This is a genomic window from Petrocella sp. (assembly GCF_059865615.1).
Genome location: NZ_JCBCDA010000084.1, coordinates 1 through 57,671, shown reverse-complemented (window position 1 = coordinate 57,671; position 57,671 = coordinate 1). Strand labels below are relative to the sequence as shown.

The window sequence follows — 57,671 nt, the reverse complement described above, 5'->3', positions numbered from 1 at the left end:
AGGCATCTATTTCTTCATAGGTATTGGCAATATGAATACCTATGCTGGATCCACCTTGATTGGGTTTTATAATCACTGGCAATGATAGGCCATAGAACAAGTCAACACTCATGGGATAATCTTTTTTTACCATTATCCATTTTGGCGTCTTTACACCATGGCTTTCCATAATAAGCTTGCTGATATTCTTATCTAAGCATATGGCACTTGAGGCAATGCCACTTCCAGAATATGGTATTTCTAAAGCTTCTAACAGAGCCTGCACCTTACCATCCTCACCATTTTTCCCATGTAAAGCCAAAAGGGCAAAATCTATTTTTCCATACCACTTCAAAATATCTTTAGGCTTCTCAATCACCACTTCAATCACATCATATTTATTCTTATTTAAGTGTTTGACAAACTCTGCGCCGGTAAGCATTGAAACTTGTTGTTCACAGGAGTCACCACCCATAACCACACCTACTCTTAACATCCCAAATTCCTCTCTTTCTCCACCTACTACTTATCCCTACCAGCAGATGACAACATTTGTTCGTACAAGTCTTTAGCATAATAGGAACTTCTAACTAATGGTGCTGATGCTACTCCGATGATTCCGATGGATTTTGCATACGTAGCCAAAAGCTCAAAAACTTGAGGCGTAATATACTCAGTCATTTTAATATGATCCGATGACGGTTGGAGGTATTGCCCTATGGTCAAGCAATCTACACCTGCTTTTTTTAGATCAGATATGACGGCCTTAGCCTCATCTATAGTTTCTCCTAACCCTAACATAAGACCAGATTTTGTCAATATGTTTGAGTTTTTTTTCTTAATGTAGCTTAGAACATTAAGGCTGCGCTTATAATCCGCCTCTGGTCTTACCGTCTTATACAGCCTTGGCACTGTTTCCACGTTATGGTTGATGACTGCAGGTTCTGCCTCAATAACCAAATCAATGGCTTTAATATCATACTGCATATCTGGAATCAATACTTCTACAATCGTCTTATTTGAAACTTTTTTTATAGCATTAATCGTGCTTACAAACAAGGATGCACCCTGATCTGGTAAATCATCTCTGGTCACAGATGTTATGACCGCATGAACCAATCCCAAGTCCTTAACAGCCTGTGCCACCCTAGTCGGTTCAAGTAAGTCAGGCTCTTTTAAAATACCTTGTGTTATATTACAAAACCTGCAGTTACGTGTACATTGGTTACCTAATATCATAAACGTTGCTGTTTTTTTACTATAACAATCCACCCTATTAGGGCAATTGGCTTCTTCACAAACTGTTGTCAGCTTATAAGCTTTAATAATCTCATTGACTGAATTGTATTTAATTGTATCACTTAAGCGTACTCTTAACCATGCCGGTTTTCTCTCCATACCCATCTCCTATCATTGGCAAATGACGCTTACCAACTCTTCAACTTCAATCTTTCCCATATAGGGATATAAATCAATGTGTTCAAGTACTTCTGTTAATGCCTGTTTATCATGTTTTACACCAAACAAAATTGATTCAATGTTCTCGATAGGTTCATAACCAAAAAAATCACCTTGAATGGAAATCTCCCCAATTAGACCTTTATTTACATTCAATCCTATTTCTATTAAGCCGCCACTGAATTTTTGACAATGCCTATAGCTGTATTTTGGAGATTTTCCAAAATTCCAATCCCACGTCTCGTACTTAGATTGAACCAGATTTATAATGCCTTCATGATCTTCTTTAGAAATTGGATAATACGTAAATCCCTCGAAATTTTTAGCTATAAAGTCATATAACCCTTGTTTGAATTCTAAAATGGTCAAAGGTCCTTGACTCAAATAATTGCTGATATTTGTCACTCTAGATGCTACTGATTTAATGGCTTTATCTTGAAATTTCTCTTTTCTAGGAGTCAAAGCTTTGGTCAACTCTGATAATGAAGAATCAAATAGTAAAGTACCATGATGAACCACTTTGTTTTTTATTCTATATTGTGCGTTACCGGAGATTTTTTTTCCTTCAATGATCATATCATTTCTACCCGAGAACACAGCAGCCACGCCCAAAAATCTCAAATATTTTAATATTGGCTTTGTGAACTTTTCAAAGTCCGTATAATCAGAAGGTTTGCTTTCAATGAAGGTATAGTTCATATTACCTCGGTCACAAAAGACTGTTCCACCACCCGACATACGTCTTACGACAGGTATTTTATTGGCTTCTACATATTCAACATTAATTTCCGAATAAGTATTCTGATGCTTTCCAATTAAGATTGAGGGTACACTTGTCCACATCATAAACATATCCTCATCATAATGGGTCGCCATATATTCTTCACAAGCCAGGTTATAGTAAGCTGATGTGTTGTCATTTAGTATTAATCGCATTTTTATTGCCTCCTATCTTCAATGGGTCTAAATACTTTCAAACAAATTCAACTGTTCTATTTCCTGCATACGCATAATGGTCATCGGTGCATGCTCTCGTAAATAAGCATAGTTAATTATGCGTTCATTGGTCATGATTTGCTTGTTTGTAGCCTTGGCTTCTCTCAACTTACAGCTGTAGACCACCGGAAAATATTCACTAATGAATTTACCCTCTGCATGGGCTGTTAATGCAATAATCTGAAAACCGAGCTTCTCAGCAATCATGAATACAGGTTTTAAGACATGGTCACTGGAAGCTTTTCCAAAAGGATTATCCAAAATAACGGCTCTTTGTTTCTTCTGATGAACATCCAGATGTTGTTTCTTCTCTGCCATGTAATTTAACAGGCTTAAAAAAAGTGTCATGTTTTTGCTCCACTTCTCGCCACCGGACCATTTATTCGTACTTTCCCATACCATAGGTACTTTATTGATTTGCATATCATTTGTCACTTTTCGACATTTGATTTTAATCGTATTTTCTTTCATAATGACCTGTAAGAGATTCTTAACACTTAGTCTTTCTTCTATGGATTTTCTAAGCAGAACTTCGTCATGTTCCCCTTGTTCACTTTCTTTTTCATAAGCTTCTATGGTTTCATTAATATAAGTTCTTAGCATATTTTTTCCTTCATCATCTTCCCACTTAGGGATATCAAAAACAAAAATCTGTTTGTAACCTTCACCCACTTTAATTCTTGTTTTATTTTGTATATCCCCAAGTTCCGTAGATACATGACGAACATACATCAATAAATGTGATAAAAATGTTTGAAGTTCTATATCACTCTCTCTCTTATCATCTTCTGCCACTTTTATAATTTTTAGAATGATTTCTGTCATTTTTTCTTGGTAGTGAATAAGCCCATCGTAATCATTCTTACTTTCGAGTCCTTTAATAACCATATCTTTTAGTTTATAGTCGTCAATATGTTTTTGGCAATACTGTTTTAGGTCTTCTTTCTCCTTCCTAACTTGATTTAAAGCCTTTTCTACAATGACACTCTGCCCACCAAGGGCACTCATTAATTGATTGACTTTAAAAATAGCATCTTGGTCAAATGCTTCAAAATAGTCCAGCTCTAACATTAAAGGTTCAATACAATCCATCATATAATGATATGTACCGTTTTTTACTTGTAATTCTCTAAGGATTTGCTCAAATATGTGGATTTCTTCTTCGATTTTGTTTTTTTGAGTGTTAAGTTTTTTTTCTCTTTCCTTAAGGTTTGAAAACTCCGATTTAAGTTGATTAGGAATAAGATTAAGGGCAATATTAAAAGCATATCTGCATGAATACTCTGAAATAAGATTGTTTAGGGTGATTTCTCTTCGCGTTTTTATTTGACCTAGATTCATTTCCTTAAGATTTAGGTCATTTTTCAATCTAGCCAACACCTTAGAATGTGCTTTCATCTGATTAAATAGATCTTTCAGTTCATCTTCATAGCTAATATCAATCGGTTCAAAATCATATTCCATTTCTCTTCTTTTTTGTTTAAGGGTCTTTTGATACTTTTCCTTCTGTTTTTTCTCATTCATGATACGTTCTTCAAGTACCGTTCTAGAAAGCCCCATACCCGCTAGTTTTTTCTCAAGATAGGCTTTTTGTTCTTTTAATACATCAAAACCAATGTTAGCACAAATGGCTTGAATATCCTGAACCTCAATATAAAGACCATTATCTAATATTTTGTCTTTTTCTCTTGTAAAACTATGGTTTTCTACTTCCAATAGTTTTAGGCATTGATTGTGCTGATCTATGGTTTTCTGATAAACTTCTATTCTACCGAGTAAATCCTCCATGCTTTTGTTAACTTCATCCAGTTGGGTGCCAATATGAACAAAGGCTTCTTCTGCTTCAATCAATTTTTCAACAGTGGACATCTGTTCTTGCTTGCTTTCCATAACTACCTTATGTTGATATATCTCAGCATTAAATATATCTATATGATGCTCGTTGGTTTGTATTTTTTCAATAAGTGCTTCTCGCTCACTTTCAATGGCTCTTTTTTCATTTTCGCCGTCCATAATGTTGTTATTTAGAGCATTGTATGCTTCATAAGGGTATTTATTAAAGAAAGTCATTACAAGATCCAAAAGCTTTTCTTTTTCTTTCAATGATTTTTCTGCATCTTTTCTACTATTTTGGTAGCTGTAAGCTTCACTTAATATGTTTTGTTGCCATATATAGTACTGGTCATGATTTAGATTATTAGACCAGGTTTTTGGGAAAAGGGGTTTAGAAGGATTTTGATCAAATAAGTTATGTTCCTCTTTAATCCACTTATTTAAGTTTTCAATTGTAATTACTAGAATCATTGACGATAATTCATACCCCATTCTATCTATATGTTCGATCACTTTTTTTTCATCTTGTGAAGATGTAATAATGGTGATTGCCCAGTAGGGATACTTATTGTATAATGTTAACTCATCTAATTCTAGAGCATCTTTAATTATTTGAAGATGCTTTGTCCCTAATTCAACAAAATCCGTTTGACTTTTCAAGCTTTTCACTATCCGGGCCAATTGGGGCTCTGCAATAAAATAAGGCGTATTTTCATATATATCTGCTAAATGAAAATAAACACGCTCTTCTCTTAAGGCTTCCTCTTTCTGACTTTCAGCGTATAGCCTTTGTTCTTCCAGTTCACCTAGTATGGTTTCTTCTTTAGCATATATGTTGTTTGATATGAAAAGATTCTTTCCTGTAGCTTCAATGGATTGAATAAGGTACCTCATCTCTGACTGGATATTTCCCTCAGTCTCTTTGTACTTTTCCAGGTCTCGTACAATGGCCTTCAAGACTTCCTCACTCTCAAGTAGTGTCGTTTCATTTTCCTGATTCTTACCGGACAACTCCATAATCTCAGCTTTTTTTTGTAGAAGAACTTTTTCAATATCATGGCAAGTCTTCTTAAGTAAGTTTAAGTATACAGAGGTATCCATTTCTTCCCGCTTATCAAACAGGATCTTTTTTATATCTTCTTTTTGACATAAAGCTATTTCATAACGGGTTTTTATACCACTGCGCATCTCAATCAAATCTTTTTCATAAGACTTTGCATTTTCCAAAGCAACTTTTGTTTTTTCAAGTTGCTCTGATTCCATATTTTTTTCATTACCAATTCTCAATAACTCGCGTTCAATAAGCTCAAGTTCATATGAAAAATAACCTTTTATATGAGCGTTATTCTCATTCATCTGTGACTTGATATCTGATATATCAATATCAGCATCTATGAAATCTAACTCTTTTTCAAGTATCTTTATTTGTGTCTCAGATTGACGTAGATCTCTTTCCGAGTTACTTATTTCTATATTCTGTTTTCTTTTTCCAAGAAAATCATATTCTTTTTGAACACGATCTAATTCATTTTTTATCCCGTCATACTCTTTTTTCATGACTTCAAGCGCTTCTTCTAAGAGAAGCAACTCATAAGTAGTTTTCTTCTGAGCATGATCTTTATATTCTTGTTCTAAACGTAATCGATTGGCTTCGTTATAATTAAGATCATTTTTCTTAGTATCGATTTGATGGGTTATATAATTGGTTAAGGTTCTTGCTTCTCTCTTTATCTCATACGTTGCAAGACGTTCTTCCTCATAATTACCGAAAACATCAACATATGCGTCTAATTTTAGTTTAATTCTCTGGCTTTGTTCGATTTTATCATGGAGAATTCGATTTTTCTTAAAATGCTCTCGTTGTTTTTCAAATGTATCAACAAAAGTGGTTTTATGATCACCTTCAATGGCTTCTTCTACAACAGGTATTAGTAGATTATTTAACAGTTGTTCTGTTGTTTTGCATTTGCTGAAAAATTCATCTACGTTGCCTTCAGCACTATTAATGACTGCCACTTTTCGCCATTCTGAAGGGATAATCTTATATTCTCTTTCGATATGGTTCCCAAAAGCCAAGATAGTAGAAAAAAGCTTGGCGTTCATGGATTGTTTAGTCATTCTTTGATAATAATCATTCATTTCTCCTCGTGTTGCAGGGCGCTTAACTTGATTCTCTATTTCCAATGAAAAAGGCATGTTTTCTATGCTATTTGAGTCTCCCGCTCCATAATCATAAGTATACTTTATGGAGTTGAGCTGATTATTTTCTATGAATAAGGTAGTGGCCGTAGTGGCATAACGTCTGGGCTGTTCATTAAGGATCCATTCTATTGCTATATGAGCCGGAGCTGAATCAAGAGAAAGTGTATCTTTAATCTTTCTTTCTGCCATATCCGTATGGGGAATAATCGCTTGAAGCGCAGTTTGAATAAAAACAGTCTTACCACCACCGTTTTCTAAAAGCATAACACCATTATGTCCGTCAAATTCAAATATTTCATCATTATACCGTTTACTACCGTTTTCATATATGACATTGGTAAACCTAATTTTGGCTATTGCCGGCATCGGTTGTCTCCCCCTGTTCCAGTTGATATATAAACTCCAAAATGCCTTTATTATATTCATATTCCATAAAGTATTTTCGTACGATGGTATGTGCTTTATCTGTAAGACACAACTCATCTTGTCCTATTTCCATGGCGATTTCTTCCTTAATCATAAACTGCTTAACAATCATAATAAAACTCATTCGACTAACCGTTCTAGCTGTATGTCGCCTAACACCTTCCTTTATGTTATCCATAGCTTCCCAATTTGTAAGGATATCCAACCAATTATAAGCGTATTCTTCTTCCAAATCTTTCAATACTTCTTCATCAATATTTCGCAGTGCCATCAAACGTTCATTCAAACTCGAAAGCCATTCTACTGTTGTTAAAAAATCTCTCGTTGGCCTCGCGGTCTGATAGCTATCGTAAAACTCACCAATAAATATAATGATGGCAACATACATAAGATAGATGTCCACATTTAAACTTCTACTGGGAAAATACTGTTTTTTAATTTCATCGTTGGTTATATGAAAAATAGAATTTTTGGTTAGGGGTACCATATAAATATAAGGATCTGCTGAAAGAATTGTGCAATCCACTTCATGAGCAAAGGCCATGAGGGTTCCTCTGACTTCATCATCGGTTTGATATAATTGGGCATTTTCTTTAAGTATTTTCCCCTCAGCATTTAGTACTGCATAGATTTTGAAGGTTTCCATTAACAGTTGGTCATTCATGATCCTCTTTACCTCCTATATTCAACACCATATCTTTCACAGTATAACAGGTCTGCACATCTATATCTTTACCTAATTCCACCACTTCTATAGAATCAAAGTTAGAAAAACACGATTCAAATGCTGGATGAAACAAATCTTCCTCGTTTTCCAGAACTGATTTTATACTTATTGGAGATCTTTGATGTAACATTATCCAGAGATCAAAAAATTCTCTTGTATTAAAATAGGCGTGCTCCCCTTTTTTTAGAATTTCTTCAAGGGTTATTTGGGTTCTGTTGCCATAATCTTTCATCATCTGGGACAAAAGGAATTTATATACTTGCTGCAAAATCAACAGATCTTCCGGTTTATAATCACTTTGAACTTCCATGAATCTATGAATTATCGGCATCTCTTTGTGTTCTACAACTTGTGGTTCAAATACAGTTAATAACGACCATGTACTAAATTTCTTAGTTGTCAAAAAAGGGGTAGCCAAAGCTTTTCCAGTCTCAAATGGTAAAGGTGATGTCATCATTTTTCTTGTGATTTCTTGATCAAAGTTAAAGGAGGTAACACCTGAATAATATAACGATTCACCTGCTGCCTCTATGGCCGTTGTTTTTAGTTCTATGCTCTCGTTAAATAGTGAAGCATGAAGATAATGAACATGTTCAAGTTCATTATCTATTCGAACGATATAATCTAAAGCCTTAGATTCTCTATCTGAACTCATGGTATGACTCGCGTTTAGTCTATTTTTCGTGGCTTTTATAAAAGTACGAAGCTCGTTAAATTCATCATGTTCCTTGGTCAGCCTTCGGTTAATGTCTTCAATAATTTCTTTATAACGCTCATAAGTATCATCTGATATAATATTCCTTTGAACATCATGTTTGATTTTCATCATTTTTTCTTTAATGGTATGGACACTGATGCGCATCTCATCCACTTGTCTAAGGGCGCCTGAAAATTCTCCTTTTTCCAATTGTTTCCTAAGAACCAGTTGACTTATGGAGATTTGGAATTCACTAAAATACTCTTTTGTAGCAAAAATTAGCTCAAGCCCCTCTTCAGCTAGGGCGTAGTATTGTATGTTATTATCCGCATCCCAATGCTCCGCTTTTAAGAGGGCGTACTCAACTTGATCTTGCTCACCGGTTTCATAATTATAGAAAGTTCTTATACGTCTTTTCCCACTTGCTGGACGCATGACTTCCACCAGTTGCTTTGATAAACGTACATAACCATCATCATCCATGACAATATTCTTACTCATCATTTTTTTTAAGAATTCTGCCAACTCTCTAATACCGGTTTTTTGATTACGCATTAACATATTTTCAAAAAAGAAAAGTAACCCAAGAAGACCAACCCCAAAAAAATCAATTGGTCTACCTTGATCATCTTTTTGTAATTTGCTTTCCAATTGATAGAAAACATCAAAAAGCGCAATACGAGCGACTCTATCTCTATAGCCGTTTAACATATTCATATATTCATGCATTTTAATCACTTATAAGCCTTTTTAATTCATCCTTAGAGGTTTTTCCTATGGTATATATGCCTCAGACAAATGACAGCTCATCTCCTCAATGTGATTTTGATTGATCTATAAGATAGGTATTTTATCCATTACTCTACAAAATCATTCACTAACAATTATAACTTATCCTAAAAGTATAGTAAATACCAATCGGGGTTGGTGGCCGTATTCATACAAACTTTAAAAGGGTGTTTATGGCATCCACATAGTAAACTCGTTTCTTTTGCATATAAAAAGACAGTAAGTGATTTTGGGCTACACCATCAATGGTCTGGCGAAAATACACTTACTGTTTTTGACAACTCTATATAAATCTATCCATCTCAATATCCCTAAAGGTCTCAAGCAATTCCTTATAGGTATTCATCACGATAGGACCCTTCCATGCAATCGGCTCATCCACCGGATAAGCTTCCGCAAAAATAAACTTCAAAGATTCTGATGATGTACTACGAATATTCAACAAACCACTTTCAAGATTATACGCCATTAAAGGATTCATGTAATCCTCTTCATTAATAACACCATAACCTTGGTAAATAAATATAAAACCATTTTTCATCGGGTTTCGCATTATTTGAATATGATTATCTTGCCATAATTCTACATCCATAAACAGCACATCTCGGTCATTTTTTTCAACAGGTCCTATTTCATCTTCAAAGGAACCGGATATTAACTTAATATGCTTACCGTCTTTTTTTATATGCTTTAAATCACCTATACTAAAAGCCTGATAGACCGGATTTTGTCCTTTTCTTGTAGCCGGCATATTAATCCACAACTTAAAGCCTTCAATGATAGGGTCCACCGTCTTAGGTATCATCTGGTGATAAATTCCTTTACCCGCTGTAATCCATTCCACGTCAAAAGGTTTAAGCTCACCTTCATGACCAAGACTGTCCTTATGGGTGGCACTACCTTTAGTTAGATATGTAACGGTTTCTATACCCTTATGAGGATGCCATGGATAACCTTTTTTCACTTCTTCCGAATTGCCTTCTACATAGTCTAATAGTAGAAAAGGATCAAAGTCAGCGGCTTCTTCATGGCCAAAAATCCGATTTAGATAGAACCCCATTTCATCTTTTGTTCTCTTTGCTAGGAAGGAACTTTTGATTTTTGACATTGTCTCACCCTTTCGAATTGATGACTAGCACATTGGTGGTTAATTGATTAAGGCGTCAAAACTAAATAGCTGAACTTTCACATACAATTTATATGAATTTTGCAAAACTGAGTTGTGATTCTTTAATCTTTATATGAATTATAAGCTTGTGCATTTTAGCTGTCAAGATAACCGTCTGTCCATTTATTTTTTTGTAATATAGGCATCCGCAGCAAGAAGTTCTGCTATCAAGACCGCTCCGCCAGCTGCACCTCGTACTGTATTATGGGACAAGGCTACAAATTTGTAGTCATAGATATGGTCTTCTCGCATACGCCCCACACAAATACCCATGCCATTTTCAAAATCTCGATCCAGGCGTGTTTGAGGTCTATTATCTTCTATCATATACTTAATAAATTGTTTTGGTGCACTTGGTAATTTTAGCAATTGTGGTCTTCCTTCATAGCAATCTAGCTTTTGTATCATTTCCTCCATAGTAGGCTTTTTATCAAACTTAACTGAAACCGCCGCCATATGCCCATCTAATGCAGCTACACGAATGCACTGAGCTGATATAACCGGGGAAGTAGCATTTACAATAATACCGTCCTTCACCTTACCCCATATTTTCAAAGGTTCCTGCTCACTTTTTTCTTCTTCTCCACCAATATAAGGAATCACATTATCAACCATTTCAGGCCATGATTCGAAAGTTTTTCCTGCTCCCGATATGGCTTGATAGGTACAAATTACCGCTTCATTTGGCTTATAATCCATTAGGGCCTGAAAAACAGGCACATAACTTTGTATGGAACAGTTTGGTTTAACCGCAATAAAGCCTCTAGATACACCCAGTCTTTTTCTTTGTGCTGCAATCACTTCTAAGTGTTCCGGATTGATTTCAGGTATAACCATGGGTACATCCGGTGTTGTCCTATGGGCTGAGTTATTAGAAACAACTGGTACTTCTGCCTTAGCATAGGCTTCTTCAAGTTCCTTAATCGCTTGCTTTTCCATATCTACTGCACAAAAGATAAAATCAACCATGGAGGCAATTTTATTCACAGCGCCGGCATCTTCAATGATCATTTCACCAATAGCTTTAGGAATTGGATGACTCATCGCCCATCTATCACCCATAACTTCTTTATATTTTTTTCCGGCCGACCTTGGACTTGCTGCTAACACCACAATATTAAACCAAGGATGGTCTTCAAGTAACGTTATAAATCTTTGACCAACCATGCCAGTCGCACCGACTATACCAACATTTAAATTTTTCATTATTTAGCACCTCTTTTTTAGTGTGTGTTTCTAAGGAACACATTTGTCTTTACTAGGCGTATTTTAGCATATAATGACTTTTTAATCAAGCATATTCTACATTAAACTTTAAGTTGCACTTTCTTGAGAAGGTAAGAATATGAAAAGTATAAGACCTAGAACAAACAAAGGTATAATGGCTAAAATACTATATCTAGCCTCACCAGTGATTGTAGCAACCATTGCCATCAATGTCGGTCCTATAATAGCAGCAAACTTACCAAACACATTATAAAAACCGAAAAACTCATTAGAATTGTTCTTTGGTATAATTTTAGCAAAATAGGAACGGCTGAGTGCCTGTATGCCACCTTGCGCAGAGCCAATAAGCGCGCCCAATATAAATACATGCCATAATTGCGTCATCATAAAGGCAAAGATTGTTGTTATGATATAGGTTAAAATCGCAACAATAATCATTTTTTTAGTCGAATATTTTTTTGCAAAAACACCATACAACAAAGCACATGGAAAGGCGATTAATTGGATTACCAACAAAATACCAAGGAGCATAAAAACATCTGTCGCATCCAGTCCGAGAGAACCTGTGGCATAAGGTACTGCCATCTTGATAATTGTATCCACGCCATCAATATAAAGAAAATAAGCAATTAAGAAAGCAAATACCGTTTTATGTCTTCTTATATTGATAAATGTACGTCCCAATCGAATAAAACTGTTCTTAATTGGATTCGGTTCTCTTTCAACATAATGCACTTGTTGAACATGCCTAAGCATAGGAATGGTAAACAACCCCCACCACAGAGCGGTAATAACAAAGCCTAGTTGGTAGCCTAACATCTGATCCAAACCAATAAAGAATACAACCACAAGTGATATGGTAAAGGGCACAACAGAAGCAATATAACCATAAGCAAAGCCTTTTGTTGATACAGAATCCATATTGGCATCTATAGATACATCTACCAGAAAAGCATCATAGAAAATATTGGCGCCTGAAAACCCAATTGCTGTCACAATATATATACCGATTAACAATTGCCACTGACCGTCTGGTACCACTGCAATTGCGCCTGTGAATATAATGCCTAATAAGGCAAAAAAAGCAAAAAAACGTTTTTTGACATCCTTATAATCTGCAATAGTTCCAAGTATGGGACTAATAAGAGCGACCAAAATACTGGCAATGGAGTTGAAGTAACCAATATCCATATTACTTCCACCTTTAAACATACCAAAATAAACAGGAAAAAGTGCTGTTGTTATAGCCATTGAGTACGCTGAGTTACCACAATCATACAAAATCCAACTCTTTTCTTTTTTTGAAAGCTTAATAGGATTTGACATGCCATACCTCCCTTGTTTTTTTTATTATACCACTTTCCGAACCGTCAAAATAGTACTAAAAAAATACAAGTAAGATAGTGACTGTGGAGGGGTTTTCATGGAATCCATTAATAATAACTACAGATAGTATATTGAAAAAGTATATTAAAAAAACACCAGTGATCTGGTGTTTTCTATATACTTCATTCTACTTTTGCGTATGAGCACATTTTATACAAACTTTTCAACATATGAAATCAACAATGCGAAGACAATAAAACCTACTGCCAAAGCAACGGTTGCTTTCTGTAATTTACCATCCATTGTACGCGCTTTATTTTTTCCCCAGTATGATTCTCCAGCGCCACCAATTGCACCTGATAGTCCTGCAGTCTTACCTTTTTGAAACAATACAACGGTAATCAATGCGATACATAACACAAAATATAATACTTTAACCAAAACTAATAATGCTGCCATAATTACACCTCCTAGTCAACATTAACATACTATCATAAACCCCAAATTGTTGCAATGCTTTTTTGTAATTATGGCACTAACAATAAAGGCCTAAGAATAAAAGGGTTACCGATTGCCTAACCGATAACCCTTCATATAATCATCTACTAAAATGCATCATGTCCCGGATAATAGGCAACCTCTCCAAGTTCTTCTTCAATACGTAGTAACTGATTGTACTTCGCTACACGGTCAGATCGACATGGCGCGCCAGTCTTAATCTGCCCTGCATTCATAGCTACAACTAAATCTGCAATGGTCGTATCTTCTGTTTCTCCTGAACGATGAGAAACAACAGCTGTAAAACCAGCCTTATTAGCCATTGCAATGGCGTCAAGGGTCTCAGTAAGTGTACCAATCTGATTCACTTTAATGAGTATGGAATTACTCACACCCATTTTGATACCTTTTGATAATCTGGTGGTATTGGTAACAAAAAGATCGTCGCCTACAAGTTGAACTTTGTCTCCAATAGCATCTGTTAGTTTTTTCCAACCTTCCCAATCTTCTTCATCAAGACCATCTTCAATTGAAAGAATTGGATATTTATCAACAAGTTCAGAAAACAAAGCTACCAGTTCATCAGAAGTACGAATAACTTCATGACCTTTTACTTTACTTTCGCCTGGGAAGTGATATTTACCTGTTTTAGCATCATAAAGCTCACTTGATGCTGTATCCATTGCAATACCTACATCAGCACCTGGTTTGTAGCCTGCTTTTTCTATTGCTTCAATAATAATCTCAATGCCTTCTTCAACAGAAGACAAGTTAGGTGCAAAACCACCTTCATCGCCTACACCCGTTGATAAGCCTTTTGAATTCAAGACTTTTTTAAGGTTATGGTAAATCTCAGAACAAATACGAAGACCTTCTCTAAAAGAATCTGCTCCAACCGGCATAATCATAAACTCTTGAAAATCTATAGTATTATCCGCATGCTCACCACCATTAATAATATTCATCATGGGTACAGGTAAAGTATGTGCATTAAAGCCACCTAAATATTGATACAGCGGTAACCCAAGTGCTTCAGCTGCCGCTCTTGCAGCTGCCATAGACACACCTAGAATCGCATTCGCACCCAGCTTTGATTTGTTATCCGTTCCGTCAAGAGCAATCATCGTTTCATCCAACAAACGCTGATCAATAACATTCATACCCATCAGTTCATCTGCAATAATATCATTAACATTATCAACCGCATCTTGAACTCCTTTACCCATATATCGATCGCCGCCATCTCTAAGTTCGACAGCCTCAAATGCACCCGTCGATGCACCCGATGGTACTATAGCACGCCCCACATATTGATCATCCACAACAACTTCGACCTCGATAGTAGGATTCGCTCTTGAATCCAATACCTCTCTTGCAAATATATCCGTAATCTCATAATACAGTTTCATAATATGACTCCTTTCATATATATAATTATTTAGGACCATACCCAATCGAGTTGTCCAGCTTCCTATTTCATTATACTATAATCGTACAAGATTGAAAACTGTTTTATGAGAATGATTTTCATCAACTATAGTCTTTTTTAACTAGACATATTGTTACAATCTATCTATATGCAAAAACAGTAAGTATTCTTCTCCCAGTCTTTCTCCTTAGAAAATCTGCGAGAATAAATACTTACTGCTATTAATAGCCTCGTTATTCATAATAATCATTTAAATAAGTTCCATATTTTACCAACATCGACTATGAAGTTCCTGGAACTGTGTGTATGAACAGGCTCATAAGAAAGTAACTTCATGCATCATGTCAATCTTCGAGACACGACACCTAAATGAATACTTTCTTATGAAATTTGCAAGACAGTAGGAGCCGTCCGCCGATTTTTGGTGCAGGACGCACCAATCGGAGGCCCTAGTCATACATACAGTGGAAGGGTTTTCATAGGATCTTTATGTATACCCCTTATAACTCAATGCTCGGTATATCCACCTTAACCTCAACATCTTGCCCATAATCCACTTCATCAAATCCAAATCCAAAAAGCTTAAAAAACTCATCTTGATAAGACTGAATATCCAGCACTTGCTGCAAAGTATCTGTGGTCACTTGATCAAATAGAGCAATCGCGTCATGCTGTACATCTGCTTCCATTTCATAATCATCTGTACGAATACGCCCTTCTTCATCTGTCTTAAACTCTTTGGCGTATAAAAAGTCTCTAAATAATCTATAAATCTGTTCAATACACCCTTCATGGGTACCTTTTGCCTTCATAACCTTGTATAATGCACCAATATAGAGCGGTACGATAGGAATCGCCGCACTGGCTTGAGTCACCAACGCCTTAGCAACCGTCACAAATGCAACACCATTAAGATCTTTTAGTAATTCAGTAAGCTCCTTTGCAGTTTGTTCTAGATGTTCCTTTGCCTTACCAATAGTACCTTCACGATACATTGGTAAAGTAATGTCCGGTCCTATATAAGAATAGGCAATCGTTTTTACACCTTCGGCCAACACATCTGCATCCATTAGCTTCTTAATCCATAGTTCCCAGTCTTCGCCACCCATAACTTTTATCGTATTTTCGATTTCTTCTTTACTTGCTGGCTCAATGGTGGCTTCTGTTATCTGACCTTGCATGACATCAATAGATTTATTTGTATAAGATTTTCCGATGGGTTTTAACACAGACCCATACTTCTCGCCTGTATCCGGATCAATCCTTCTTGGTGCAGCTAATGAATAAACTACAAGATCTATTTTATCCATTTCATTTTTGATTTTTTCAATCGTCTGATCTTTAATTTCATGTGAAAAGGCATCCCCATTTATGCTCGACGCATATAATCCGGCTTTGGATGCCGCTACTTCAAAAGCTGCCGTATTATACCAACCCGCCGTAGCAGTCCTTTTTCCATTGGATTCTCTTTCATAAAATACGCCAAGCGTATTTGCACTACTGCCCGCCATGGACACGATTCTTGTTGCCAAACCATAACCGGTTGATGCACCTATAACCAGTACATTCTTAGGGCCATCTAAATTGCCTTGATTTCTTACATAAGCTATTTGATGATTGACACTTGCTGCACATCCTACCGGGTGAGCTGTGGTACATATAAAGCCTCTGACTTTCGGTTCAACTATCATGTTTAATCTCCTATCAAAATTACTTTGATTTTCAAAGTAATTTTACTTGAATAACTGTTTTTTGTCAACCCTAGCACATATAAATCTTTAAGAAAGTACTTTATATTCTTTCGACGCCTTTTCATAACATAGGAAAAGATGATAGGTCAAATGAGAACTACCATCTTAATAAACTGAATATATTTTTGTAATAATATGGTTAAGGTGTCAAAATTATATAGTTGAACATTCACATACAATGTGTAGTTATGAATGCATCAACACAATCTATATATTGTATGTGAATTTAGTGAAACTTAGTTTTGACCTTTAACCATAATATGCTTTTATTTAAGGTTTTACTAGTAAAGAGGTACCGGTCATCTCATCAGGTATATTAATACCCATTAAGTCTAATAAGGTTGGTGCAATATCTGCCAGTTGACCTTCTCTTAAAGTCACGCCAGGATCTCCGTTTACTAATATAAATGGTACGGGATTAACTGTATGTGCCGTAAAGGGCTGATGGGTCGTATAATCAATAAGTTGTTCAGAATTTCCATGATCCGCACATATGAACATAACACCATTCACTTCAAGTAAGGCTTCATAAGCAGCTCCAACACATTGATCAACGGTCTCAATCGCTTTAATTGCCGCCGATTCGATACCCGTATGTCCGACCATATCCGGATTTGCAAAATTAACAATAATCAGATCATGCTTGCCACCTTTAATTGCTTTTACCAACTCATCACTAACTTGATATGCACTCATTTCTGGTTGCAAATCATAAGTCGCAACCTTTGGTGAAGGCACAAGTATTCGGTCTTCTCCAGGATTAGCAACCTCTACACCTCCATTAAAGAAAAAGGTAACATGAGCGTATTTCTCTGTTTCTGCCAGTCTCAATTGGGTTTTACCCAGACCTGAAATATATTCTCCCAGCGTGTTGGTTAAAGAAGTTTTACCATAGGCTACTTCTTTATTATTTATTGTAATGTCATAATTGGTAAAACAAGTAAACACAAGTTTCATCAAACCCTGTTTTCTTTCAAAGCCTCCAAATTTCTCATCACAAAAAGCTCTGGTCAGTTCACGTGCACGATCCGGTCTGAAATTAAAGAAAATAACAGAATCACCATTCTTAACCGTTGTCACAGGCTTCCCATCTTCTATAACAACCGTCGGTAGTACAAATTCATCATTGTTGCCTTGTTCGTATGAATTCTTAACTGCTTCTATACCCGAATTCGCTGTTTGACCTATACCTTCAACCAAAGCTTCATAAGCTAATTGCACACGGTCCCATCGATTATCTCTATCCATAGCATAATAACGCCCATGAACAGAAGCAATCTTACCGACTTTTAACAAATCCATTTTATTTTGTAATTCCGTAACAAACTCAATACCGGAAGCCGGTGGTGTGTCTCGTCCATCTAAAAAGCAATGGACATAAACATTTTCAAGACCTTCTTTTTTAGCAAGCTCTAATAATGCATACAAATGTTCATTATGGCTATGTACACCCCCATTAGATACTAGGCCCCACAAATGAAGATCACTATTATTTGCCTTGCAATTGTTAACTGCCTTAAGCAATGCCGGATTTTCATAGAAATCTCCGTCTTTTATGGATTTAGTTATTCTTGTAAGTTCTTGATATACAACTCTACCTGCACCAATATTAAGATGACCCACTTCCGAGTTGCCCATTTGACCGTCAGGTAAACCTACATCAAGCCCACTGGCTCTCCCCTCTACGTGAGGATAGGTTGAACTTATTTTATCCATTATTGGCTTATTTGCCATATACACGGCATTGCCCTCTTTTTTATCATTTAGGCCATATCCATCTAAGATCATTAATACTGTTGGTTTTTTTATCATCATCATTACTCCTTTTCTTTGTATATACTATTATTTATTGGTTAAAGTTTAACTATATAGTTTTAATGCTTTAACCATTACTTAATGTTTAAGCACTTGCACAATATGATATGAAAAAGCTTAAGCATTAAGTACTGATTATGGTTATCATTATACCATATTCAATGAAAAGTTTGAATCACTCATAATAAGATTTTTATAAAGTATTGCAAAGGGTTGCCGGATGCAACCCTTCGATACTTTAACTATGGTTTATTATTATTTAGGTTAAGGCGTCAAAACTATATCGCTGAGCTTTCACATACCATATATAGTCACTAATGTATCAGCGTAATCTATATATAGTATATGAATTTAGTGAAACTTAGTTTTGACCCTTTAACTTTATTTAAAATTTACGATATCGCCAAATCCGTTTGTTAGGCTAGCACCACCAACCAAACCACCATCAATATTTGGTTTTGAGAATAATTCAGCTGCATTTCCAGCATTTACAGAACCACCGTATTGAATTCTCATAGCCTCGGCAACTTCTGTTCCATAAAGCTCAACAAGCAGTTTTCTAATAGCAACACATACTTCTTCTGCCTGATCACTTGTAGCTGTCACACCTGTACCAATCGCCCAAATTGGCTCATAAGCGATAACCACTTTTTTAGCCTCTTCTGGAGATACATTAAGTAAGCCAACCTTGATTTGTTGTCTCACAAGATCAACAGTTACCCCTTGTTCTCTTTGTTCAAGGTATTCTCCACAACATAAAATCGGTACTATACCATACTCTAGCGCTTTTATAACTTTTTTATTAACTGTTTCATTGGTTTCAGCAAAATACTCACGTCTTTCTGAATGACCAATTACAACATACTTAACACCGATTTCAGTCAACATGTTTGCTGCTATTTCACCGGTATAAGCACCCTTGTCTTCAAAATGCATATTTTGAGCACCTATTGCAATATTTGTACCTTTAGTCGCTTCAACCGCAGCCACCAAATCCACTGCAGGTACACAAAAAACAACATCTGTATCCTCTGATTTTACAAGTGGTATCAACGCCTCAATTAAAGCCACCGCTTCTTTTGGGGTTTTATTCATTTTCCAATTTCCTGCCGTAATCATTCTACGCATTTTACTACCTCCATAATATTATATAATCTATTTGTTGTCAGCTGCTGCAAGCCCCGGTAATTCTTTACCTTCCAAAAACTCTAAGGAAGCGCCACCACCTGTTGATATGTGAGACATTCTATCACCAAATCCAAGTTGATTTACAGCTGCTGCTGAGTCACCACCACCGATTATAGAAATACAATCTGAGTCTGCAAGTGCTTGAGCAATCGCTTTTGTACCATTTGCAAAATTCTCAAATTCAAACACACCCATAGGGCCATTCCATATAACTGTTTTTGCATCTTTGATTGCATCTGCATATAATGTCTGAGTTTCAGGACCAACGTCTAGACCCATCCATTCACCTTCAATGCCACCTCGGTGAACCGTCTTGAATTCTGTATCATTTTTGAATTCTTTTGCTACAACATGATCAATTGGTAATAAGAATCTTACATTCTTTTCCATTGCCTTATCAATCATTTTAAGGGCATATCCTAATTTATCACCTTCAAGTAGTGAACTTCCTACGTCATTTCCAAGAGCCTTTAAAAATGTATAAGCCATACCACCACCAATGATAATTGTATTGACTTTATCAAGAAGGTTGTTAATAACGTCGATTTTATCGGAAACTTTTGCACCACCTAGAATAGCAATGAAAGGTCTTTCTGGACTTTCAATGGCATTACCAAGATAGTCAATTTCTTTTTGCATTAGATAACCAACAACACTGGTTTCCATATATTCTGTAACACCAACATTAGAGCAATGTGCTCTATGTGCCGTACCAAAAGCATCATTTACAAAAATCTGTGCCAAAGAAGCAAGATCTTTTGAGAAAGCTTCACCATTTTTAGATTCTTCTGCTCTAAATCTTGTGTTTTCTAAAAGTACAACATCGCCGTCTTTCATCGCTTCAACGGCTGCTTTTGCTTTTGCTCCTACTACTTCATCATCTGCTGCAAAAACTACTTCTTTACCCAGCATTTCAGAAAGTTTAATCGCAACTGGTGCTAATGAATATTTTGCGTCCGGACCTTTTGGTTTTCCTAGATGTGAACACAAAATCACCTTTGCTCCTGAACTAATCAGCTTATTAATGGTTGGTAATGCACCTTCAAGCCTGTTTATATCTGTTATTGCACCATCAATAATCGGAACATTAAAGTCACATCTTACTAATACCTTTTTACCTGCTACTTGAATATCTTCTACTGTCTTTTTACTAAACATATGTACTGCTCCCTTCTAATATCTTAATAATATAGGCTATAATATAAGTTGTATTATTGGTTAAAATGTCAAAACTATATCGTTGAACTTTCACATACCATATATAGTTACGAATATATTAGCGTAACCAATATATGGTATGTAATTTAGTGAAACTTAGTTTTGACCCTTTAACCATTATTGGAATTTAAACAAAATGGGCCCGGCCGCATAGTCAAGCTACAAGACCGGACCCATTTATGGATCATATTAAATTCTGTTATACTTATTGAGGTTACTTACTCAATTCATCTAAGTATTTAATAACTCTAACCATTTGGCTAGTGTAGGAATTCTCATTGTCATACCAAGAAACAGTTTTAACAAGTGATTGACCATTACCAAGTGGTGTTACTTTTGTTTGAGTAGCATCAAATAATGAACCGAAAGTAATTCCGATAACGTCAGTTGATACAATTGGCTCTTCATTGTAACCGAATGAATCGTTTGATGCTGCTTTCATTGCTGCATTGACTTGATCTACAGTCACTTCACCATTTACAACAGATACTAGTTCTGTTAAAGAACCTGTAATAACTGGAACACGTTGTGCTGCGCCATCAAGAATACCATTAAGTTCAGGAATAACAAGACCGATTGCTTTAGCTGCTCCTGTTGTGTTAGGAACGATGTTTGCTGCTGCTGCTCTAGCTCTTCTTAAGTCACCTTTACCATGAGGTGCATCTAATGTATTTTGATCATTGGTATAAGCATGAATCGTTGTCATAAAACCTTTTTCAATTTTAGTTAATTTGTTCAAGGTGTCTGCCATTGGAGCCAAACAGTTTGTTGTACAGGATGCACATGAAACTACTGTTTCTGAACCATCAAGGACTTTTTCATTGACACCAAATACGACGCTTTTCAAATCACCTGTAGCAGGTGCTGATATAACGACTTTTTTAGCACCTGCTGTAATATGTGCAGAAGCTTTGTCTTTATCTGCAAAAAATCCAGTACACTCAAGTACAACGTCAACATCCAATTCACCCCAAGGAAGTTCTTTAGGATCTCTTTGAGCATAGATCTTGATTTCTTTTCCTTCTACGATAATTGAATCTTCTGTGGCTGTAACTTCTTTACCAAATCTACCTTGTGCTGAGTCATACTTCAATAAGTGAGCCAATGTTTTTGCATCTGTTAAGTCGTTGATCCCTACGATTTCATAACCCTCTGCATCGAACATTTGTCTAAATGCAAGACGACCGATACGTCCAAAACCATTAATTGCGATTTTTGTCATTTTTGTTTCCTCCTAGAATATATTATTGTTTTTATCTATGACTTAGTGCCCCTTTATGTTAAAGAGCCATAAATCTAAAGCTGTAAAACAGCTTATTGACCATTGTTTTTTGAAAGTGCTATGACACCATTTGCCGCGCCTTCATCCATTATAACACATCCACGACTTAATAGCTTCTTAACTGATAAAATTGCATCAGATTTACTATGCCCTCCGGCCACCGCTATTGGATATTTTAATTCCGTCATTTGATCCATGGTTATACCAATCGATCTAGATGCATAAATCACTTCGCCTTGTTGATTAAAGTAATAACCCAGGGCTTCAGCTGTTGCTTGACCGTCCGTCAGTAATTCGACAATGTCTTCACCAAGATTCCTGCGTTCAGACATTTTACAGGCATTCCCTATTCCGTAAATTAATATATTGGATTTGACAAGTTTATTAAGTGTTTCTTGAATCTCCGGCTCTTCCCTTACACTTTCTAAGGATTTTTGACTTAGATTATCTGGAATATTTAATAAAGTATAGTTAGAGTGAATTTTTTCAGCTAACATGGCTACCAAAGTATTGGCTTGATATGACACATTATTTCCAAGGCTGCCTCTAGCAGGTACGACATATAGATTTTTTGCTTTAATTGGGTTTGAAGGTATGGCTTCAATCATTCGATGTACGGTTGAGCCACCTGTTAATGCAATGATATCATTGTCAGTGATATTTCTAAGTAATACCTTTGCTGCTGCATGACCAATATTATAAATAGCTTCATCATCTTGGTCTGCATCACCCGATACGATTACAACTTCTTCACATTCAAGGATGTCTTTAATCTGCTCTTCAATCGTTGTTAAACCTTCAATCTGTTCCATAAAATCCTTCAGTTCATGAATCAATTGAAGACCCATAGCTTCAAGCATCATACCTGATCCAGATGAGGAAATAAAGCCTTCATCACGCATAAACTCTATATCTGTACGTATTAACTTTTCACTCAGATGCAAACGATATGATAACGAGCGTCTGCCAATAGGTTGAAAAAGATGAATGCCTCGAAGAACTTTGTATCTACGTCTTAATACCGTTAACTCTTTTGGAATTATTTTCTGTAAAGCGGCTGTGTATACTTCCATAATCAACTCCCGGACTTTTTGGGTCCCTGTTGTCATTTTTCGTCCCAAGTTGTTTGTAAAAAAATGCTTTAACAAATAAGCACATTCTTATTATAACATTTTACAAATAAATTACAAGGTTTTCAGTTGAAATTTTGTACTTTTAACAAACATAACTCAAACCAGTATCGACTATGAAGTTCCTTGAACTGTATGTGTTTTCATGGGATATATATTCTACTACCAACATCGACCGGTTTCTTTTTTATTGCACTTAGACGGACCTTCCGGGCATTGATAACATACTTCGTTCACTAATAACCTAGCTTCTTGGTATGCTTTTATGTTTTCTAGAGTTGTTTCCGCAATATTGCTTAATGCTTCTCTTGTCAAAAATGCTTGATGAGACGTCACAAGTACATTGCTAAACGATAAAAGCCGCGCAAGAATATCATCATCAATACTTTCAGATGAAAAGTCTTCAAAAAAGTATTCACTTTCTTCTTCATAGACGTCTAATCCTGCTGACCCGATTCTTTTTGATTTTAATCCATCAATAAGATGTTCTGTCTGAATAAGTGCGCCTCGAGAAGTATTAATAAGCATTACGCCTTCTTTCATTTGTTGTATTGCATGGTCATCAATCATATAATGTGTTTCTTTGGTTAAAGGGCAATGTAATGAAATAATATCCGATACTTGATAAAGACTTTCAAGTTCGACAAACTCAACACCTTCAATCTCTGATGGATACATATCATATGCAATCACCTTCATGCCCAGTCCCTTACAAATATCTATAAATATGCGTCCTATCTTTCCTGTTCCAATAACACCAACGGTTTTACCATGAAAATCAAATCCGGTTAAGCCGTTTATATTAAAGTTATTATCTCGTGTTCGTACATATGCTCTATGGGTTTTTCTGTTCAAAGAAAACATCAGTGCAATTGCGTGTTCTGCTACTGCATAAGGTGAATATGCCGGAACTCTTACAATATGCAATCTATTGTATGCCGCTTTAAAATCGACATGGTTATAGCCTGCGCATCGCAGCGCTAATAATTTTATACCCATATCCACTAAGGCATTAACAACCGATTCATTTAATGTGTCATTTACAAATGCACACGCAACATCTGTATGCGCTGCCAAAGCCACTGTATCTTCATTTAATTTTGATTCAAAATATTTAATCTTCATATCATATTGATCAATATATTGATCAAAGGATTGACGGTCGTAAGGCTTTGTATCAAAAAAAGCTATTCTCATATACACACTCCCTATCCAAATCTAGTAAATTTGTGCCTTTAGTATAATACAATTATATATCAAGAATTCGTAAACGTCGAGTAAGGTAGCATACAAATATCGTCTTTCTTCTGGTTAGTCCTTATTGTTCACACCCCAACTAGTATATACTCATATATTTGGTTAAGGCGTCAAAACTATATAGTTGAACTTTCACCTACCATATGTAGTTATGAATGTATCAACGTAATCTACATATGGTAGGCGAATTTAGTGAAACTTAGTTTTGACCCTTTAACCATATTTATAATATAATCAGAAGAACCATCCCTGAATACCTATAGTACCTGGAAATAATTCCTTGAAAATACTACGAAAAAATGGTAAAGTATCGAGTATATAATAAGTGAGGTGCTTATATCATGTTGAGTCAAACTAAAAATACTCCGACAGGAATAATGGATGAGAATACAACAAGGATAAAGCACATAATTTTCGTTGGCGGTTTTTCTTTGCCTTTTGCATATATATTGTCTTTTTTGTTTGAAGGGCGTGTGCTTTATAGTATCCTAAATCATTTTGAAATCTATTTTCCGGGATATGTTTTCGCTACAATTATGGCGCATTTTCTAGGGTTATTTGCATGTGGATGGTTTCTAAAATCTCAAGTAATTATACAAAGGGTGAGGTTTATTAGTATAATTATTTGTTTTTTTATGACGCTACCATTCTTCTTCTTACCTTCCGTTTTCTGGAGAATAGGACTTATCGTCAGTGGTTTTTCCAGCGGATGCTTAATGACAACTTTGGGCTATTATTTGAAGAAGTATATTTGGAAACAGCATCGATTAAAAATAGTAGCAGATATTTTGATTTGTTCTAATTTATTGATGATTATTATCTATTGTGTGGATTTATATGTGTCATCATTTGTGGGACTCATCCTTTCCTTATTGTGCCTATTAGGGGGAATGGTTTTTTTGTGTTTATTGATTCGCGAACCTCAATTCATTGTCGAAGAGGCGTCGAAAACTGTAAGTACATATGGTGTAACACAACCACTTCAAATATTATTTGTCTTTGTTATTATTATTACGATTAATTCCGGGCTGATGTACCAAGTCATTAATCCGCAGTTTAATCATTTGCCAGATATAGTAACGCTGTATTGGGCTATACCGTATATTATCGCCTTAGCTATTATGCGTTATTTACCATCTGATGCAAAACGTTCACCTTTTCTATATATCGCTCTAATTATGTTGATGAGTGCTTTTGTAGGTTTTATCCTTTTGGAACACAATGTAACCGGATATTTGATTATAAATACATTAATGTTAGGAAGTTTTGGTGTATTTGATTTGTTCTGGTGGAGTGTATTGGGTGAAATGCTTGAATATACGACGAACCCTTCAAAAGTCTTTGGCATTGGCTTATCTGCAAATGTTTTAGGTGTATTAGTTGGTGGTGCTCTTGGATTTTTAGCTAATCAACATGAATTTTCGAAAACAGAAATCACAGTGCTCGCCTTAGTCGTCTTGTGTATTACAACACTTCTATTGCCAGTGCTAAACCGACAATTAGTTTTATTGTTAAAAAGTCATACGTACCTTGAAGCCTATAATCAAATGGCTGAATTTCAGCAAACAAAAATGATTCAAGAAACGATAGGAATCGAGATGCTGACCAATCGTGAGAAAGAAGTATTGGAACAAATTTTGTCCGGAAAGACAAATCATATGATTGCTCAAAAACTTTCAATTACTGAAAGTACCGTAAAAACGCATGCAGGTAATATCTATTCAAAATACGAAGTTAGTACACGTGCAGAGTTAATTAGCACACTATGGCTTGGACGTCAAAGTTAAGTTGTAAAACATTATAACACTTGGTTAATGGGTCAAAACTAAGTTTCACTAAATTCATATACCATATATAGATTACGTTGATACATTCGTAACTATATATGGTATATGAAAGTTCAACTATATAGTTTTGACGCCTTAACCAACACTTGCAATAATTTCCGTATATGGCTAATATATTCGCTTTTTTAAAGCTTCATACTTTAGTATGAGGCTTTTTTTCTTGAATTCATACTTATTTCCGATGTGCAATCGGGCCAAAGGGGCTATACTATGTCCACATATAGCATAGAAAGGAGGAAACAATCAATGGGAGTTATGTTTGTGCTTGGAGGATTAGTGATACTTTGCTTTGCTATGATATTGTATCAACAAAAAAATCATGATAAGCAACTGATTACAGATAATCCAATACTAACCATTCCAACACAAACTTCTTCAAAAGCAGTCATCATTTCTACATTCGGCGTGCTTTCTGAACATAAATGCTATAGGTGGGGATATAAGGGGGTCAAGCTCATATCCGTTGTGTTGGACAAAGAAAAAATATATTTAAGTTTTGGTAAAGGCGAACATGTCAAACATGTAAGTTTTTATCATGAGATGGTTCGTGAAAATGATTTAAAAGAAGTATGTCAACAGTTTTTATATGAAACAGGAGTTGTTGTTAACATTGAAAACAATTAAAATTAAGGAGATGAAGCAAGTGAAAAAAACGATTCAAGTAATGTTAATGGTGATGATTCTAATAATAGGGAGCATCGGAATGGGAACGCCTATAGAATCACAAGTAGAAAATGCATGGGTATTGGTTCGTGTGATTGATCATCCAAATAATGAAGGATGGAAATCGGCAAATGCTCATGAATCCTATGATAATCAGGTAACATATAACCAAAGTAATTTTTCGGTAAAATCAACATATATAGGTGACTCTCAAGGAACAAAGGTTAAGGGCGAAGGTGTAAGACTATCGGCAGTTTTCAGTGGTGCCCCGGAGATTATCTATAAAGGTCAAGAAGTGTCACTTACATTGAATCTTCAAGCATCGGAAAATACTCTTTCATTTTTTACCTTTAGTGCATTTGCTTCAGCAGACTTTTATCCAAAGGTTGATATTGCACCAGGTATGGGAGTTGGAACTCGATTTGTAGATACGGATAAAAATAGTAGTTGGACGATTGGTGGTTCTTATGATTCAACAAGCTATAATCCAATTCGAAAAACAATAAAAGCTACAGCACCTACCGGAAGCAATACAGGTGATCAAATCGTCTTGCGACAATCTTTTTACCGTGGCGTTTCCATGAGCACGTACTATGTATATGAATGGAAAGCCCCAGGTGGAGGCAGTCCGAGTATCCCATCGAGTAATCAAACATCCGCATTCAGTGATTTACCAACAAGCCATTGGGCTTATGAAAATATCATGGAAATGGTGGAGCTTGGAATTTTAGATGGATATGCGGATGGGTCCTTTCAACCGAACAAAACAATATCAAGGGCTGAGTTTGCTAAAATACTTGTATTGTCGCTTCAATTGCCTGCGACGAACCCTATTACCTCAGCATTTTCAGATGTACCACCCAATCACTGGGCTTATCAAGTTGTGGAATCGTCAAAGAACTATTTGACGGGTTATAGAAACAGTTCAGGCATTATGAGCTTCGAACCCAATGCAGTGGCCGTTCGTGAAGATGTAGCAGTAGCTATTGTAAAGGCAAAAGGATTAGCAAATTCAAGAGCAAATTTGAACTATTTAAATCAGTTTTCAGATCAAAGTCAAATATCAACTGCACTACGTAATCATATAGCTATAGCGGTTGAACAAGAATATATGAAAGGAACAAACAGAGGATTTGAACCGCAGAAAGCATTAACGCGAGCAGAAGCATGCGCACTATTGTCTCGATTGATTAATCGAAGTCAATTTGAAGGTAGAGAGAAAGTTCCCTATAATTAATTGATCCATTAAGAAAAAAGTCAATATAGCTCATAAGAGTTATGTTGACTTTTTTGTTCATATTGACCATAGTGACCAGAGATTTAGCTGTGTTGATTTCATTTGATTGAAACTGTTAATGAACTTGACAAAAGTTAGTTAAAACTCCGCTTCAAATTATTATATAATTTCATCTTTAACATAATAGGCCAAATTCAATGCATGATCTGTAATTCTTTCAAGATTACTGATGGAGTCTAAAAAGACAACGCCAGTTGTAGAATCACAAACATTTTTACCAAGCCTTTTAATGTGCTGACCTCTTAAGTGTTCTTCCATAACGTCCATTTCTTCTTCGTTGGATTCAACCATTTTTACCAAATCCGCATTGTCATCTCTTCTCGCCTCAATTGCTATGCGTATGGTATCTAGTGCCAATTTTGAAATTACTTTGAATTCCTCTTCTGCTTCATCTGAGAATTTCAACTCATTTTCAACATAATACTTAGCTAAGTCGGCAATATTTTCAGCATGATCACCAACACGTTCTATATCATTAACCGAATGGAACAGATTTGTTATTACAAGATTTTGATGTTCATTTAAAACGGTATTGCTGATTTTTACCAAATAATCCGTAATTAGTTTTTCTAGTTTATTGATTTTCTTTTCATTACTTAGGACTTCAGCTATCTTCTTAGTATCCTTTTCAAGTAACGATTCTATTGCCAGTTGTGTGTTACTCACCGCTAAATCACCCATTCGTGCCACTTCCTTGATTGCATTTTCTACGGCAAAAGTAGGGGTTTCTAATATCCTTTCATCTAGGTGCCTAAGAGCAAGCTCTTCTTCATCTTCCACAAAACGATCAACACCAGGAACGATTCGCTCAGCGATTGCTGCCAACTGTGTTGCAAAAGGAAATAACATGGCTGTGTTGGTCACATTAAAAAATGTGTGGAAAATAGAAATCTGCGTCATGGTAATAATTGTATGTCCATGGGTCATATCAAAGAATTTAAAATAAATATATGTTCCCACCGTAAATACAACTGTTCCAAAAACATTAAACAATAAATGGACATAGGCCGCTCGTTTAGCGGTCTTACTAGCACCTATACTAGACAGCATTGCTGTAAAGGTTGTTCCAATATTTTGACCAAGAACAATGTAAATAGCTGCGCTAAAAGGAATAATGCCTGTTGCCGCCAGCGTCTGAAGAATACCCACAGATGCGGAACTGCTTTGAATAATTGCTGTCACTACCGCTCCGGCAAAAACAGCTAGAATTGGATTTTTACCAAGAACAATGAATGCATCTTTAAACATTTGAGAGTCTCTATAAGGTGTTATGCCTGACTTCATCAACTCCAAGCCAATAAAAATCAGTGAAAAACCAACTAGAATCTCACCAATCTGCTTCTTTTTTTTATCTTTAGAAAAAAATAATACACTAGCGCCAAGTCCCATAATTAATGGGGCAATCTTCTCAGGCTTGAAAAACACCATCCATTCCGCACTTGAGACAATCCAAGAAGTAATGGTTGTACCGATGTTGGCACCCATAATAACACCGGTTGCCTGTACCAGATTCATTAGGCCTGCATTTACAAATCCGATCACCATAACCGTACTGGCTGAACTACTCTGAACAATAGCCGTTACAAGTGCGCCAACAATAACACCGACGAAGCGGTTATTGGTCAATGCCCCAAGTAGGTTTTTCATTTTATTTCCGGCTGTTTTTTGCAAACCATCTGCCATGATATGCATGCCGTACAAGAACATGCCAAATCCGCCAAATAGTGCGAAAATATTAAAAAGTGCGTTTTGAAATCCAACCCAGTCCATTGCAATATCCTCCTAAATCAAAACCATTGATACGTTATCATAATCAATATCATCTTTTTGTAAAATAAATATTATATTCTCGTAAATAACCAAGACTATATTACCATGTAACTTAGGCATAAAACAAGTGATTTATGAATTCCCTTAATTTTTGTTTATATGCCACGAATTCTATGTTAAAATTAATTCATATTTGGTTAAGGCGTCAAAACTAAGGAGAATCTATATGATACGTTCAGATTTACATAACCATACCTATTTTTCGTTTGACAGTCAGGCCTCAATGTCGGATATGATTGAGGCTGCTAGAAAAAAAGGCTTAAGTACCATGGCCTTTACTGACCATCATGATATCGATTTTAATTACGAAGGCATATCCGGTGAGCTAGATGTTCTTAACTACATAAAAGCCATAGATAAAATAAGAACTGGATTGACCGATGACTTTAATCTGTTGACAGGAATCGAGTTTGGAATAGAAAGGCATTTACATGAATCTTTACGTCAATTGGCCAGGTGTCATGCTTTTGATTTCATCATTAGTTCCACACATTTAGCAAAAGGTAAAGATCCTTATGAATCCACTTATTTTGATGGTATAACTCGAAATGAAGGCTATTTCAGCATCTTCGAAGATACCCTCTTTAATGTTCAGCATTTTGATGACTTTGATGCTTTAGGTCATCTCGATTATGTCATTAGGTACTGGCGCAAAGATGATTATAAAAAATATAACTATGCTGACTTTTCTGATGTATTAGATGCAATCTTGACCACTTTGATTCGTAAAGACAAGGCCCTTGAGGTCAATACCAGTGGTTATGTTTATAAATTAAATCAACCCCATCCAAGTTATGAAGTTCTAAAAAGATACCATCAGCTTGGTGGAGAATTGCTTACCATCGGATCGGATGCCCATAGACTAGAGAATGTGGCTACCTCTTTTGATTTGGTTGAAAAGCATCTCAAAGACATTGGATTCAGATCCTATACTCTATTCCAAAAAAGGGTGCCTAAACAAATTGGCTTTAATTAGGTCTTCTGCTCCTTTTGTGACAATAAAAAACACCAATAAATCATTGATTTTATAATCAATGATTTATTGGTGTTTTTTATTTATTATCATTCATTTAGAGCTCGAATGATGGTCCCTCCACCCACAACAAGCTCTCCGTCATAGAGAACCACCGCTTGTCCTGGGGTAATCGCTCTTTGAGCATCTTCAAATCTCACTTCCATCAAGTCATCATCAACCATCTTAACATGACAACCGGCAGGTTTATGGCTGTATCTGATTTTTGCTGTAAAAAACTTTTCGCCTTCCAGTTTCTCAAATGGCATAAAGTTCAATTGGTTGGCTAGTAAGGAAAAAGCAAAGGTATCCTTATTATCGCCAATAACCACTTCCTGTGTATCCGGTCTAATTGCTGTTACAAATCCCGGTTTTCCGAGGCTTAATCCAAGCCCCTTCCTTTGACCTATCGTATAATGAACAATGCCTTTGTGGCATCCTAAAATATTACCGTTTTCATCAACAAAGTTACCTTTTAGGGGTTTCTCTCCAGTGTAGGTTTCAAGAAATTTTCCATAGTCACCATCCGGTACAAAACATATGTCTTGACTGTCCGGTTTATTGGCAATTCTTAGATTGATTTTTTCTGCTATTATCCGAACTGTATCCTTATCATAATCTCCAACTGGCATCAAAGTCTTACTTAGCTGATCCTGTGTTAGGTTATATAAAGCATAAGTCTGGTCTTTTTTTATGGTTACGGATTGTTTTAAAGCGTATCTGCCATTATCCAGCTTAACTACCTTTGCATAGTGACCTGTAGCAATATAATCAGCGCCAATATTCATGCTTCGTGTTAACAAAGATTCCCATTTCACTTTTCGGTTACAAGCAATACAGGGGTTTGGTGTCTTGCCTTCTCTATAAGATGTAACAAAATAATCAATAACTTCACGGTTAAACTCTTCCTTAAAATTCATAACATAATAGGGTATACCTAATGACTGGGCTACCCTTCTGGCATCTTCTACTGCCGTGAGGCCACAACATCCACCTTCTTCTTCTTCAATGTCTCTTTCTTCTTTTTGCCATATTTGCATGGTGACACCGATAACATTATAACCTGCTTCTTTTAATAGGTAGGCTGCCACAGATGAATCCACACCTCCGGACATCCCTACTACAACTGTTTTAGTATTCATAATATTCCTCTAGAATTCTTCTTCTTCTTCTTCGTGCTCTTCAAAAGGCTTAGGTTCTTTTAATCCCTCTATAACAATACCGTTTTTCTTCGCATAATCCCACAGTGCTGCTTGGAGTGCTTCTTCTGCAAGAAGTGAACAATGCACTTTAGCTCTAGGAAGACCATCTAGTGCCTCCATAACCGCTTTATTGGTCACTTCCATAGCTTCAATAACTGTCTTTCCTTTTACCAATTCTGTTGCCATAGAGCTGGTGGCTACTGCAGCACCACATCCAAAAGTTTTAAACTTAACATCCTGTATCACATCATCTTTAATATCCAAGTAGATTCTCATAATATCGCCACATTTTGCGTTACCAACTGTACCTACGCCTGAAGGATTATCTATTTCACCCATATTTCTAGGGTTTTGAAAATGATCCATTACTTTTTTAGTATACATAACATTACACCTCTATCTTTCATTTTTACCTTGATTTTTTATGAAGTCCTCATATAACGGTGACATTTCCCTTAATCTTGCAACGATGACGATTAAAGATTCAACCAAATAGTCCATCTCTTCTTTCGTATTCTGCTCACCAAGACTAATCCTTAAAGAGCCATGGGCGATTTCATGAGGTAGGCCTATGCCCAATAATACATGAGAAGGATCTAACGATCCCGAAGTGCAAGCCGACCCACTAGATGCACATATATCTTTCATATCTAACATGATTAGCAAGGATTCACCTTCGATAAATTCAAAACTAAAATTAACATTATTGGGAAGTCTCTTAGACCTATGTCCATTTAATATACAATGAGGTATTTTTTCTAGTACTTGTTCGATTAAGTAATCCCTAAGTTCTGCCTGTCTTTTGCTTTCGTCTTCCATAGATGTTACCGCTAATTCGATTGCTTTTCCAAAACCTACAATAGCGGGTACATTTTCAGTGCCTCCACGACGTTTCTTTTCTTGTCCTCCGCCGTGGATATAAGACTTTAACTTTATACCTTTTCTGACATATAAGGCGCCAACACCTTTAGGACCGTATAACTTGTGGCCACTTATACTTAACAGATCAATATGCATCGCATTTACATCTATGGGTATATGACCAACGGCTTGTACCGCATCTGTATGAAAAAGAACACCTGCTGCTTTAGCAATAGCACCTAATTCTTCTATGGGTTGAATTGTACCAACCTCATTGTTGGCTAGCATAATTGTTATCAATATGGTCGAATCCTTTATAGCCTCTTTGAGGTCATTAGGATTAACCAATCCATCTTTATCCACTTCCAGATATGTCACTTCATAGCCATTTTTTTCTAGGTACTCACAGGTATGAAGGACAGCGTGGTGTTCAATCGTTGTTGTGATGATGTGATTCCCTTTGGCCTTATAGCTTTCTGCTATACCTAAAATTGCCCAGTTGTCTGATTCAGTACCGCCGCTGGTGAAGAAAATCTCTCTCTCGTTGGCACCAATAGCTTTTGCTACTGATTCTCGAGCCTCTTCAATGGCTTCCTTGTTTTGCCCTGAGAATTCATAAATACTTGATGGGTTACCAAATTTTTCAGTAAAATACGGTAGCATCACTCCCACCACTTCCGGTTTGGTAGGTGTTGTTGCTGCATGATCTAAATAGATTTTCTTGTTCATAACTTTCTCCTATCTGCTCGACTGAGATTTATCTATTTCAACTTGTTCATTCACAAGATCTTGAAGACTAATATTGTCCACTACATCGTTAATGCTGTCACTGATACGTTTCCATACAAATTTTGTTACACATAAACTTGATTCCATACACACTTTTTCATCATTAATCAATGAACAATCTACCGGATTCAAGTCCCCCTCAAGGGCTCTTAAAATATTTCCTACAGAAATCTGGTCCGGTTTTTTTGTAAGCATGTAACCACCTTGAGCACCTCTTGTACTTTTAACATAACCTGCTTTTTTAAGAAGCGCTATGATTCTCTCCAGATAATTTTCTGATATTTCCTGACGTTCTGATATGCTTTTGATGGACACCTGATTTTCCTTTGAATGTATGGCAAGATCAATCATGGCTCTAAGTCCATATCTTCCTTTTGTTGAGAGTTTCACTACATCACCTCATAATTCCTACTAAATGACTCGGATATGATTCTATGTAAGATTATCATGTCCATTGATACTTTGTCAATACTTTGACATGTATTTTTCAAGAACATATCCAACTTATTTGGTCGGATATGAAAAATGCACAAAAAAACAGACCATACCTTCGCCGGGTACAGCCTGTTGAATTATTTCTATATATAGAATTATAATGATTTTACTTATCTTGAGCTCGGTCTTCGATAACTTTCATTTGTATCTCTGCCGGTGCCTCATCGTATCGTTCAAAGTTCAAAGTAAACATACCTCTACCTTGCGTCATAGATCTTAAATCCGTTGAGTAACCATACATTTCACCCATTGGGACTTCAGCCATAACTTCCTGTTTACCTTTTACAGGATTCATGCCCATGACACGCCCCCTTCTCTTATTCAGGTCACCAATAATGTCTCCCATATAATCATCCGGCACAACAACTCGAACACTGGCAATCGGCTCTAATATGATTGGTTTGCAGACTTTCATTGCTTCTTTGAACGCTGCAATCGTTGCCATCTTAAAAGCCATCTCTGATGAATCAACAGGGTGATACGAGCCATCTACAAGTGTTGCCTTCACACCTACAACCTTATATCCTGCTAATGCACCACGATCTACAGATTCAATCAAGCCTTTTTCTACTGCTGGGAAATAGTTCTTAGGTACAGAACCTCCGACAATCTTTTCCTCAAAAACAAATGGCTTTTCACGGTCACCTGAAGGTTCAAACTCCATGACCACATCACCATATTGGCCATGACCTCCTGATTGTTTCTTATGTCTTCCTCTTACTTGACCCTTTGCTTTTATTGTTTCCCGATATGGAATTCTAGGTTTGACCAACTCAATCTCAACCTTGAACTTATCCAATAACTTACTCTTTATAATCTCCAAATGTTGCCCACCGACACCATACAATAGTTCCTGATGGTTCTCCGTATCCAGAAAGATGTTGATGGTTGGGTCTTCTTCCATTAATTTATGGATTCCGGATGTCATCTTCTCTTCTTCACCTTTTTTGATTGGAAGAACCGCTCTATATGCTAATGATTCTGGGAATGTGATGCCAGGTAGTTTGACTGGCTTAGCAGGATCACACAAAGTATCCCCTGTACTCACGTCTGTCATCTTAGCAAAGGCCCCAATATCACCCGCATGAATCTCATCTACTTCAAACTGTTCTCTACCTCTTAATACATAGATGTGGTTTGCTTTTTCCTTCTGTTCCTTATTGAGATTCAACAATTGCATGTCTTTCTTTATGATGCCTGAATAAACTCTAAATAGAGATAACTTTCCTACATAAGGGTCAATAATCGTCTTGAACACAAGAGCTGTTGCCTCATGATTAATATCACAAAAGACTTCCACTTCTTCACCGGTATCCGGATTCTCACCATAAACACTTGTGTGTTCTTCTCTAGGAGAGGGCATATATTTTACTAAAGAATCCATCAAGACTGTGACACCTGTGTTATTTATTCCTGAACCACACAATACAGGTATGATTGACCCATCTATTACACCATTATGTAAAGCATTTTGAATTTCCTCAAGTGTAAATGCTTCACCTTCAAAATATTTTTCCATTAAAGCTTCGTCACTTTCTGCAACAGCCTCTAAGATCATTTCTCTAACCTCATTGACTTCATCCATTAAGTCTTCTGGTATATCACAAGGCTCTACATGATCTTTTACAAATTTTCTGCCTTCCATTTTTATAATGTTAACAAATCCAACAAAATGTTCATCTTCTTTAATCGGAACTTGAAACGGTGCAATCGATTTGCCAAAAATATCTTTTAATTGGTTCAGCACCTTGCTTAAATCTGCATTATCATCGTCCATATCTGTCACAAATACAATTTTGGGTATTTCCATTTCTTCTGTGTATTCAAAAGCCTTTTCCGTCCCCACTTCAACACCTGATCTGCCTGAGACTACAACAATGGCACTATCGGCTACACGTGTGGCTTGCTTTGCTTCACCGACAAAATCGAAATATCCAGGTGCATCCAATAAATTAAGTTTGCACTCCTTCCATTCAATAGGTATACAAGAAGTACTAATCGAAAAGCCTCTTTTGATCTCTTCTTTATCAAAATCGCTAATCGTACTGCCTTCTTCCACTTTTCCTTGTCGTTTAACAATGCCATCCACATGGGCCATAGCTTCCACCAGTGTAGTCTTACCGCTTCCTCCATGGCCTAATAATACAATGTTTCGAATCTGTTCGGACTTATAAATCTTCATCGTATGTCCCCCAATCTTAAGTTAGTATTTTGAAACCTTAGCGCTATCACTCATATTATCTGACTAGATATGACCACTTATACAGAACGTCACAGTATATGTCCTATATTACGAGAAATTGCTGATACCTCTAGTATTCTACATTATTCATCTATTTCCTTCAAAGAATTTTATTTTATTAAAGTTTTTTTATGCAAGTTAACCAAAACCTTAACTCTATCCATCTTATAATATGCTACATTCTTCTTTTTTGTCACTCACATTATCACCTTCATTCAATAGTCATAATTTTCCATATATCGGCTTTACAAGTTAAAGCTTTAAACCGTTGACACAACCTTCCCATATGTTAATATGACTTCACCCTTTAAAAGGCATAAACATGTCTATTTTAAAGGTTTTTTTCTTGTTAAAATATTCTTTTAATCTTCACATTAAAATATATTCGACCCTAATTATATGTTATAATATAGTCATTATTTTGAGAGGAGCTTTATAATTATGATCAAATACCGCAAAGAAGTAGAAGGCTTGAGGCCATATATTCCAGGCAAATCTATAGATGAAGTTAAGCAGGCATACGGGCTGACCCATATCGTCAAACTAGCATCTAACGAAAACCCTCTTGGATGTTCCGTGCTGGCTAAACAAAGTATTATTGAATCTCTAAATGAACCCAGTTATTATCCAGATGGCAACTGTACCGCTCTTAGGGCAAAACTTGCTAAGAAATACAATCTAAGCCCAAATCAATTGATCTTTGGTGCAGGTTCAGATGAAATTATTAACATGATTACAAAAACCTATGTTTCTAAAAATGATGAAGTCATCACAGGAGATATCACCTTTCCCCAGTACAAAGCTGGCACCCTTCAAATGGGCGGAAAAATCATCGAAGTACCTTTAAAGTCTCATACATTCCACTTAGATGGCATTCTTGCACATATAACAAATCAAACACGCATCATCTTCATCGCCAATCCAAACAACCCAACAGGAACCATGGTTAACGCTACTGCGCAACTGAATTTCTTAAAAAGTGTTCCAAAAGATATTCTCGTTGTTATGGATGAAGCCTATGTTGAGTACATCAGGAACTCTGATTTTCCTCAAACGATTCCTCTTCTTCATGAATATCCAAACCTAATGGTGCTTAGGACATTTTCTAAAATGTATGGACTAGCATCTATGAGAATTGGTTATGGTATCGCAGATGCGGATATCATCGAAAAAATTAATCGTGTAAGAGGTCCGTTCAACGTCACCACAGCCGCTCAAGCGGCCGCTCAAGCGGCGCTAGATGACGAGGCTTTTGTTCAGCGTACATATGAAGTAAACGAGGCTTCAAAAGCTTATACATATGATAGATGTCACCAACTGAAACTTTCATATATAAAAACCTTCGGAAATTTTGTCATGATTGATTTTGGTCGACCTAGCCCTGAAATGTTTGAAGCACTTCAAAGTAAAGGGTTTATCGTTCGTCCCGGACACAACTTAGGTATGCCCGGTTTCCAACGTGTCACCCTTGGCACACTAGAACAGATGGAAGCATTCTTCAATGTTGTAGAACGCATTTTAAAAGGTTAATGTGTCAAAACAATATGTTGAACTTTCATAAGAATATATAGTTGCGAATGCTTCTACGAAATCTATATATTCTTGTGAACTTAGTGAAACTTTGTTTTGTAATTAACCTTAAGAAAAGGTTAATGTGTCAAAACAATATGTTGAACTTTCATATAAGAAAGGATAAAGAAATGATTAAGCAGATTGGTTTTATTGGATTCGGACTCATTGGTGGATCCTTAGCAAAAAGCATTAGGAAGTACGGCCTAGCCGAAAAATTAATTGCTTATGACCTTCATCAAGCCCCCCTATATCAAGCTATCAATGAGGGGGTTCTAGATTATGTTGCAACCTCTCTAGAGGATGGCTTTGAATTATGTGATTTAATCTTCTTATGTTGTCCTGTGAAGATTAATATTGAGATGTTTAATAAATTGGTTGGTATCGTGCATGATCAGTGCATTATAACAGATGTAGGTTCAACCAAATGTGACATCCATAATGCCCTTGACACCTTGAATACAAATGTAAAATTTGTGGGCGGACATCCTATGACAGGTTCTGAGAAAAGTGGTTATGAAGCTTCCTCATCTCAATTATTCGAAAATATTTTCTACATACTAACCCCCTCCAAAACGTCTACGCAAGAAGATATTGATGTCTTAAAGAATATGGTGATTGGTATTGACAGTATACCTCTTATTATGGATGCTTCTATACATGACAAAACAACGGCTTCAATTAGTCACGTACCGCATGTACTTGCTGCACTTATTGTTAATGCCGTAAAGCACCTAGATACTGATCACGGTTATATGCATACACTTGCGGCAGGTGGTTTTAAAGATATTACTCGAATTGCCTCAGCCTCTCCAGTAATGTGGCAGCAAATATGTTTAAGCAATAAAGAACCCATTTTAGATGTACTTGATTATTATAAAACCATGCTAATAACAATAGAGCATTATATTAAAGAAGAAGATGCACATCATCTTTTCGAACTATTTAGTGAAGCGCAAGCATATAGAAATACTTTTAACGATACCTCATCCGGTATTTTCCCAAGGCAATATAGCTTTAGTGTTGACGTAGAGGATGAGCCCGGTATTATAGCAAAAATCGCCACACTTCTCAGTGAAGCAAAAATCAACATTAAAAACATCGGCATCATCAACAACAGAGAAATAGATAACGGTGTACTCAATATACTTTTTGAAGATCAAAGCCACATGGACTTGAGCATTACATTGCTACGCAATCTTGGTTATACCATCTACACATAAAGCTTATGAGGAGGTTTTTATGCATATTCAACCTATAAAACAACTAAAAGGTACATTAAAAGTACCGGGGGACAAATCAATATCCCATCGTTCCATTATGTTTGGAGCCCTTGCAAAAGGAACAACCACGGTCGAAGGTTTTTTAACCGGCGAAGACTGTATGTCAACCATTACTTGTTTCAGACAAATGGGCATACACATAGAACAAGTTCAGGATAAAGTGACCATCCAAGGTAAGGGTCTTTATGGATTAACAAAACCGTATTCTATTTTAGATGTTGGCAATAGTGGTACTACAATGCGTCTAATATCCGGTATATTATCCGGACAGACTTTCGAAGTTGAAATAACTGGTGATGCCTCAATTAGAAAACGACCTATGGACCGTATCATACGTCCACTAACTTCTATGAATGCAAACATTCGTAGTTTATCCGGTAACGGTCTTGCACCTCTATTAATAAAACCAAGCTTACTGAAGCCTATAAACTATGTTTCTCCAGTTGCAAGTGCTCAAGTAAAGTCTTCCATACTTCTGGCTAATCTTTATACCGGTTCAACTTCAAACGTGAAAGAACCCACACTCTCTAGAAACCATTCCGAAATTATGCTCAATCATTTTGGTGCCAACATAGAGATTAAAGGCTCCTTGATAACCAGCTATCCAATTAAAGAATTATTCGCTAATCATGTGGTTGTACCCTCTGATATTTCTTCTGCAGCTTTTTTTATGGTCGCCGGTCTTATTTGTCCAAATAGTGACCTTCTTCTAAAGGATGTTGGTGTCAACCCTACTCGAGACGGTATTATTCATGTACTTAAAAATATGAACGGTTCTATTGAAGTAATAAATGAACGTACTGTCAACGGTGAACCTATTGCAGACCTTCACATCAAGTCTAGCAAGCTCATAGGAACGGTAGTTGAAGGTGATATTATTCCGACGCTAATCGATGAAATACCTGTTATTGCTGTGGCTGCAGCCTATGCTGAAGGTAGGACAACCATTAAAGATGCCAGTGAGTTGAAAGTTAAAGAAACCAATCGGATTGATACCATGGTCTGTGAACTGAAAAAGATGAACATCCATATTGAAGCGACAAAAGATGGAATGGTTATCGTTGGTGGTAACCGGATACAGGGCGCAAAAGTGAAAAGTTATGATGATCACAGGGTAGCTATGTCCTTGGCCATTGCAGCACTTGGTGCAACGGGCAATACAACCATTGAAAATAGCTCTTGTATTGCCATATCCTACCCTAATTTCGAATCCGACTTAAGCGCACTTACCCTTCATTAACCACATTTATAAAGGTGCTAAACCCTATATTTGAACTAAAAAATAACTGTTACTTCCTAGTCTTTAGGAAGCAACAGTTTATTTTTTTAAATGATTACCCGAAATGCCGTTCCCCGGATTTTGATCCCTAGCTTCGGCTAGGTGGGTATCCGCACTATGCTTTCCGTCTTCCATTCAAGAAGGCTTGACGTCCAACATAAAATATAGGATTCCCAATGTTACAATGTAGGTTCAAAATACAGGTTTCTCCGAACACCCCAGGAAGTATCTTTCTTTTACTCATTATACCATCATAAGCCATCAAAATCAAATGATACGACATATTCAGGCGGTTAAGATAACTTATTTTAAAGTTTCATAATCATCTTCACCTTCAAAGAAAATGTCAAATGGATAATCCTTGCTAATATGCTTAAATAACAATATTCTGCCCGTCATTGGATGTTGGATTTGAAGTTTATAGGCCTGTAGTCCAATATCAACCCAGACACATTTTTTAATCGGATTGTACTTCGTATCACCGACTATGGGTAATTTATGATGTGCCATTTGAGCTCTAATCTGATGATGCCTTCCTGTTTCCAATTCAATTTCCAATAAACTTAAGGTTTTTCCATCAACCACTCTTTTTTTCAAGCACTTGTATGTTAATGCGGCTTCCTTAGCCTGTGGGACCTGCTTTGAAGTAACAATTGTCCTATTACCTCTAACTTTTTGAAGATAATCTACTAACCTTACCTCTTTTTTCGCTTCCCCTTCAACAACAGCCAAGTACTTTTTTGATAGACATGATTTCTGTACAAAGGCTTTGTTGGCCTCAGATGATTTTGTCAGCATCATTATCCCGCCGACGGGCCGATCCAGTCTTTGAATCAGTCCTAGTTTTATATTCTTCTTTTTAGAACACACATGTCGAAATACTTCTTCATATATATTTGTATCTCCTGTTAAATCCGGTTGACTTGGCATGCCTTTTTCTTTTATAACAACGATTATATGTTCATCTTCATAGAGTATTTTCATTATGGTTACCTGAAATTAGAGCCACCGATAAACTCTCTGATGATAGAGTTATTCGGTATACTCTCACTAGATATCCCTAGAAAATAATCCAAGAATTTAATCAATCTTTTGGCCTCTAAGTATTCCGAGCTTCCTCTATGAACATTGAATAATAAAGGTTCTGCATATTGTTTCAGAACCGATAATTCATAGATAAGAGATGAGTTAAACATGGCGTCCGCCTCCTCTTGGAAGGGAAAAATATACTGTTCTTCACCATTTCTTACAGATGGCCACATCCCAAGTGTTTTTGTTGCGGAGGCGCCTCTATATTGATTGTCTCTAACCATGCGTCTAAGTAACCTCGCATCTGTTGTCGGAACCCGATTGTGATTGTCAATGTTTAATTGGGTTAAGGCACTTATATAGATTTTATATTTGTTTTCTTCAGGTATCGCTGAAGATAACTTTGGATTCAAACCATGTATACCCTCAATAACCAATATTGTATTGTCTTCCAACTTAAGGGTGTCACCTCTATACTGCCTTAATCCGGAAATAAAATCAAAAACCGGCATAGATACAATATCACCATTTAAGAGTTGGTGCATGTCATGGTTAAACTGAGCCACATCCAAAGCTTCAAGACATTCAAAATTATAGTTTCCATTTTCATCTAAAGGTGTATCGTCTCGATTAACAAAATAGTTATCTAAAGATATAGGCTTTGGTTTTAACCCTAAAGACCTAAGTTGTATCGATAAGCGATGAGCAAAAGTTGTTTTTCCGGATGATGATGGACCGGCAATAAAAACAAACTTCTTGTGCTTAATATCTTTCATAATACGATCTGCAATTCTACCAATCTTTTTTTCCATTAGTGCCTCTTGTACCATAATAAGTTCATTCATATTGCCTTGGGAAATGACATCATTAAGATCGCCTACTGTGTCAACCTCCATCAAGTGCCCCCAATCTGTTGCATTTTTCAGGGTCTCAAATAGCATTTGGTCTGGTTCAAAATGAGCTGCCTTGCTCGGATCTTTAAAGTCAATGAATTGTAAAATCATGCCACCTTCATAGGGATATAAATCAAATACTTTTAGATAACTTGTGTCTGGTACCATATAGCCATAAAAATAGTCATAAAAATCATCAAAACGGTATAAATTAACATTGGACACTCGGCGATACTTAAACAGTTTCACTTTATCTTCCATAAACTGATTTCCAAAAATTTTGATGGCATAATCCGTTTTGACCGTTTCCTTAACAAAGGGCAAACCGAGATTAATAAGCTCAATCATTCTTTCCTTGATTTTAGTCAACGTATCTGATTTCAAAAGTCTTTTTGGCTCGATATCGCAATAGAAGCCATAGTTAATTGAATACTGAACAATAACTTTGATATGTTCTTCATGACCAATAACATCATGTGCCGCCTTGATCATAACAAAAGACAAACTACGTTGATATGTTCTAAATCCATCTTTGTTTAAGATATCTAGAAACACAACCTTGCACGGCTCTTTGATTTTTTGATTCAACTCACTAAGCTTACTATCAACAACAGCTAATACGATGGGTGTTTGAAACTGAGATTGATATACAGATGCCAGTTCTAATAAAGTGGTTCCCGCCTTTACTTCAACTTCCTCATTCATCACGTTGATCTTAATCATATCTTTCATTCCTATACCTCGCAGTTTTTTATTGGGTTGTTTAAATAATTGTCCTTGCTTAAGCTAACACTTTTGTCCATATGTTCTACTAACAGTTCATACATGAGTTCTGTAACCATAGCTTCACTTCCGTAGTGGGTGACATCAATAACGCTGTATCCAGATTCATAAACCCACATAGCATCATGATACTTTAAATCACCTGTTAAAAACACATCCACTTCTTCAAACATCTCTTTTCTCAGAAGAGACATACCACTTCCTGTTACAAACGCTACCTTATTAATAATTTTAGAATCTTCCCCAACATACTTTAGATTGGGTGCTGATAAGTGATTTCCCAAAAATGTAGCATATTCTTTTAGATTCATTGGTTTCTTCAAGCAGCCAGATAAGGTATAACCCTGGCTATCTATTGACATTTCAGTAATATGCTCTAAATCTATTTTGTTCCCAAAATAGCGATTTAATCCATTAGTAGCTCGGTCCATATTGGAATGTGCCACATATAGCGCTATATCATGACGAATCAATTCCTGTATTTTATAACCGAAAACCGTGTCATCACAGATACTCTGAATTGGTGAATATATTAAAGGATGATGTACAAAAAGCATATCGACATTATCTTTTATAGCACCTTTTATCACATCTATGGATGCTTCTAAGGCAACCCTAATATGTCTTATATCCTTTTGATATTTACCGATTTGAAGACCGCTTGGATCTCCAGGCTCAATAGCCTCCTTAGGGATGACATTTTCTATTATCTTAATAATTTCATTTAGTTTCATGATGCCTCCTTAGTTTTGCAATCGTCTTATATCTGTCTTTTAGAACGGCGCTTCTTCCAATTGTACTTTTTGCATCTATTGTATTAAGACGTTTTATGACTTTTTCTAGCTTACTTTTTTCTGCCTCTAAATAAGCCAAAAAAGTATCCGTACCCTCTTCCATCAACTTTTTCCCATACTCATATTCTAAATCCGTATAGACCTCTTGGCCTTGTTTACACTTAAGAATTGTATAGTATTTTTCTTGATCTATGATCATTTTTTCTTCAATAATCCTATACCCCAAAACATGAACCGTTCTTCTGACATGGGGTACATCCAAATGAGGTGATAGAATTAGGTCTTTTACATAACCGAGTTTTTGCTTAGATGTCATTAATATATTGCCAATCAAAATGCCACCCATCCCTGCTATAACGACAGCATTCACATCCATTGGCAAATGCTCAAGACCCGGCGATCTGATTGCAATGACTTGATTGTCCAATCCATAAGATATTATATTTTCACGCGCCTTCATCAACGGTCCTTCATTGATGTCCATCGCATAAGCTTTAGTTACTTGATTGGTTTTGACTAGTGCTATAGGTAAGTAGCCATGGTCTGTTCCTATATCGGCAACTATAGAATTATGAGGTACCATTTTTGCTATAGCCTGTAAACGATTTGATAACATCGTCATCCCCCTTTATTTTACTATTTGATACTTAGTCCTGACCCTTTAACTATACTTTTTAAAAATGAAAGGTCTTGGTCTTGGAGATAACCCCAAAACCAAGACCTTAGACCATACATTTTATTCCAAGTAATCTTTTAGTTTACGACTGCGGCTTGGGTGTCGCAACTTCCTTAAAGCTTTGGCTTCAATTTGTCTGATACGTTCCCTTGTCACATTAAACTCTTTGCCAACTTCCTCAAGTGTTCTTGCACGCCCATCATCCAATCCAAATCTTAACCTTAAGACCTTTTGTTCTCGGTCTGTTAGAGTATCAAGCACTTCAACCAGTTGCTCTTTTAGTAAGGTAAAAGCTGCTGCTTCTGCTGGAACAGGTACGTTATCATCCTGAATAAAGTCACCTAAGTGACTGTCTTCTTCCTCACCTATTGGTGTCTCTAAAGAAACTGGTTCTTGTGATATCTTAAGAATTTCTCGAACTTTTTCAACCGGCATGTTCAGTTCTTCGCCAATTTCTTCCGGTAACGGATCTCTTCCTAACTCTTGAAGAAGTTGTCGAGAGACACGAATCAACTTATTTATGGTCTCAACCATATGGACCGGTATACGTATGGTTCTAGCTTGGTCGGCTATGGCTCTTGTAATGGCCTGTCGTATCCACCAAGTCGCATAGGTACTGAATTTATAGCCTTTTCTATAATCGAATTTTTCAACTGCTTTAATCAGACCTAAGTTGCCTTCCTGAATAAGATCTAAAAACAGCATCCCCCGCCCTACATAACGTTTTGCAATACTAACCACCAACCTCAAGTTGGCCTCTGCTAAACGTTGTTTTGCTTGAATATCTCCATCTTCCATTCTTTTGGCAAGATCGATTTCTTCTTGAGCCGTTAAAAGACTTACTTTCCCAATCTCTTTTAAATACATGCGTACAGGATCATCGATATTAATACCATCCGGCAAGGATAAGTCCAGTTCGATTTCTTCTTCTTCTTCTTCGATAACTTCATCCTCATCGGATACCATACCTAAAACATCGATATCATTTTTGTCAAGAAACTCATAAATAAGCTCAATTTGGTCCGGTGTTAACTCAAGAGACTTGAAATGTCTTTCTATCTCCGCATATTCAAGAACATCTTTTTTTCCTCTTGCCATATTCAATAATTCTGCAAGTTTCTCTTGAAACAATGCTATATCCTCTTCAGATGTTTCAACTTCAGGTTTATTTTTAGCCATTTTTTCAATCCTTTCCTTAATCTTATAGATTATGGTTGGTTCAATCAAGTGATATATTTAAGCTATCTAGCTGTCTTTTCATATTGATCATCTCTTGTAACTGCTTCGGGTCATTCACTTGTTTGGATAGTTGCTCTATATGTTGCCGCTTGATGATTTGAATGTTCTCTCGAATCATTTTTTCAAACTGTCCAGCGTGTTCAATGGGCATGTTGTTGTTGAATACATTTGCAATCATATTCTGTTCTTCTATGGTATCAAACTGTTGAATCAAACTTGCCGGCTCAATAGGTTCATCCATTTCATAGGCTTCCATAACCATTTGTGCCATTTTTCGATATGTGTTGTCTGAAAATGCCTCCGGTGTAATTAATTCTTTAATGGCATTATAGACTTTTTGATGACTTGTGATCAATGTTAACATGTTTTTTTGAGCCCTCATGATAACATCCTTTGAATCCCTACTTGTTGTCCCATCGTTTTGATCTTTAGGCTGACTGGTTATACCAATGTTTTTTCCAATCTTTCCGAGAAGACTTTCCATTGCACTTCTTTTAATATTATATTTATCTATCACAGCATCCAAGTAGTTCTCTCGTTCGATTTCATTCTCCAGGGTTAAGATTTTTTTGGCCAAAGCATAATCAAAATTAGTTCGACCTTCCGGGTCTTTTAGGTTATGAGATTTTTCAAGTTGCCTAATTTCAAACATGAAGCTGGGTTCTGCTCGTTCTATCAAATCTAAAAAGCCTTGAGCACCAAATAACTCGATATACTCATCTGGATCTTTGGCACCTTCGACACTTAACACTCTAACACTTATGCCTGCCTTCTTAAGTATGGGAATCGCTCTTAGAGTGGCGTTTATACCTGCGTCATCCGAATCATATGCAATCACCACTTCTTCTGCATAACGTCTAATCAAACTGGCATGTCCGGTTGTAAACGCTGTGCCTAAGGATGCAACGGCTGTAGTGAATCCTGCCTGATGCAGAGCAATAACATCCATATATCCTTCTACGATTATCAACTTTTTATTTCGTGTCATTCTGGCAATATTCATGCCATATAGATTGCGACTTTTATCAAAAAGCTTGGTTTCTCCTGTATTTAAGTATTTTGGATTACTATCACCTAATACACGGCCACCAAAACCTATTACTCTGTTATGAACATCAAAGATGGGAAACATAAGACGATCAAAAAAACGATCATAATAAGTCTCCTTTTTCGTCTTTTCTTTTGCCGTTAATCCTGCTTCAAAAAGTTCTTGATCTGTATAACCTTTACTTTTCAAATATTTATAAGTGTCATCTCTAAAAAAATTAGCATAACCTAATCCGAATTTTTTTCTGTTCATTTCATCTATACCTCTTTTTTCAAGGTATTGAATAGCTTTTTTCTTAGGGTCGTTCATCATTTGATAATAATAATATCTAGCTGCTTCTTTATTGGCATCTAACAGTCTTTGCTTAAAGCTCAATTCTTTTTTCTGGGCTTCTGAATACTCCATTTCCGGTAATTGAATATGTGCCCTGTCCGCTAATGCTTTTATTGCTTCAACAAAGTTGTAATTCTCATATTCCATAATAAAAGTATATACGTTGCCACCGGCACCGCATCCAAAGCAATAGTACATCTGCTTGTCTTCACTAACAGAAAAACTCGGAGACTTTTCATTATGGAAGGGACATAAACCAAAATGAGAACTACCTTTTTTTGTTAAATGGACATACTCTGCTACTATATCAATGATATTGTTTTGAGTTCTTATTTCTTCAATCAACTCTTCTGGATAAAACATCCTTTTGACCTCTTTTTCTGCCAGTGTACGTATCTATTTTGTCGTACCTAAGTAGTTTTCGACAACTCTATCAAATTTCCTTTATTTTTCTTTGGTCTTTTTAATTTTTGAGTAAAGTCTCAACATTAAGAATCATTCAATCTTTCCATGATGATGGTATAAATAACTCTGTAAAGGTGTTGATAGCATAACGATCTGTCATTCCGGCAATATAATCACATACCACACGATCAAGCGTGTCTTGTTTGTTATCAATACGTTCCAAATATTCATAAGGGAGAAGATGCTCCCTTTCTTTAAAATATAAGAAAAGTTGCGTCAACATATTAATGGCTTTGTTCTCATGTTCCTTGGCTTTAGAACCGATATACACATTTTCAAACATGAAAACACGTAATTCTTGCATGGCTTCCATCATTGTAAGGCTCATAACAACATCGTTTTTGTCAATACTGTTATCCACTATATCGTGAATCATATTATTAATTCTTTGTCTTGCCGTTTGACCGAGTACATTTAAATAGGCTTTTGGTATGTCATCCGCCATTAGAATCTTTGCACGAATGGCATCATCAATGTCATGATTAATATATGCGATCTTATCTGATAATCTTATAATCTTACCTTCTAGTGTACTTGGTTCGCCTTTTGTTGGATGATTCAATATACCGTCTCTAACTTCCCATGTCAGGTTTAGCCCCTTGCCTTTATTCTCCAGCATCTCAACAACCCTGATGCTTTGTTCATAGTGTTTAAAGCCAAGTTCACATATATTGTCAAGGGCACGCTCTCCAGCATGGCCAAATGGTGTGTGTCCTAAATCATGACCAAGGGCTATGGCTTCAGTCAAATCTTCATTTAACCTTAATGCTCTTGCAATGGTTCTACCAATCTGAGCAACTTCCAAAGTATGGGTTAATCTGGTTCTATAATGATCACCTTCCGGTGAAATAAACACTTGTGTCTTATGCTTCAACCTTCTAAATGCCTTTGAATGAATAATCCGGTCTCGATCTCTCTGAAAATCCGTTCTTATATCACAAGGTAACTCTTCCGTCTCTCTGCCGGTTGATTTTTTCGAAAGCACGGCATATTCACTTAAGAACTGCTCTTCAAAATTTTCCTGTTGCTCTCTAAGGTTCATTTTGTACCTCCTGTTTATGACTTTGATTCATAAAATAGTTGGTTAAGGTATCAAAACTTAGTTTTGACCTTTAACCATGCTTGAATCTATTAAAATTCTATCTATTTTATAATATACTTCATAAAAGGTGATTTTCCTTTAAATTTTCATTAATATCTGTTTTTTTTATTATATGAGGCTATTATTCTGAAATAAAATGTAATCCCTATAGTCATGAAGCCTTTTTTTCGGTATAATGTAATTTTACTTAACTATTAACAGACTCAACACGAAAGGATACATTATGGCTTTTGAAAAAATAGATTGTAGCAACAATAACAGACCGGAAGGAAAGACTTGTCTCCTGGTCTATGGGTATGATGAAACTGCATTGGATAAGATTAAGAACTATGCCTCTAATTATGACATATTTGAACTTGTGCTTGTAACACCCACAACAATGGGCAATGCTTTGGAAAGGCTTATCAATCATACTGATAAACCAACTTTCGGTATTGAGTGGGTTGATACTCAAGCCATTGTCCTTAATGCTGTCTCACCTCAAGAATTAAATGACTTTGTTCGCAATTTCAAAACATTAGGCCTACCACGTCCTCTATTTGCCGTTGTTACACCGCTTTCCATTAATTGGCCATTTAACGAGCTTCTAAAAGATTTGTTAGATGAACGAGCAATGATTGCCTCAAAGCAAAAACATTCTAAAAAAGATTAAAATCCTTGACCAAACATAATAAAAAGATGGCACCTGACATTTAAGTCAAAGGTAGCCATCTTTTTTTATATGATTTCTCTATTTTTATTGATTTGTTCATAAATAGTTTCACATGCACCATTAATCAAAGCCGGTGGCGCATCAGGATTTTGATCTTTGACCTGCACCTTGATTTTATCAATGATTGCAAAATACATTGCAGGGTCATCGAAATCATCTTCCTTAATGCCACTTAATCCAAACAAACCTTCTTCCGATTTTTTATTGAAGTAGTTTTCTACTACTTGATGATGCAACTGTTCTTTTGTTTCTCCCTCAGCTTTTGCAACTTCTATGCCTTTTCTGGTATGAAGAGCAATATAAGTAAAAATACTGCCCATAATAACCAATACAGAAGAAATCATGATTTTGTTAAACCCACTGATCTTTATGATCTCCATATAATTTAATAAGCCGAGTATGATTGCCAATATTCCTACAATACCAAAAGTATATACCGTTGATTTCATTTCGCTTACCTTGCCTTTTACATCAACTATCTCTGCTTCGTACTCATCGAAATAGAAATCATCTTCCTTAGTTTCTTCCATATGTTCACGTATATAGACTTTAACGTATGTCATAGCAGATTCATATTCTTTTTCTCCAACCTTTATGACCAAGTTATCCTCTAATTGAACCGTTTCTACTTTTTCTATACCCGAGTAAGTGAGATACCTTAACAATTCTTCTGAATCATTGGGCTTGACCGCAATCAAGTCTCTCATATAGGTATGGTTTTCTAAATCCGGGACCAAATCTATGTGACAGTCTACACATTGTACTATATGGTCTTCATATTCTGTTTTACATTTTGGACACCAAGGCATACGAAACCTCCTTATTTGAATTAGCCATTTTGCTCTCATGACCGCTAGATTAATTATAGACCATTCCTTCTTTTTTTTAAACCCTCTATTTCATAAATAATTCTGATATGTTACAATTTAGTCGTTACCCATCTATGGTTAACGTTTCAAAAATATATAATATAAGGAGAGGCCTATGAAACAGTGGAATTTAGATGTCTTATACACATCTTTTGAAGATCCAAAGCTTACCACGGATCAAAATACCGTTCATCAACTCATGGAAGAAGCTCAGAATTACATAAATGTGGATTTAGAGGCTCCAAAATCCGTAGAGGAAAAAATACTCGGATATTATCGACTTATGGATACTTTAGAAGCTATTCTCGAGGCATTAGGCAACTTTGGCCAGCTCACCTACTCTGTAGATACAAAAAATTCAAAGGCCTTAAAACTTATCGAAACCGTGGAAGGATATGACCCCATACTTACACTTGTTACTGTTGGTTTCAAAAAATGGTTAGGTACAATATCTGACTTAGAGACAATTATAAATAGCACACCTCAGTTAAAACCTTATTCGTTTGCAATTCTAAATGCACGAGATGATGCAAAGTATATGCTAAGTGATGCTGAGGAGTCCCTTCTTGCCCACATGCGCAATACAGGTTCCAATGCATGGAGTAAGCTTCAAGAAGCAACCCTTGCCTCTTTAACAGCCTCTGTGAACGGTGATGTCTTGCCTATATCTATTGTCAGAAGCCTCGCTTATGATCCAGACGGCGAGAAGCGTCGTCGCGCATACGAGGCAGAACTTGAATCTTACAAGCGAATAGACACCATTTCTGCTGCTGCATTAAATGCAATCAAAGGTGAAGTTATAACTGTGGCACAAAAACGCGGTTACACTTCACCTCTTGAAATGACTCTAAAAAATGCCCGAATGGATCAAGAAACACTTGATGCCATGATGACCGCTATTTCTGAATACCTACCCCATTTTAGGGCATATCTTAAGAAAAAAGCAACAATGCTCGGCCATGACCATGGTCTACCCTTTTATGATTTATTTGCCCCAATAGGTAATGTACATATGACATATACATATGAAGAAGCACAAGATTTCATTATTTCAAATTTTTCAAGTTATAGTCATGTTCTCGGCGACTATGCCAAAAAAGCCTTTAAAATGGATTGGGTTGACCCTTTCCCAAAGGAAGGTAAAGCTTCCGGCGCTTTCTGTAGCAATATCCACTGTGTTTCCGAAAGCCGTATCATGGCCAATTTCAACAACAACTTTAACGATGTTAGCACTTTGGCCCATGAACTTGGCCATGGTTACCATGGTGAATGTCTTAAAGATGAGGTCCAAACCAACAGTGACTACCCTATGCCTCTAGCAGAAACTGCCTCCATCTTTTGTGAAACCATTGTTAACAATGCCGCTTTGAATCATGCTACGCAAGATGAAGCCATTGTCATTATTGAGAACGCAATAATGAGCGCTTGTCAAGTTATCGTTGACATCTATAGCCGCTATCTTTTCGAAACCGAACTTTTCAAACAACGCAACTTTGCTTCTCTCTCTGTTAAAGAGTTGAATACCTTGATGCTAAATGCACAAAAAGAAGCTTATGGGGATGGATTAAACCATGATTCTTTACACCCTTATATGTGGGTTTGTAAACCTCATTATTATTCTGCTGATTATAACTTTTATAACTTCCCCTATGCTTTTGGCTTATTATTTGCGAAGGGGCTCTACGCCATGTACCTTGAAAATCAGGAAGGCTTTATACCTAAGTATGATGAACTTCTTAAAGCAACCGGTTCAAGCAATATCAAAGACGTTCTATCCATTGTTGGTGTCGATGCCCACAACCCTGATTTTTTTAGAGCTTCACTAGAGTTAATCAAAAAAGATATTGATTTGTTCTTAACTTATTAATTAGCGACTAATGGAACAAAGATGCGACGCTTCAGCACATTAATATAGCATAGACTTGTAGAGTAAAGTTCTGGCTTTGGCAATGCCTCTGCCAGAACCTCCTCATCAAACCGTACGTGGTCATATATCTATCACGCCCCTTGGCGGTTTCGTAAGTCGGACTTACACCGGCTTTGCTGGACACGCTCCAATAGAACAAGAAAACGACTTATTATTCAAGTATTTAACTTGAATAATAAGTCGTTCTATAGTTTGGCCGCTTTCATTAGGTTTGGCACCACTTGTTTTTTCCTCGAAAATACATTAGGCAAGAAGATGCTGTTTTCAGTTGACTGTACTTTGAAGGCTTGTTCTACAATCCACTTGGCTGGTCCCACGGCTATAAGCTCAGTACCACCCATAACAACGTCCGTTACCAATAGCACAACCAAATCCACTTTCTGATCATCGCTCATATTGCGCATCGCTTGTAAAACTTCATCATATACTTTGAAAAATCCGTCAAAGTCACTGGTATTGGTTTGAGCTATGATGACTCTATTATCTCCAAAGGTGAAATGTTTTAGGTCTGTGGTTAAGATTTCCATAGCCGTCAATCCTTCAAGATCTGCACCTGCATGAATAAGTTGCATACCGTACATTTGAATATCAACACCTGCGATTTTTGCAAGTTTATTGGCCATCCCTTCATCCACTTCTGTAGATGTGGGCGATTTAAAAAGCAATGTATCTGATAAAATGGCACTCAGCATTATTTTTGCCATCTTTTTATCTATCTTCACTTGTTTTTCTTCGTATATCTTAGCTACAATCGTAGATGTACATCCAACGGGCTCCACTCTGAAATACAAAGGCCCCATAGTCTGGATATCTGCCACCCGATGATGATCTATGACTTCCATTAGATGAATGTCTTCTATACCATCAATAGATTGTCCCTTTTCATTATGATCCACCAAAATAGCTTTTTTCTGTCTGGTTTCAAACAAATCACCTTTTGAAATCATCCCTTTGATAAAACCATTTTCATCGACAACAGGAAATCGTCTGAATTTTGAAGTCAACATATTTCTTTTAACATCTTCAATGGTCTCATAAGTTGAAAAATACTCTAGGTTATCTTTTTTAACTACACTTTTTATAGGTGCTGTTTGATTAATGACCTTTAATAAGGCGCACAAAGACTTATCCGTTATCAATATCGATCTGGTTTCTTTCACATCAATTTGAAAGCCCTCTTTATCCACAATATTAGCAAGAACTAGTACGCCTACCTCTATGCCTTCTGTCTTACCGCTGATATATGTCTTAGCATCACAAAAAAGAATATCCTTCTTACAAAATTCTTCCTCATCTTGAATATCATCAAATAAAATAATTCTTCCCATAACATTACCTGTCGGCTTTTTACCATAAAATACCTCTAATGATAATTCCGAGATAAGATTGCTATAAGGTGTACATGAATCTTTTAAGAAATTCCGTCCTTCCATAGACATATATAAGGGTAATATATCTGAAATAGAAACAACACCAATTAAATGTTCGTGAACACCTACAACAGGAATCGACCGCCCCACCTGTGTAACGATAGTTTCTAAGGTTGATTTAATGGAAGTCGCCTCTTTTACAAAACCAACTTGATTAATCTCAAGATCTGTTACATGTGGCTTTAAATGATGTACAACTCTGGGCACCTCATGGTCAACCTGTTTTAAAACAAACTGGGTTTCCTTATTTGGTTCACCCAGTAAAACCGGAACATATTCATGACTTGAATCTATCTGATTCTTTAGATTCGCATAAGCTATAGCAGAACAAGTCGAATCAGTATCCGGGTTTTTGTGACCAAAAATATAGACGATTTCTCTCAAATAAAACCACCTCCATTATCAACTCAAATACAGTCATTCGCAACATTTTCACTTTTATATGGACGCACTATAGTAGCAATCCGCCATCATCCGTTCACATCCAAACACCTTTCATCAAAAGTTTGTTTCAGCTTCATCTTTTCTTCATGTTGAATGTTATGCCATCGGACGCCTCGTATTGCACCTTCAAGTGCAAATAGTTTGTTGATACAGTCCTGATCTTTCTGATAAAGAAGATAGGTTGCTTCAACACTTCCAATCTCTCTTAACTTTTCTGCTTCGTGAATACCAACTTCATGTAACAAGCTCTCTAATTTTGGTCCAATATTTACCAGATTCGATACTCTCATAATTCTTACCTCCAAAATACATTCAAAGTTTATTTGACTATTAAGCCCTAGCCTTTAAGTTCTTATTCGTCTGTACTTAATGGTAAATAAAAATTAATTAAACGCACTAAATACACCCTTATTTTATAACTTATAACTGAAAAATAAAGTTGTCCCTCAACAACTCATTATCATTATGCCATAAGAAAGCATTTTTCTCAAGCTAGCTTGTCACTTTTCTTACAATATCCACAATCTCCTCTGGTTTGTTCACCAAATACGTCGGATTTAAGACCTTCAATACCTCCGGTTTTCTAAATCCCCAAGAAACAGCAATCATGGGAACACCGGCTGCTTGCGCTGTTTGAACATCAATTTCCGTATCACCGACAAAGAAACAGCGATTTTTATGAATCCCATAGTCATTAAGAAGCGCCGTAACTTCTTGGCAATCCGGTTTCCTTTTCCTTATTCCGTCATCACCAATAAGTCTAAGAAAGTCATACCGTCCTAAATGACGTTCTGCAATAATCTTGGCCATACGTTCATTTTTATTGGTATGTATTACCATTTTTACATCCATGTCAACAAATGCATCTAGCATGTCGTAAATACCATGATAAGGCGCTAAATCTTTATCAAAATGTTCATTATAGGATGCCAACATCTGCTTATAGTAACTTCTAAGCAAAACAGCATCTCTATGGGTTTCCGGTAATGCTTTAAAGACAAGTCTTTCAATACCTTCACCTAAAAAACCAAAATAAGTTTCTGTACTATGAGTTTTTAACTGGTTTGCTTTCAATACCAAATTCATTGAATATGCTAGACCTTCAATTGAATCTACAAGTGTACCGTCTAAATCAAATATTATCATTACGTTTTCCATTGGTTCCTCCTGTTCCATTCATAAATGTTAATTGGTCGTCAAAATAATTTTATATGTATAAACCGACAATCATAATAAGTATAGGAATCGTTAGAACCATCATAAGTGTAGACAAGAATACAGCCTCTGAAGCCTCTAGCGTATTTCCTTCATATTGTCTTGCCATGATGACGGTGTTGGTACCTATAGGCATTCCTGATAGGATGATTGGGACCCATAAACCATAACCGGTCAAACCAATAGATGACAAAACAAACCCTATGCCTAAAGGGAAAAGTATCATCCTTATTAAACTCAGTGAAAAGATCCTATAGTTTTTAAATATTGTTTTTAACTGAACACCAAATAAAGATGCACCTACCACAATCATTGCTAAAGGCGTTGTAATGCCCCCTAGTACATCTGATATATTCAAGATAGTACTAGGTAGTTTCCATCCTGTTAAAAAAGAAGTGATGCCAATGAGTGTTGCAATAATGCCAGGATTCATGAACTGCTTTATTGACCATTCTATTTTATGATTTTTATTTTTATCAGAAAGGATAAGATAAACGCCAAGTGTATAGAGAAGTAAGTTAAATGGGATATTAAAAATAGCCGCCATAAATAAGGCATCTTCTCCCAGAAGCGCTATGATCATAGGGAAGCCTATGAAACCAACATTACCAAAAATAACCATGAATCTATAAAGTCCCTTACTACCTATTGGCACCTTTACTAATTTGGTTAAAATCGGCGCTATTCCAATAAGAATGATATAGGTAAGAAATGTAGCCAAAGCAATATCATAAAGATCTGAAAGTTTGGTTGATGCTGTATTGCCAAGAGAAGCTATAATCATAGCAGGCATGGTCACATAAAAAATTAGGGATGAGAAGTTTTTAATACCTTCATCAGTAATGATATGCTTGCTTCTAAGAACATAGCCTAGAAGCATAATAAAAAATAAAATAATGACCTGAGTAATAACGAGAGAAAAATCCATAAGTGCCCTTTCTATATTTAGCTCTGAAGAAGAATTAGAAGATCGACTTCGTCATACCATATAACTTATTCATTCAAATATGGTTAAAGGGTCAAAACTAAGTTTCACTAAATTCGCCTACCATATGTAGATTACGTTGATACATTCATAACTACATATGGTAGGTGAAAGTTCAACTATATAGTTTTGACGCCTTAACCAAATATTAAGAAGAACAAAAAGGCTACGCTTCGCTTTGAAAATCAAATTGTTCCGGCAGGAAAGATTTCCTTGATAGTTAACATGACGCTTCAACGCATTAATATAGCATAGGCTTACCTAGAGAAAAGAAAAGACCTGGAGCAAAGCTCCAGATCTCGTATTCATCTAAGTAGATTAAGCTACTGTAATGTTTTCTGCTTGTGGACCTTTAGCACCTTCAGCTACATCAAAGTTAACTGCTTGTCCTTCTTCTAGTGATTTGAATCCGTCTTTTTGAATTTGTGAATAATGTGCAAAAACATCATTTCCAGCTTCTGTTGTGATGAATCCAAAACCTTTGTCTGCATTAAACCATTTTACTGTACCTGTCATTTTAATGACCTCCGAATTTTTATTTCCTCATTATCATTGTGGTAAAATTACATCTTAAAATAAAAATTCAAAATCAAGTCATATATGGTTTTAAATGTTTTATTTGAAAAGGATACTTCTTTTACTTAAATAATACAAGGTTCTATATAAGCATATAGTATTTCCTGAAAATTGCAAGCTTTTTTTATAGAGTAGAGAAATAATAGCCAGTATTACTTCCCTCTTGTTGAACCGTACGTACGGGTCTCGTATACGGCTCTACAACTTATATTCCAACACTTCTTAGATAGTATTGTAAAGGATTAAGCAAACATGCTCCGTCCTTTATTTTTGTTTCAAGTAACTTTGGATTTAGTATAAAATTCATTACATTCATCCCACTTCTTTTGTAGCACCCAAGTCTTGGGTTTGCAACTTTATTGAACCCATTATTATATTTTCTATTT

Annotated in this window: 46 protein-coding genes, 1 other RNA gene and 1 pseudogene (1 of these 48 running past the window's edge); 9 read left to right on the top strand and 39 right to left on the bottom strand. The window is 36.2% G+C overall.

Annotation, left to right across the window (positions count from 1 at the left end; genetic code table 11):
* The 18 genes from AC6F8J_RS09570 to AC6F8J_RS09485 all read right to left on the bottom strand — a co-directional run.
* Positions 1-475: the 5' portion of a D-alanine--D-alanine ligase gene (locus tag AC6F8J_RS09570; protein ID WP_500722886.1), read on the bottom strand. 437 nt of this gene lie to the left of the window's left edge; only the first 475 of its 912 coding nucleotides appear in the window; the start codon lies at positions 473-475; the stop codon falls past the left edge of the window.
* Positions 476-501: 26 nt separating this feature from the next.
* Positions 502-1,377: a lipoyl synthase gene (gene lipA / locus AC6F8J_RS09565; RefSeq protein ID WP_500722884.1), complete on the bottom strand. Its 876-nt coding sequence runs from the start codon at positions 1,375-1,377 to the stop codon at positions 502-504.
* 12 nt (positions 1,378-1,389) lie between these two features.
* Positions 1,390-2,373 carry a lipoate--protein ligase gene (gene lplA / locus AC6F8J_RS09560; RefSeq protein WP_500722882.1) on the bottom strand — a complete coding sequence of 328 codons (984 nt, stop codon included), beginning with the start codon at positions 2,371-2,373 and terminating at the stop codon, positions 1,390-1,392.
* 27 nt (positions 2,374-2,400) lie between these two features.
* Positions 2,401-6,834, bottom strand: coding sequence for a coiled-coil domain-containing protein (locus AC6F8J_RS09555; protein ID WP_500722880.1), 4,434 nt, complete (start codon positions 6,832-6,834; stop codon positions 2,401-2,403).
* Complete coding sequence (locus tag AC6F8J_RS09550; protein WP_500722878.1) at positions 6,812-7,558, bottom strand: DUF6063 family protein; 747 nt, start codon at positions 7,556-7,558, stop codon at positions 6,812-6,814. Before AC6F8J_RS09550 ends, AC6F8J_RS09555 begins: the two co-directional genes overlap by 23 nt.
* Entirely contained in the window at positions 7,551-9,035 is a 1,485-nt protein-coding gene (locus AC6F8J_RS09545; RefSeq protein ID WP_500722877.1) for a replicative DNA helicase, read from the bottom strand. The genes AC6F8J_RS09550 and AC6F8J_RS09545 overlap by 8 nt, the downstream gene beginning before the upstream one ends.
* 355 nt (positions 9,036-9,390) lie before the next feature.
* Positions 9,391-10,215 (bottom strand): pirin family protein, encoded by an 825-nt coding sequence (locus AC6F8J_RS09540; protein ID WP_500722875.1) that lies wholly within the window; start codon positions 10,213-10,215, stop codon positions 9,391-9,393.
* Between the two features lie 183 nt (positions 10,216-10,398).
* Entirely contained in the window at positions 10,399-11,484 is a 1,086-nt protein-coding gene (gene asd / locus AC6F8J_RS09535; protein WP_500722914.1) for an aspartate-semialdehyde dehydrogenase, read from the bottom strand.
* Between the two features lie 105 nt (positions 11,485-11,589).
* On the bottom strand, positions 11,590-12,828 hold the full coding sequence (locus AC6F8J_RS09530; protein WP_500722873.1) for an MFS transporter: 1,239 nt from the start codon (positions 12,826-12,828) through the stop codon (positions 11,590-11,592).
* A 210-nt stretch (positions 12,829-13,038) separates the two neighbouring features.
* Complete coding sequence (gene secG / locus AC6F8J_RS09525) at positions 13,039-13,287, bottom strand: preprotein translocase subunit SecG (RefSeq protein ID WP_125138100.1); 249 nt, start codon at positions 13,285-13,287, stop codon at positions 13,039-13,041.
* 146 nt (positions 13,288-13,433) lie between these two features.
* A complete protein-coding gene (eno, locus tag AC6F8J_RS09520) occupies positions 13,434-14,735 on the bottom strand; it encodes a phosphopyruvate hydratase (RefSeq protein WP_500722872.1) in 1,302 nt (433 codons plus the stop codon).
* 520 nt (positions 14,736-15,255) lie between these two features.
* Positions 15,256-16,446, bottom strand: a complete 1,191-nt coding sequence (gene fabV, locus AC6F8J_RS09515; RefSeq protein WP_500722870.1) for an enoyl-ACP reductase FabV — start codon at positions 16,444-16,446, stop codon at positions 15,256-15,258.
* Positions 16,447-16,776: 330 nt separating this feature from the next.
* On the bottom strand, positions 16,777-18,318 hold the full coding sequence (gene gpmI, locus AC6F8J_RS09510) for a 2,3-bisphosphoglycerate-independent phosphoglycerate mutase (RefSeq protein WP_500722868.1): 1,542 nt from the start codon (positions 18,316-18,318) through the stop codon (positions 16,777-16,779).
* A 384-nt stretch (positions 18,319-18,702) separates the two neighbouring features.
* On the bottom strand, positions 18,703-19,449 hold the full coding sequence (gene tpiA, locus AC6F8J_RS09505) for a triose-phosphate isomerase (RefSeq protein ID WP_500722866.1): 747 nt from the start codon (positions 19,447-19,449) through the stop codon (positions 18,703-18,705).
* A gap of 27 nt (positions 19,450-19,476) precedes the next feature.
* Positions 19,477-20,667, bottom strand: a complete 1,191-nt coding sequence (locus AC6F8J_RS09500; RefSeq protein WP_500722864.1) for a phosphoglycerate kinase — start codon at positions 20,665-20,667, stop codon at positions 19,477-19,479.
* 274 nt (positions 20,668-20,941) lie between these two features.
* Positions 20,942-21,949 carry a type I glyceraldehyde-3-phosphate dehydrogenase gene (gene gap / locus AC6F8J_RS09495; protein WP_500722862.1) on the bottom strand — a complete coding sequence of 336 codons (1,008 nt, stop codon included), beginning with the start codon at positions 21,947-21,949 and terminating at the stop codon, positions 20,942-20,944.
* Between the two features lie 92 nt (positions 21,950-22,041).
* Positions 22,042-23,082: a sugar-binding domain-containing protein gene (locus tag AC6F8J_RS09490; RefSeq protein ID WP_500722860.1), complete on the bottom strand. Its 1,041-nt coding sequence runs from the start codon at positions 23,080-23,082 to the stop codon at positions 22,042-22,044.
* Positions 23,083-23,301: 219 nt separating this feature from the next.
* Positions 23,302-24,336 carry an NAD(P)-dependent oxidoreductase gene (locus tag AC6F8J_RS09485; RefSeq protein WP_500722858.1) on the bottom strand — a complete coding sequence of 345 codons (1,035 nt, stop codon included), beginning with the start codon at positions 24,334-24,336 and terminating at the stop codon, positions 23,302-23,304.
* 401 nt (positions 24,337-24,737) lie between these two features.
* Here AC6F8J_RS09485 and AC6F8J_RS09480 point away from each other — a divergent pair, with 401 nt between their 5' ends.
* The 3 genes from AC6F8J_RS09480 to AC6F8J_RS09470 all read left to right on the top strand — a co-directional run bounded on the left by AC6F8J_RS09480 (position 24,738) and on the right by AC6F8J_RS09470 (position 28,143).
* A complete protein-coding gene (locus AC6F8J_RS09480; RefSeq protein WP_500722857.1) occupies positions 24,738-26,183 on the top strand; it encodes a LuxR C-terminal-related transcriptional regulator in 1,446 nt (481 codons plus the stop codon).
* Positions 26,184-26,489: 306 nt separating this feature from the next.
* Complete coding sequence (locus AC6F8J_RS09475) at positions 26,490-26,867, top strand: hypothetical protein (protein ID WP_500722856.1); 378 nt, start codon at positions 26,490-26,492, stop codon at positions 26,865-26,867.
* A 19-nt stretch (positions 26,868-26,886) separates the two neighbouring features.
* Positions 26,887-28,143 carry an S-layer homology domain-containing protein gene (locus tag AC6F8J_RS09470; RefSeq protein ID WP_500722854.1) on the top strand — a complete coding sequence of 419 codons (1,257 nt, stop codon included), beginning with the start codon at positions 26,887-26,889 and terminating at the stop codon, positions 28,141-28,143.
* Between the two features lie 159 nt (positions 28,144-28,302).
* Here AC6F8J_RS09470 and AC6F8J_RS09465 read toward each other — a convergent pair whose 3' ends face one another.
* Positions 28,303-29,973: a Na/Pi symporter gene (locus tag AC6F8J_RS09465; protein WP_500722853.1), complete on the bottom strand. Its 1,671-nt coding sequence runs from the start codon at positions 29,971-29,973 to the stop codon at positions 28,303-28,305.
* A gap of 226 nt (positions 29,974-30,199) precedes the next feature.
* On the opposite strand from AC6F8J_RS09465, the gene AC6F8J_RS09460 reads away from it, so the two are divergent.
* Positions 30,200-31,009: a histidinol-phosphatase HisJ family protein gene (locus tag AC6F8J_RS09460; RefSeq protein ID WP_500722851.1), complete on the top strand. Its 810-nt coding sequence runs from the start codon at positions 30,200-30,202 to the stop codon at positions 31,007-31,009.
* A gap of 86 nt (positions 31,010-31,095) precedes the next feature.
* On the opposite strand, the gene mnmA is transcribed toward AC6F8J_RS09460, so the two are convergent.
* From mnmA to fusA, 5 genes are all read right to left on the bottom strand, one after another.
* Positions 31,096-32,187, bottom strand: a complete 1,092-nt coding sequence (mnmA, locus tag AC6F8J_RS09455) for a tRNA 2-thiouridine(34) synthase MnmA (protein ID WP_500722849.1) — start codon at positions 32,185-32,187, stop codon at positions 31,096-31,098.
* A 9-nt stretch (positions 32,188-32,196) separates the two neighbouring features.
* Positions 32,197-32,631, bottom strand: a complete 435-nt coding sequence (gene nifU, locus AC6F8J_RS09450; RefSeq protein WP_500722847.1) for a Fe-S cluster assembly scaffold protein NifU — start codon at positions 32,629-32,631, stop codon at positions 32,197-32,199.
* A gap of 12 nt (positions 32,632-32,643) precedes the next feature.
* Positions 32,644-33,837: a cysteine desulfurase NifS gene (nifS, locus tag AC6F8J_RS09445; protein ID WP_500722846.1), complete on the bottom strand. Its 1,194-nt coding sequence runs from the start codon at positions 33,835-33,837 to the stop codon at positions 32,644-32,646.
* A gap of 9 nt (positions 33,838-33,846) precedes the next feature.
* The gene (locus AC6F8J_RS09440; RefSeq protein WP_500722844.1) at positions 33,847-34,287 is read right to left on the bottom strand and encodes an Rrf2 family transcriptional regulator; all 441 of its coding nucleotides are present in this window, start codon (positions 34,285-34,287) and stop codon (positions 33,847-33,849) included.
* A 211-nt stretch (positions 34,288-34,498) separates the two neighbouring features.
* Positions 34,499-36,574 (bottom strand): elongation factor G, encoded by a 2,076-nt coding sequence (gene fusA, locus AC6F8J_RS09435; RefSeq protein ID WP_500722842.1) that lies wholly within the window; start codon positions 36,572-36,574, stop codon positions 34,499-34,501.
* Between the two features lie 501 nt (positions 36,575-37,075).
* Here fusA and hisC point away from each other — a divergent pair.
* From hisC to aroA, 3 genes are all read left to right on the top strand, one after another.
* Positions 37,076-38,164 carry a histidinol-phosphate transaminase gene (gene hisC / locus AC6F8J_RS09430; RefSeq protein WP_500722840.1) on the top strand — a complete coding sequence of 363 codons (1,089 nt, stop codon included), beginning with the start codon at positions 37,076-37,078 and terminating at the stop codon, positions 38,162-38,164.
* Between the two features lie 170 nt (positions 38,165-38,334).
* Positions 38,335-39,426: a prephenate dehydrogenase/arogenate dehydrogenase family protein gene (locus AC6F8J_RS09425; protein WP_500722839.1), complete on the top strand. Its 1,092-nt coding sequence runs from the start codon at positions 38,335-38,337 to the stop codon at positions 39,424-39,426.
* A gap of 19 nt (positions 39,427-39,445) precedes the next feature.
* Positions 39,446-40,726 (top strand): 3-phosphoshikimate 1-carboxyvinyltransferase, encoded by a 1,281-nt coding sequence (gene aroA / locus AC6F8J_RS09420; RefSeq protein ID WP_500722837.1) that lies wholly within the window; start codon positions 39,446-39,448, stop codon positions 40,724-40,726.
* A gap of 91 nt (positions 40,727-40,817) precedes the next feature.
* On the opposite strand, the gene ssrS is transcribed toward aroA, so the two are convergent.
* From ssrS to AC6F8J_RS09380, 8 genes are all read right to left on the bottom strand, one after another.
* Positions 40,818-40,993, bottom strand: a non-coding RNA gene (gene ssrS, locus AC6F8J_RS09415) — 6S RNA.
* 75 nt (positions 40,994-41,068) lie between these two features.
* The gene (locus AC6F8J_RS09410; protein ID WP_500722835.1) at positions 41,069-41,749 is read right to left on the bottom strand and encodes a pseudouridine synthase; all 681 of its coding nucleotides are present in this window, start codon (positions 41,747-41,749) and stop codon (positions 41,069-41,071) included.
* A 5-nt stretch (positions 41,750-41,754) separates the two neighbouring features.
* Positions 41,755-43,419 carry a uridine kinase family protein gene (locus AC6F8J_RS09405; RefSeq protein ID WP_500722833.1) on the bottom strand — a complete coding sequence of 555 codons (1,665 nt, stop codon included), beginning with the start codon at positions 43,417-43,419 and terminating at the stop codon, positions 41,755-41,757.
* Positions 43,420-43,421: 2 nt separating this feature from the next.
* Positions 43,422-44,204: a Nif3-like dinuclear metal center hexameric protein gene (locus tag AC6F8J_RS09400; RefSeq protein WP_500722831.1), complete on the bottom strand. Its 783-nt coding sequence runs from the start codon at positions 44,202-44,204 to the stop codon at positions 43,422-43,424.
* A complete protein-coding gene (locus AC6F8J_RS09395; RefSeq protein WP_500722829.1) occupies positions 44,191-44,880 on the bottom strand; it encodes a tRNA (adenine(22)-N(1))-methyltransferase TrmK in 690 nt (229 codons plus the stop codon). The genes AC6F8J_RS09400 and AC6F8J_RS09395 overlap by 14 nt, the downstream gene beginning before the upstream one ends.
* Before the next feature lie 120 nt (positions 44,881-45,000).
* On the bottom strand, positions 45,001-46,119 hold the full coding sequence (rpoD, locus tag AC6F8J_RS09390; protein ID WP_500722827.1) for an RNA polymerase sigma factor RpoD: 1,119 nt from the start codon (positions 46,117-46,119) through the stop codon (positions 45,001-45,003).
* Positions 46,120-46,159: 40 nt separating this feature from the next.
* Positions 46,160-47,923, bottom strand: coding sequence for a DNA primase (gene dnaG / locus AC6F8J_RS09385; protein WP_500722825.1), 1,764 nt, complete (start codon positions 47,921-47,923; stop codon positions 46,160-46,162).
* A 136-nt stretch (positions 47,924-48,059) separates the two neighbouring features.
* Complete coding sequence (locus tag AC6F8J_RS09380) at positions 48,060-49,067, bottom strand: deoxyguanosinetriphosphate triphosphohydrolase (protein WP_500722823.1); 1,008 nt, start codon at positions 49,065-49,067, stop codon at positions 48,060-48,062.
* A 283-nt stretch (positions 49,068-49,350) separates the two neighbouring features.
* On the opposite strand from AC6F8J_RS09380, the gene AC6F8J_RS09375 reads away from it, so the two are divergent.
* Positions 49,351-49,779, top strand: coding sequence for a DUF3783 domain-containing protein (locus AC6F8J_RS09375; RefSeq protein WP_500722821.1), 429 nt, complete (start codon positions 49,351-49,353; stop codon positions 49,777-49,779).
* A 65-nt stretch (positions 49,780-49,844) separates the two neighbouring features.
* On the opposite strand, the gene AC6F8J_RS09370 is transcribed toward AC6F8J_RS09375, so the two are convergent.
* Entirely contained in the window at positions 49,845-50,648 is an 804-nt protein-coding gene (locus tag AC6F8J_RS09370) for a hypothetical protein (RefSeq protein ID WP_500722819.1), read from the bottom strand.
* Positions 50,649-50,823: 175 nt separating this feature from the next.
* On the opposite strand from AC6F8J_RS09370, the gene AC6F8J_RS09365 reads away from it, so the two are divergent.
* Positions 50,824-52,575 carry a M3 family oligoendopeptidase gene (locus AC6F8J_RS09365; RefSeq protein WP_500722817.1) on the top strand — a complete coding sequence of 584 codons (1,752 nt, stop codon included), beginning with the start codon at positions 50,824-50,826 and terminating at the stop codon, positions 52,573-52,575.
* A 245-nt stretch (positions 52,576-52,820) separates the two neighbouring features.
* Here AC6F8J_RS09365 and AC6F8J_RS09360 read toward each other — a convergent pair whose 3' ends face one another.
* The 6 genes and pseudogenes from AC6F8J_RS09360 to AC6F8J_RS09335 form a co-directional block, all read right to left on the bottom strand.
* On the bottom strand, positions 52,821-54,449 hold the full coding sequence (locus AC6F8J_RS09360) for a putative manganese-dependent inorganic diphosphatase (protein WP_500722815.1): 1,629 nt from the start codon (positions 54,447-54,449) through the stop codon (positions 52,821-52,823).
* An 86-nt stretch (positions 54,450-54,535) separates the two neighbouring features.
* Positions 54,536-54,799 carry a TfoX/Sxy family DNA transformation protein gene (locus tag AC6F8J_RS09355; RefSeq protein WP_500722813.1) on the bottom strand — a complete coding sequence of 88 codons (264 nt, stop codon included), beginning with the start codon at positions 54,797-54,799 and terminating at the stop codon, positions 54,536-54,538.
* 202 nt (positions 54,800-55,001) lie between these two features.
* A complete protein-coding gene (locus AC6F8J_RS09350) occupies positions 55,002-55,667 on the bottom strand; it encodes an HAD-IA family hydrolase (RefSeq protein WP_500722811.1) in 666 nt (221 codons plus the stop codon).
* A 49-nt stretch (positions 55,668-55,716) separates the two neighbouring features.
* On the bottom strand, positions 55,717-56,652 hold the full coding sequence (locus tag AC6F8J_RS09345) for an AEC family transporter (protein ID WP_500722809.1): 936 nt from the start codon (positions 56,650-56,652) through the stop codon (positions 55,717-55,719).
* Positions 56,653-57,027: 375 nt separating this feature from the next.
* Positions 57,028-57,225 (bottom strand): cold-shock protein, encoded by a 198-nt coding sequence (locus AC6F8J_RS09340; protein WP_125138068.1) that lies wholly within the window; start codon positions 57,223-57,225, stop codon positions 57,028-57,030.
* 265 nt (positions 57,226-57,490) lie between these two features.
* Positions 57,491-57,671: pseudogene (locus AC6F8J_RS09335) on the bottom strand (group II intron reverse transcriptase/maturase); the annotation flags it as partial.

Coding starts and splice junctions, on each gene's coding strand:
- lipA (WP_500722884.1), bottom strand. CDS start 1,377: ATGGAGAGAAAACCGGCATGGTTAAGAGTACGCTTAAGTGATACAATT.
- lplA (WP_500722882.1), bottom strand. CDS start 2,373: ATGCGATTAATACTAAATGACAACACATCAGCTTACTATAACCTGGCT.
- AC6F8J_RS09555 (WP_500722880.1), bottom strand. CDS start 6,834: ATGCCGGCAATAGCCAAAATTAGGTTTACCAATGTCATATATGAAAAC.
- AC6F8J_RS09550 (WP_500722878.1), bottom strand. CDS start 7,558: ATGAATGACCAACTGTTAATGGAAACCTTCAAAATCTATGCAGTACTA.
- AC6F8J_RS09545 (WP_500722877.1), bottom strand. CDS start 9,035: ATGAATATGTTAAACGGCTATAGAGATAGAGTCGCTCGTATTGCGCTT.
- AC6F8J_RS09540 (WP_500722875.1), bottom strand. CDS start 10,215: ATGTCAAAAATCAAAAGTTCCTTCCTAGCAAAGAGAACAAAAGATGAA.
- AC6F8J_RS09530 (WP_500722873.1), bottom strand. CDS start 12,828: ATGTCAAATCCTATTAAGCTTTCAAAAAAAGAAAAGAGTTGGATTTTG.
- secG (WP_125138100.1), bottom strand. CDS start 13,287: ATGGCAGCATTATTAGTTTTGGTTAAAGTATTATATTTTGTGTTATGT.
- eno (WP_500722872.1), bottom strand. CDS start 14,735: ATGAAACTGTATTATGAGATTACGGATATATTTGCAAGAGAGGTATTG.
- fabV (WP_500722870.1), bottom strand. CDS start 16,446: ATGATAGTTGAACCGAAAGTCAGAGGCTTTATATGTACCACAGCTCAC.
- gpmI (WP_500722868.1), bottom strand. CDS start 18,318: ATGATAAAAAAACCAACAGTATTAATGATCTTAGATGGATATGGCCTA.
- tpiA (WP_500722866.1), bottom strand. CDS start 19,449: ATGCGTAGAATGATTACGGCAGGAAATTGGAAAATGAATAAAACCCCA.
- AC6F8J_RS09500 (WP_500722864.1), bottom strand. CDS start 20,667: ATGTTTAGTAAAAAGACAGTAGAAGATATTCAAGTAGCAGGTAAAAAG.
- gap (WP_500722862.1), bottom strand. CDS start 21,949: ATGACAAAAATCGCAATTAATGGTTTTGGACGTATCGGTCGTCTTGCA.
- AC6F8J_RS09490 (WP_500722860.1), bottom strand. CDS start 23,082: ATGGAAGTATACACAGCCGCTTTACAGAAAATAATTCCAAAAGAGTTA.
- AC6F8J_RS09485 (WP_500722858.1), bottom strand. CDS start 24,336: ATGAGAATAGCTTTTTTTGATACAAAGCCTTACGACCGTCAATCCTTT.
- AC6F8J_RS09480 (WP_500722857.1), top strand. CDS start 24,738: ATGTTGAGTCAAACTAAAAATACTCCGACAGGAATAATGGATGAGAAT.
- AC6F8J_RS09475 (WP_500722856.1), top strand. CDS start 26,490: ATGGGAGTTATGTTTGTGCTTGGAGGATTAGTGATACTTTGCTTTGCT.
- AC6F8J_RS09465 (WP_500722853.1), bottom strand. CDS start 29,973: ATGGACTGGGTTGGATTTCAAAACGCACTTTTTAATATTTTCGCACTA.
- AC6F8J_RS09460 (WP_500722851.1), top strand. CDS start 30,200: ATGATACGTTCAGATTTACATAACCATACCTATTTTTCGTTTGACAGT.
- mnmA (WP_500722849.1), bottom strand. CDS start 32,187: ATGAATACTAAAACAGTTGTAGTAGGGATGTCCGGAGGTGTGGATTCA.
- nifU (WP_500722847.1), bottom strand. CDS start 32,631: ATGTATACTAAAAAAGTAATGGATCATTTTCAAAACCCTAGAAATATG.
- nifS (WP_500722846.1), bottom strand. CDS start 33,837: ATGAACAAGAAAATCTATTTAGATCATGCAGCAACAACACCTACCAAA.
- fusA (WP_500722842.1), bottom strand. CDS start 36,574: ATGAAGATTTATAAGTCCGAACAGATTCGAAACATTGTATTATTAGGC.
- hisC (WP_500722840.1), top strand. CDS start 37,076: ATGATCAAATACCGCAAAGAAGTAGAAGGCTTGAGGCCATATATTCCA.
- AC6F8J_RS09425 (WP_500722839.1), top strand. CDS start 38,335: ATGATTAAGCAGATTGGTTTTATTGGATTCGGACTCATTGGTGGATCC.
- aroA (WP_500722837.1), top strand. CDS start 39,446: ATGCATATTCAACCTATAAAACAACTAAAAGGTACATTAAAAGTACCG.
- AC6F8J_RS09410 (WP_500722835.1), bottom strand. CDS start 41,749: ATGAAAATACTCTATGAAGATGAACATATAATCGTTGTTATAAAAGAA.
- AC6F8J_RS09405 (WP_500722833.1), bottom strand. CDS start 43,419: ATGAAAGATATGATTAAGATCAACGTGATGAATGAGGAAGTTGAAGTA.
- AC6F8J_RS09400 (WP_500722831.1), bottom strand. CDS start 44,204: ATGAAACTAAATGAAATTATTAAGATAATAGAAAATGTCATCCCTAAG.
- AC6F8J_RS09395 (WP_500722829.1), bottom strand. CDS start 44,880: ATGTTATCAAATCGTTTACAGGCTATAGCAAAAATGGTACCTCATAAT.
- rpoD (WP_500722827.1), bottom strand. CDS start 46,119: ATGGCTAAAAATAAACCTGAAGTTGAAACATCTGAAGAGGATATAGCA.
- dnaG (WP_500722825.1), bottom strand. CDS start 47,923: ATGTTTTATCCAGAAGAGTTGATTGAAGAAATAAGAACTCAAAACAAT.
- AC6F8J_RS09380 (WP_500722823.1), bottom strand. CDS start 49,067: ATGAACCTTAGAGAGCAACAGGAAAATTTTGAAGAGCAGTTCTTAAGT.
- AC6F8J_RS09375 (WP_500722821.1), top strand. CDS start 49,351: ATGGCTTTTGAAAAAATAGATTGTAGCAACAATAACAGACCGGAAGGA.
- AC6F8J_RS09370 (WP_500722819.1), bottom strand. CDS start 50,648: ATGCCTTGGTGTCCAAAATGTAAAACAGAATATGAAGACCATATAGTA.
- AC6F8J_RS09365 (WP_500722817.1), top strand. CDS start 50,824: ATGAAACAGTGGAATTTAGATGTCTTATACACATCTTTTGAAGATCCA.
- AC6F8J_RS09355 (WP_500722813.1), bottom strand. CDS start 54,799: ATGAGAGTATCGAATCTGGTAAATATTGGACCAAAATTAGAGAGCTTG.
- AC6F8J_RS09350 (WP_500722811.1), bottom strand. CDS start 55,667: ATGGAAAACGTAATGATAATATTTGATTTAGACGGTACACTTGTAGAT.
- AC6F8J_RS09345 (WP_500722809.1), bottom strand. CDS start 56,652: ATGGATTTTTCTCTCGTTATTACTCAGGTCATTATTTTATTTTTTATT.
- AC6F8J_RS09340 (WP_125138068.1), bottom strand. CDS start 57,225: ATGACAGGTACAGTAAAATGGTTTAATGCAGACAAAGGTTTTGGATTC.